This is a genomic window from Odoribacter sp. N15.MGS-14, from assembly GCF_000980245.1.
GTDB lineage: Bacteria > Bacteroidota > Bacteroidia > Bacteroidales > Marinifilaceae > Odoribacter > Odoribacter splanchnicus.
Genome location: NZ_LARE01000007.1, coordinates 1 through 57671 on the forward strand (window position 1 = coordinate 1; position 57671 = coordinate 57671).

41 protein-coding genes are annotated in these 57671 nt (G+C 43.6%); 14 read left to right on the forward strand and 27 right to left on the reverse strand.

The annotated features are described in order from the left end of the window. Window positions 1–187: 187 nt before the first annotated feature. The 6 genes from WS34_RS02460 to mfd all read right to left on the reverse strand — a co-directional run bounded on the left by WS34_RS02460 (window position 188) and on the right by mfd (window position 8586). Window positions 188–1135 carry a PorP/SprF family type IX secretion system membrane protein gene (locus WS34_RS02460; RefSeq protein WP_046402965.1) on the reverse strand — a complete coding sequence of 316 codons (948 nt, stop codon included), beginning with the start codon at window positions 1133–1135 and terminating at the stop codon, window positions 188–190. Window positions 1136–1227: 92 nt separating this feature from the next. Beyond that, on the reverse strand, window positions 1228–2481 hold the full coding sequence (locus tag WS34_RS02465; protein WP_022160631.1) for a hemolysin family protein: 1254 nt from the start codon (window positions 2479–2481) through the stop codon (window positions 1228–1230). Next, window positions 2478–3029, reverse strand: coding sequence for an LPS export ABC transporter periplasmic protein LptC (lptC, locus tag WS34_RS02470; protein WP_228026209.1), 552 nt, complete (start codon window positions 3027–3029; stop codon window positions 2478–2480). The genes WS34_RS02465 and lptC overlap by 4 nt, the downstream gene beginning before the upstream one ends. A gap of 41 nt (window positions 3030–3070) precedes the next feature. Beyond that, entirely contained in the window at window positions 3071–4396 is a 1326-nt protein-coding gene (locus WS34_RS02475) for a tetratricopeptide repeat protein (RefSeq protein WP_013613488.1), read from the reverse strand. 114 nt (window positions 4397–4510) lie between these two features. Next, window positions 4511–5245: a type III pantothenate kinase gene (locus WS34_RS02480; RefSeq protein ID WP_013613487.1), complete on the reverse strand. Its 735-nt coding sequence runs from the start codon at window positions 5243–5245 to the stop codon at window positions 4511–4513. A 26-nt stretch (window positions 5246–5271) separates the two neighbouring features. Continuing rightward, window positions 5272–8586, reverse strand: a complete 3315-nt coding sequence (gene mfd / locus WS34_RS02485) for a transcription-repair coupling factor (RefSeq protein WP_013613486.1) — start codon at window positions 8584–8586, stop codon at window positions 5272–5274. 408 nt (window positions 8587–8994) lie between these two features. Between mfd and WS34_RS15360 the strand changes: the two genes are divergently transcribed. The 3 genes from WS34_RS15360 (at window position 8995) to WS34_RS02495 (ending at window position 10917) form a co-directional block, all read left to right on the forward strand. Continuing rightward, window positions 8995–9237: a hypothetical protein gene (locus WS34_RS15360; RefSeq protein WP_286693605.1), complete on the forward strand. Its 243-nt coding sequence runs from the start codon at window positions 8995–8997 to the stop codon at window positions 9235–9237. Window positions 9238–9242: 5 nt separating this feature from the next. Continuing rightward, window positions 9243–10454 carry a DUF4934 domain-containing protein gene (locus WS34_RS15365; RefSeq protein ID WP_286693606.1) on the forward strand — a complete coding sequence of 404 codons (1212 nt, stop codon included), beginning with the start codon at window positions 9243–9245 and terminating at the stop codon, window positions 10452–10454. Between the two features lie 169 nt (window positions 10455–10623). Beyond that, on the forward strand, window positions 10624–10917 hold the full coding sequence (locus tag WS34_RS02495) for a hypothetical protein (protein WP_046402968.1): 294 nt from the start codon (window positions 10624–10626) through the stop codon (window positions 10915–10917). A 224-nt stretch (window positions 10918–11141) separates the two neighbouring features. On the opposite strand, the gene WS34_RS02500 is transcribed toward WS34_RS02495, so the two are convergent. From WS34_RS02500 to glpA, 10 genes are all read right to left on the reverse strand, one after another. Beyond that, complete coding sequence (locus WS34_RS02500; RefSeq protein WP_046403010.1) at window positions 11142–12500, reverse strand: porin; 1359 nt, start codon at window positions 12498–12500, stop codon at window positions 11142–11144. 37 nt (window positions 12501–12537) lie between these two features. Continuing rightward, window positions 12538–13992 (reverse strand): glycerophosphodiester phosphodiesterase family protein, encoded by a 1455-nt coding sequence (locus WS34_RS02505; protein WP_013613482.1) that lies wholly within the window; start codon window positions 13990–13992, stop codon window positions 12538–12540. Between the two features lie 24 nt (window positions 13993–14016). After that, window positions 14017–15360 carry a glycerol-3-phosphate transporter gene (glpT, locus tag WS34_RS02510; RefSeq protein WP_022160626.1) on the reverse strand — a complete coding sequence of 448 codons (1344 nt, stop codon included), beginning with the start codon at window positions 15358–15360 and terminating at the stop codon, window positions 14017–14019. Window positions 15361–15817: 457 nt separating this feature from the next. Further along, on the reverse strand, window positions 15818–16786 hold the full coding sequence (locus tag WS34_RS02515; protein ID WP_013613480.1) for a YncE family protein: 969 nt from the start codon (window positions 16784–16786) through the stop codon (window positions 15818–15820). Between the two features lie 40 nt (window positions 16787–16826). After that, window positions 16827–17978: a porin gene (locus WS34_RS02520; protein WP_046402970.1), complete on the reverse strand. Its 1152-nt coding sequence runs from the start codon at window positions 17976–17978 to the stop codon at window positions 16827–16829. A gap of 53 nt (window positions 17979–18031) precedes the next feature. Continuing rightward, window positions 18032–18973 carry an HAD family hydrolase gene (locus WS34_RS02525; RefSeq protein WP_022160624.1) on the reverse strand — a complete coding sequence of 314 codons (942 nt, stop codon included), beginning with the start codon at window positions 18971–18973 and terminating at the stop codon, window positions 18032–18034. An 8-nt stretch (window positions 18974–18981) separates the two neighbouring features. Then, window positions 18982–20322, reverse strand: coding sequence for a glycerol-3-phosphate transporter (gene glpT / locus WS34_RS02530; RefSeq protein ID WP_022160623.1), 1341 nt, complete (start codon window positions 20320–20322; stop codon window positions 18982–18984). Between the two features lie 354 nt (window positions 20323–20676). Beyond that, window positions 20677–21897 (reverse strand): anaerobic glycerol-3-phosphate dehydrogenase subunit GlpC, encoded by a 1221-nt coding sequence (glpC, locus tag WS34_RS02535; protein WP_013613475.1) that lies wholly within the window; start codon window positions 21895–21897, stop codon window positions 20677–20679. An 8-nt stretch (window positions 21898–21905) separates the two neighbouring features. Beyond that, window positions 21906–23162, reverse strand: a complete 1257-nt coding sequence (gene glpB / locus WS34_RS02540) for a glycerol-3-phosphate dehydrogenase subunit GlpB (protein WP_046402972.1) — start codon at window positions 23160–23162, stop codon at window positions 21906–21908. Between the two features lies 1 nt (window position 23163). Next, a complete protein-coding gene (gene glpA / locus WS34_RS02545) occupies window positions 23164–24795 on the reverse strand; it encodes an anaerobic glycerol-3-phosphate dehydrogenase subunit A (RefSeq protein WP_022160621.1) in 1632 nt (543 codons plus the stop codon). Window positions 24796–25026: 231 nt separating this feature from the next. Between glpA and WS34_RS02550 the strand changes: the two genes are divergently transcribed. Continuing rightward, window positions 25027–25794 (forward strand): YaaA family protein, encoded by a 768-nt coding sequence (locus tag WS34_RS02550; protein WP_013613472.1) that lies wholly within the window; start codon window positions 25027–25029, stop codon window positions 25792–25794. 35 nt (window positions 25795–25829) lie between these two features. Here WS34_RS02550 and WS34_RS02555 read toward each other — a convergent pair whose 3' ends face one another. The 4 genes from WS34_RS02555 to WS34_RS02570 form a co-directional block, all read right to left on the reverse strand. Next, complete coding sequence (locus WS34_RS02555; RefSeq protein ID WP_013613471.1) at window positions 25830–26603, reverse strand: DeoR/GlpR family DNA-binding transcription regulator; 774 nt, start codon at window positions 26601–26603, stop codon at window positions 25830–25832. A gap of 110 nt (window positions 26604–26713) precedes the next feature. Continuing rightward, a complete protein-coding gene (locus tag WS34_RS02560) occupies window positions 26714–27451 on the reverse strand; it encodes an MIP/aquaporin family protein (RefSeq protein ID WP_022160619.1) in 738 nt (245 codons plus the stop codon). A gap of 17 nt (window positions 27452–27468) precedes the next feature. Beyond that, window positions 27469–28956 carry a glycerol kinase GlpK gene (gene glpK / locus WS34_RS02565; RefSeq protein ID WP_046402975.1) on the reverse strand — a complete coding sequence of 496 codons (1488 nt, stop codon included), beginning with the start codon at window positions 28954–28956 and terminating at the stop codon, window positions 27469–27471. Between the two features lie 109 nt (window positions 28957–29065). After that, entirely contained in the window at window positions 29066–30631 is a 1566-nt protein-coding gene (locus WS34_RS02570; protein ID WP_046402977.1) for a glycerol-3-phosphate dehydrogenase/oxidase, read from the reverse strand. A gap of 209 nt (window positions 30632–30840) precedes the next feature. On the opposite strand from WS34_RS02570, the gene WS34_RS02575 reads away from it, so the two are divergent. Together WS34_RS02575 and WS34_RS02580 are read left to right on the forward strand one after the other, a co-directional pair. Further along, the gene (locus WS34_RS02575) at window positions 30841–31785 is read left to right on the forward strand and encodes a 2-hydroxyacid dehydrogenase (RefSeq protein ID WP_022160615.1); all 945 of its coding nucleotides are present in this window, start codon (window positions 30841–30843) and stop codon (window positions 31783–31785) included. A gap of 12 nt (window positions 31786–31797) precedes the next feature. Then, the gene (locus tag WS34_RS02580; protein WP_046402321.1) at window positions 31798–33189 is read left to right on the forward strand and encodes a TlpA family protein disulfide reductase; all 1392 of its coding nucleotides are present in this window, start codon (window positions 31798–31800) and stop codon (window positions 33187–33189) included. Window positions 33190–33398: 209 nt separating this feature from the next. Here WS34_RS02580 and WS34_RS02585 read toward each other — a convergent pair whose 3' ends face one another. Beyond that, window positions 33399–35876 carry a bifunctional UDP-N-acetylmuramoyl-tripeptide:D-alanyl-D-alanine ligase/alanine racemase gene (locus WS34_RS02585; protein WP_286693607.1) on the reverse strand — a complete coding sequence of 826 codons (2478 nt, stop codon included), beginning with the start codon at window positions 35874–35876 and terminating at the stop codon, window positions 33399–33401. A gap of 53 nt (window positions 35877–35929) precedes the next feature. Continuing rightward, window positions 35930–37384, reverse strand: a complete 1455-nt coding sequence (cls, locus tag WS34_RS02590) for a cardiolipin synthase (protein WP_013613451.1) — start codon at window positions 37382–37384, stop codon at window positions 35930–35932. Window positions 37385–37447: 63 nt separating this feature from the next. Here cls and prmC point away from each other — a divergent pair, with 63 nt between their 5' ends. Further along, a complete protein-coding gene (prmC, locus tag WS34_RS02595) occupies window positions 37448–38320 on the forward strand; it encodes a peptide chain release factor N(5)-glutamine methyltransferase (protein WP_022159842.1) in 873 nt (290 codons plus the stop codon). Window positions 38321–38332: 12 nt separating this feature from the next. Continuing rightward, window positions 38333–38821 (forward strand): regulatory protein RecX, encoded by a 489-nt coding sequence (locus tag WS34_RS02600; RefSeq protein ID WP_022159843.1) that lies wholly within the window; start codon window positions 38333–38335, stop codon window positions 38819–38821. 234 nt (window positions 38822–39055) lie between these two features. Here the strand turns inward: WS34_RS02600 and WS34_RS02605 are convergent, their stop codons facing one another. Further along, on the reverse strand, window positions 39056–40996 hold the full coding sequence (locus WS34_RS02605) for a sensor histidine kinase (protein ID WP_022159844.1): 1941 nt from the start codon (window positions 40994–40996) through the stop codon (window positions 39056–39058). A gap of 198 nt (window positions 40997–41194) precedes the next feature. Here WS34_RS02605 and WS34_RS02610 point away from each other — a divergent pair, with 198 nt between their 5' ends. The 4 genes from WS34_RS02610 to WS34_RS02625 are packed head-to-tail and all read left to right on the forward strand — an operon-like array spanning window position 41195 to window position 46182. Further along, window positions 41195–42568 carry a glycosyltransferase family 2 protein gene (locus WS34_RS02610; protein WP_046402979.1) on the forward strand — a complete coding sequence of 458 codons (1374 nt, stop codon included), beginning with the start codon at window positions 41195–41197 and terminating at the stop codon, window positions 42566–42568. A 21-nt stretch (window positions 42569–42589) separates the two neighbouring features. Then, window positions 42590–43528: a DUF4922 domain-containing protein gene (locus tag WS34_RS02615; RefSeq protein ID WP_022159846.1), complete on the forward strand. Its 939-nt coding sequence runs from the start codon at window positions 42590–42592 to the stop codon at window positions 43526–43528. Window positions 43529–43541: 13 nt separating this feature from the next. Beyond that, window positions 43542–44864, forward strand: coding sequence for a SpoIID/LytB domain-containing protein (locus tag WS34_RS02620; RefSeq protein WP_013613446.1), 1323 nt, complete (start codon window positions 43542–43544; stop codon window positions 44862–44864). Then, on the forward strand, window positions 44857–46182 hold the full coding sequence (locus tag WS34_RS02625; RefSeq protein WP_046402982.1) for an MFS transporter: 1326 nt from the start codon (window positions 44857–44859) through the stop codon (window positions 46180–46182). Before WS34_RS02620 ends, WS34_RS02625 begins: the two co-directional genes overlap by 8 nt. Here WS34_RS02625 and WS34_RS02630 read toward each other — a convergent pair. Further along, on the reverse strand, window positions 46147–47553 hold the full coding sequence (locus WS34_RS02630) for a NupC/NupG family nucleoside CNT transporter (protein ID WP_013613444.1): 1407 nt from the start codon (window positions 47551–47553) through the stop codon (window positions 46147–46149). The two genes, WS34_RS02625 and WS34_RS02630, sit on opposite strands and share 36 nt — an antisense overlap. 122 nt (window positions 47554–47675) lie before the next feature. Here WS34_RS02630 and WS34_RS02635 point away from each other — a divergent pair, with 122 nt between their 5' ends. Then, complete coding sequence (locus tag WS34_RS02635) at window positions 47676–49445, forward strand: bifunctional metallophosphatase/5'-nucleotidase (RefSeq protein ID WP_046403020.1); 1770 nt, start codon at window positions 47676–47678, stop codon at window positions 49443–49445. A gap of 84 nt (window positions 49446–49529) precedes the next feature. Here WS34_RS02635 and WS34_RS02640 read toward each other — a convergent pair whose 3' ends face one another. Both WS34_RS02640 and WS34_RS02645 read right to left on the reverse strand, forming a co-directional pair. Further along, window positions 49530–51470 carry a choice-of-anchor J domain-containing protein gene (locus WS34_RS02640; protein ID WP_046403022.1) on the reverse strand — a complete coding sequence of 647 codons (1941 nt, stop codon included), beginning with the start codon at window positions 51468–51470 and terminating at the stop codon, window positions 49530–49532. 32 nt (window positions 51471–51502) lie between these two features. After that, a complete protein-coding gene (locus WS34_RS02645; protein WP_046402984.1) occupies window positions 51503–54187 on the reverse strand; it encodes a TonB-dependent receptor in 2685 nt (894 codons plus the stop codon). A gap of 780 nt (window positions 54188–54967) precedes the next feature. Here WS34_RS02645 and WS34_RS02650 point away from each other — a divergent pair. Then, on the forward strand, window positions 54968–55576 hold the full coding sequence (locus WS34_RS02650) for a hypothetical protein (protein ID WP_286693608.1): 609 nt from the start codon (window positions 54968–54970) through the stop codon (window positions 55574–55576). 46 nt (window positions 55577–55622) lie between these two features. On the opposite strand, the gene metG is transcribed toward WS34_RS02650, so the two are convergent. After that, on the reverse strand, window positions 55623–57653 hold the full coding sequence (gene metG, locus WS34_RS02655; protein WP_046402988.1) for a methionine--tRNA ligase: 2031 nt from the start codon (window positions 57651–57653) through the stop codon (window positions 55623–55625). Window positions 57654–57671: the final 18 nt, after the last annotated feature.

A 57671-nucleotide genomic window follows, 5' to 3' on the forward strand; every position in this document is an offset into this window, starting at 1 on the left:
CATCGTTATTTCCGATATTCAGGCTACCGGTAGGAATCAGCACCATCCCATAAGGTTGAGGTTCAAACCATTTTTTTGTTTTACGTGTTCCTGTCAGCTCTCCCCCTCCGTTATACGGTGAACAAGCATATAATAATGAAACAATAAAGACAACTGCAAACCATCTGATGTACATAGTATATCTATTTTACAAAAATCTTACACTCTTATATATTTTCTGTCGTTTTCCCCATTGAAGACCGAAATGATAAGCCACCGTCACTTCATGTGAACCGCCTGTGTATTTACCGACATCCGACACATTCCAGTCGTAACTGTATCCAACCATAATTCCATTTTTCAACTCCATACCTCCCATAAAAATCAGGGCTTCCTGATACCGGTAAGATACTCCCCCCCAATACATTTTATGATAAACTACATTCACATTTACACTATACTGTAAACTTCTGAAATCAGTCTTCATAAATACCGAAGGCTGCAAATCCCACCGTAATCCGATCGGGACCGTATACCCTCCGGTACAATACAAGTGAGGTGTAAAAAAGAATCTTCCAGTCAACCCGACAGTCATTTCAGGCTTTGTCAAATGCGCGACAGCGACTCCGGCATAACCTTGCTTTCCTGTAAAAAAAATTCCTCCTCCCAGGTCGAACATCATCTTCGAAACGTTTACATCGGTTCCGTTCAAAGCCTCGTCATCCCCGGACGGCGTATGGTCTTCATCATCGGGGATATAATATTTTCCCTCGATCTTCGCATTGATTAAACCAAATTTTAAACCTACACTCAATACTCCCGGACGTAAAGCCCACTTATATGAATAATTCAGCATCAGATGCAAATTCGTCTGCATACCGAGCTTGTCACTCATCATGTTCAATCCGATCCCTCCATCGCTTCTTTTTATTCTGAAGGGACCGTCAACATTCAAAGCATATGTCTCCGGAGCACCATCCATAGCCAGCCATTGATTCCGGTAAATCCCGGAGATCACCCATCTGTTCTGTAATCCCGCAAAAGCCGGATTAATCGTCATATGGTTGAACATATTCTGACTAAACTGAGGATCCTGCTGCGCATTGACAATCAAACCAATCATCAAGAAAGCAACACATAACACACATACTCTCATCACACACTCGAGCCTATGCTTAGAATTTTGTGGTAAAAATAACCATTTTTTGCAAAAGGTTACCAAAATTTAAAACAAAAAAAGATAAAAAATCACATACACACTTTGATTTCCTCTATTCTTGCATTTTTAACACTCAATATTTTAAATGTTAAATCATTTACAACAATAGTTTCCCCTTCCTGAGGAATACTTTGATTGAAATACAACACCAAACCGGCAAGCGTCTCATACTCTTCACGCTCTTCCAGATCCAGGTGATATTTTTCATTCAAGTAATCCACCTCCAAACGTCCTGAAAAAATATATTCTTGTTCGGAAATCATCACTTCTTTCAGATTGAGGTGGTCATGTTCATCTTCAATCTCTCCGAAAATTTCCTCCATAATATCTTCGATAGTAACGATCCCGGCTGTAATACCGAATTCATCGACGACAACGGCAACACTTTTCTGGTCCCGGATAAACAAATTCAACAGCCGTTGTGCAGACATCGTCTCAGGTACGATCAATACCCGGCTCAACGCTTTGGCAATCGTCGGAGGATCTTTGAAAAGAGTCGATATATGAACATAACCGATAATATCGTCGATACTTTCTTTATAAATCAAAATCCGGGACAATCCGGTATCGATAAAGAGTTGGGTCAACTCTTCGATCGAACTGTCGATAGACAAGGCTACGACATCAGGGCGGGGAACGATACACTCCCTCAGCTTCACTTCGGAAAAATCGAGTGCATTCCGAAAAAGTTTGATCTCGTGCATTTCCTCCTCCTGCCGAGCATTGACTTCTCCTTCCTCGATCAGGTTGTTCAAATCTACTTTTCCAAAAGCCCGGTTGGGTTCTTTATGCCCTAATTTCCGTCCGGTAAAAATCCGCAGCAACCATCCTCCTAACCACACCGAAAAATAAGACAACGGAAAAAACAACAGATAAAACAAAAAAACAGGAACAGAAAATAACTTCAAAAACAGATTAGACCGTAAGCGGAATACGGTCTTCGGCAAAAATTCAGCAAAAACCAAAATGATCAGAGTCGAAACGAGGGTCTCGACAAACAGTTCGACCCCGATCGATAAATGTAAAAATTCGAACTGTTTGACCAGCAGATCGGACATAAAAATACCGTAGATCACCATGACGACATTATTACCTACCAATAAAGTCGTAATATACATCCCGGAATGCGAAATGAACAGATCGATGAGAGCCTGAGTGACTCCTTTTTTAGACTTATCGATCTCGATCCGTAATTTATTAGAAGTCAGGAAAGCGATCTCCATTCCCGAAAAGAATGCAGATAACAGAAGACAAATCAATATCACCGAAAGGGTTGCTGTCATTGCTTACGTTGTTGCTTTTCAACTTCGATACTACCTGAAATATTCTCAAACACCGGATGATTCAGATTCTGATCGGAATGGAAGCCGTTATTACCTTCGATAATTTGTCCGTCGGCACTCAACTTGACATAACGGTCGGAATAGATCAATTCTTTTTTCATATCCCAATAGAGTAATTCGGTTTCGAGCTTTTTCCCCTCTGCATTGATTATCACCACTTCATTACGCGCCTCCCAAAGCATTTCATCTTCCAGCTTTTTGGCATATTTCGCTTTAATCGAACCGATCATCTTTCCTGCAGGATCATAAGAAAGTACATGGATCCCTTTCGGAAACTCTTCATATTTTTCTTTTTCCCTATTTACTTTTATGTATTCCGGGGCCAATACCCTGTATTTGATCCGGGCAGAATCGGAATAGACCAATTCCAGGTTTTCACCGGTCATATCGGGACGTTTCTCCCGCTCAGCCAATGCATTGACTTCTTTGATATCATTTTTACATGCTAAAAGCATTATTGCTCCCAGAAGAACAATAATGCTTTTCATATAAAGTATACGTGAAGAAACACTCATTAATATACGACTTACTATTTTCTGAAACGTGCTTTGGTCGATTCGTTGATCCAACTACCGATTTTAACAGTTGCTCCATCGGTAACACTACGGAAGAAAGCCTCGTCTTTACTCGGGAAATGTTGGGAATAAATTCCGATCAATTTATCCGCTTCTTCTGTCATAGCAGGATCCACTTGTTTTGCTTTTTGGAATTTATCGACAGCAGCCCAGAATACGGATGCGTGGTCAAAATCGTCTTCTCCGTAATTGGAGGCCGAATTGGCATAGGCTTTTCCGATCAGCATCAATGCGGTTCCGTTGTTCGGATTAAGTTTCAGCACTTCCAGCGCATTAGTCTTAGTCGCCTGATATTGCTTTTTAGCCAATTGCAACTGAGCCATTTTCAGGTAATATTCAGCTTTAGCCTCGTTATCTTCGGATTTCGCGATCGCTTCTTTCAGATAACCTTCGGTTTTATCGAATTCCTGACGTTTCAGGAACATGATAGCCAAGCTATAAGCCGCATCAGCAGTCGGATCCAATTGGTACAATTGCTCAGCTACAGTTGCATATAAAGGCAAATCGACACATTCGCTCCGCCGTAACAGAGAAGCCACCTCTTTCAAGTTAGCGACATCTTCCTTATTGGCTTCGTATTTTGCAGAAAGCAAGTTATTCAAGGTTTCACAATCTGCTACACCGGCATTGAAAAACATAGCATCCACATTCCCCTTCATCGTTTTGAACGCTTCAACCGTTTTGGGTTGTTTGGCATTTTTGATTCCATCATCGATAAAACCGGAAACTTTCATATAAAGAGCGATGTATTCATCTTTCGACAGTTCTCCTTTTTTCAGCAGATCCCCGGCTCCGAAAAACATGGTTTGCACCGTGATCGGGTGAGTTTTATTACCTTCGAGCTCGAATGATTTAGCCAAATAAGAAAAAGCTGTTTTTTTAGTATCATCCCCTCCGAAACGATATAAAGTAGCCCCTTTCTTTCCCAAAATATAACCTTCTCCATACCTTTGATGATCCCCAAAATATTTCGCCCATTGATCATACAACATCATCAAGGTATCCACATAAGTCTTATCTTTTGTCTGCTGATAGATATTGATCAACAGATCTTCCCCTTTGGTATAAGTAAGCATCTGAAACTTGGGAGCGTTATTAAAAACATACCGCCAGGCAGGCAAAGCTTCCTTATAATTTTTTTGTTTAAGAAATTCTGAATAAATAGAAGCATTCTCCAACGTTTTCACACTATCCAGTCCATATTTGGAGTCGAGTGTCTGCGCACTGACTGCCCCTCCCATAAGACAAATACCGAATGCTAAAGCCACAATCTTTTTCATGATCTTATCTTTTTTAACCGATGTATTTAATGTTTTGTTAGTTACTTATCTAAGCTTACTCTGCAAAAATATCACTATTTTTCTTTTAATATACAGGGAACACCTGTATTTTAGCTAATAGTTCGACTTTTTAACATATTTCAAGATCTCATTCAATCCTACAAAACTAAGATATTTACAAAATAAAATATCCGGAGTCAGATGTCTTTCCAAAAAATGTGCATTTCCCCCCGTAATCAACACATGTCCTTCCGGGTATTGTCCGAGAAAGCATTCTATATACTGTTGTACCTCAAAAAGCATACCAGACATCACGCCATTCCGGATAGCTTCTTCTGTCGACTGTCCTATTCCTCCATAGGTTTCTGTCGGTGTCACCAAAGGCAGGCGGGCTGTAAACCGGTGCAGTCCGTTGAAACGCATTTCCAATCCGGGAGAAATATTTCCTCCCAGAAACACGCCCTCGGCCGAGACATAATTATAAGTGATACAGGTACCCGAATCGATCACCAAGAGGGAAGCCCCCGGGTAATAACTCTTTGCTCCGACACAAATAGCGATCCGGTCGAATCCCAAGGTCTCGGGAGTAGCATATCCGATTTTCAACGGCACCTCCAAAGCAGGCGAAGCTTCCAGCCAGTAATCGGCTTGCTCTTTTATAGCCAGCTGCATTTCGGAATCGATATGACCACTTCCGGTAAGAAATATCCAAACCTTTTCCCCTTTTTCTTTCCATACCCGAATGTCTTCAAGAATCGAATCCAACCGATAGTTTACCCCGATCAGCCGGTCTTCCTGAAAAAAAGCATATTTACTACGGGTATTCCCGATATCAATTACCAAATTCATTGCCTAAAATTCAAATCTCTGATCTATCATCTGTTACCTGCCTCTGTTTTCTCCCACATCTCCCGCACATAACGCGACATTTTCATAATATTCGTAATTTCTGTAAACACGAGCGATAATTTATTATTTTTTTCACTGAACCGGCAAGGCAAAATTTGCAGCTGCACAAACCTCAGTATAGCGGCAAACAAGGCCGACTGATAAAAAGGAGAAGTCTGTTCGCCGACAAAATACATGATCATTTTCCCATTCTTCACCAATAATCTCTCGATCCCTAAATCCATACACCGGCGTCTCATCCTCACAATTTCCATCAATCCGGTCACCTGTGCCGGAATTTCGCCAAAACGGTCTTTCAGCTCTTGCCCGAATTTCTCCAGGCCAGCCTCATCCGGAATATTGTCCAACTCCCGATACAGCCGAATTCTCTCGCTGATATTCTCCACATAGGTATCCGGAATCAATACTTCGAAATCGGATTCGATCACACAATCGGCAACGTAAGCCTGCTTTTGTTCGGTCGGAGGCGTTTCCATTCCAGGGAACTCTTCTTCGCGTAATTCCAGCAGAGCTTCATTCAATATACGCTGATAGGTTTCGTAACCGATTTCAGCAATAAATCCCGACTGTTCCGCTCCCAGGATATTCCCGGCCCCGCGGATATCGAGGTCCTGCATCGCTATATTAAAACCACTTCCTAAACCGCTGAAATCTTCGATCGCTTTCAGCCGGCGCCTGGCATCCGAATTAACCGTATCCAAAGGAGGGGTCAATAAATAACAAAAAGCCTTTTTATTCGAACGTCCCACCCGGCCTCTCAGCTGGTGCAGATCACTAAGCCCATAATTCTGGGCCTGGTTGATGATCATCGTATTGGCATTCGGAATATCCAGCCCCGACTCGATAATAGTCGTAGCGATCAAAACATCGTAATCGCCCCGGACAAAATCATGCATCACTTTTTCAAGTTCTTCGCCTTCCATTTGTCCATGTGCAACACAGGTTTTCACCTGCGGGACAATCCGTTGCAGCATGCCCTGAATATCCCGGATGGTTTCGACCCGGTTGTGGATAAAAAACACCTGACCGTTACGGGCCATTTCATAAAGAATCACCTCTTTGATCAGCTGCTCATCGAAACGGTGCAATTCCGTTACAATGGGATAACGGTTGGGCGGCGGAGTACGGATAATCGACATATCGCGGGCTCCCATCAATGAAAATTGTAAAGTACGCGGGATCGGAGTCGCCGTCATAGTCAGGGTATCTACATTCAATTTCAGGGTCTTCAGTTTTTCCTTTACCCCGACTCCGAATTTTTGTTCCTCATCGACGATCAACAATCCCAGATCTTTAAATACGACATCTTTGCTGGTCAGCCGATGGGTACCGATTATGATATCTACTTTGCCTTCCTTCAGATCGTTCAGGATTTTCTTAATTTCTCCGGGTTTCTTCATCCGGCTGATATATTCCACCCGACAGGGCATGCCTTCCAGCCGCCTGGAAAAAGTATGGTAATGCTGATAAGCCAAAACAGTCGTCGGCACCAGGACAGCCACCTGTTTGCTATCGGCTACCGCCTTAAAAGCGGCCCGGATTGCAACTTCAGTCTTCCCAAATCCCACATCTCCACAGATCAGGCGGTCCATTACCTGAGGTTTTTCCATATCGGCTTTTACCGCTTCGATCGCTTTTATCTGATCGGGAGTCTCGTCATACATAAACGACACTTCCATTTCTTCCTGCAAATAACTATCTTTAGAAAAAGCAAAAGCAGCTTCTTTCTTGCGGCGGGCATAGAGGGCGATCAACTCCCTTGCAATATCTTTTACCCGGGACTTAGTCTTCTGTTTAAGTTTATTCCAGGCATCTCCTCCTAATTTGTTCACGACAGGAGGAACACCGTCTTTCCCCTTATATTTGGATATTTTATGCAGGGAATGCAATCCGACATACAATTCCGAATTATTCTTATATACCAGCCGGATCGCTTCCTGTTCGTTGCCATCGTTGTTGATTTTGACCAGTCCGCCGAATCGTCCGATCCCATGGTCGATATGCACGACATAATCCCCCGGATGCAAATTTTGCAATTCTCCCAGGGTGATCGATTCCCTCCCCTGCCGGATGCGGGTAGTCTGCAGGCGGTATTTATGATAACGATCGAAAATCTGATGTTCCGTATAAACACAAATCTTTTCATTCGAATCCGAAAATCCTTCATGTATTACGCCTTCCAGCCAGGTAAAACCGATTTCGTATCCTTTATCTTTAAAAATATCCCGGATACGCTGGATTTGCATTTCATTGTTCGAACAGATATACAACCGGTAATCGTTGGCTTGGCGGGATTGCAAAGTCTCTGCCAGCAAATCGAAATGCTTGTTGGTCGGAGGCTGAGGTTCACAGGCTACGTCTATCGTTTCTCCCCGGAAATACATATCCGGTCCCCATTCCACCACATGGCAATCTTCGAGATAATTCATCAGTCCTTCGGCAGAAGTGACGAGCTCTTCCCCGGCTTCGGCATATAAAGCTTTCACTTTATCGTGAAGGAACATCCCATTTTTGATCCACCAGACCGGTTTAACAGAGAAATAGGAACTCAAGTCCGTATGTTTAAATCCTCCGGCCTCTGTTTTGCCACTGAGATCAGGAACGATCGATACTTTCCCGGTCTTTTTATCGGACAACTGGGTCTCGATATCAAAGAAACGAATCGATTCGACCTCATCTCCGAAAAAATCTATCCGGACCGGCTGTTCTTCTGCAAAAGAATACACATCCACAATACTCCCCCGGATCGAAAACTGTCCCGGTTCATAGACAAAATCATTCCGTTCGAACCCGTATTCTACCAAAAGATTTTCGACGAAAGAAATCGATAAGGCATCTCCCTGATTCACCACCATCGACATGCGGGAAAGCACTTCCCGGTCGACGACCTTTTCAGCCAATGCTTCCGGATAAGTAATCAAAGTATCGACTTCGCCATTCCGGATATTATTCAGCACTTCGGTACGCACCAGGACCGAATCGTTATCTTTCTCTTCCTCTTTAATCATCCTGCGATAAGAAGAAGGCAAAAAGGCGATTTGTTTTTCATCGGCCAAAGCCAATATATCATTATAAAAATAGGCAGCTTCTTCCCGGTCGTTCAGCACAACGACCCGCAACCCCGGCCGGGTGATACGCATGGCTCCGACAATCAGGGAAGTCACCGAACCGGCATTGTTGACAAGTCTGTATTTCCGGTCACTACGGGTAGTTAACAGCTCCGTTAACTTTTTCACCGCCCGGGCAGAGAGATATTTTTGCAGTAAATCCTTTGTATTCAATTTTCTTCTAAATTGATTTCGACAAAGGTAAAAATAATGTGGCAAAACTTACACAGCAAAAAAATAAAAAGTCAGATTCCCTTAGAAAACAGGATACATCCATACTGTATACAACAAACCTATTGCGGAACAGAATGCGTGATACAGTTACTTCCCATATTACAAATAGGGACAAAAAATACTTGATTTCAATATTTGAAATAATTGAGAATATTTTTTGTTTTTCTTAAAATCAATATATTTTTGTTATGACAAACAATGTTAAACCCAAAAGAAAAAAAAATAGCTGGTTGAAAGACTTTACCCAACGATTCGTCTTGCTACTTTCTAATATTAATAACAGCTACATTATTAAGCCAAATCATAAGTTTTATTAGTTTTGATCGCTCTAATAATTTTTTACAACAAATGCTTGGCTACAATGTAGAAGCACTGGCACAAGATGAAGGATACAACAAAGGAGATAAACTAAAATCAGTAAGCTGTACATGTCCTAATAACAAATCAGGATTTTCCTTGAAATGCCGTGCCGATGGTAATTTAGAGCAATGTACTCCAACACAACAAGGTTCAAATGGTTGTTATAAAGTCAAATTTAGCACCAAGCCATTGGATTTGATTTGTGAAGGATCAGGAATTAAATACGAATAAAACGCATGGATTCTTTTCAAAAGATTCAGGGAAAGACTACCAAATGTGATTTTGGTAGTCTCTTTGTTACAATTTTACAAAAACCTATGAGTTTTTTCCTCATAGTATTTTTCTTCTTTTGCTTTAGTTGCAATAATTATATACCTCCCTCTATTCCTCCGACAATTGTAATAAACAAAGAAGATTGCAAGCAAACCTACAAATTATCGGATATTGTTCAAGAGTATCAATTGATACCTTTAGAGACAAGCGATTCCTGCCTTATTGGGAGTGTTGGAAAAATCATATTCGATACGACATCATTCTATCTAAAAGATGAGACTTCAAAATTAATCTATCATTTTGACATGACAGGCAAATTGCATAACACTATAGGTCGAAGAGGAAGAGGTCCATTTGAATACCTACATCTTGATGATTATTGTATCACTAAAAATAAAAACATTCTTATATTAGATGGAAGTAGTAAAAAAATGATCACTTACACCTCTTGCGGGAGGCCAATTGCTCTGCAAGAATTACCTTTCTTTGCCGACTCTTTTGAAATACTAAACGATTCGATACTTATTTTTAATGGAGCAGCATTTGAAGACCAAATCATACTTTGGGATTATCGCAATAAAAAACGGATTAACTCACACTTAAAATATGACCCTCATTACAACTGCCGGCCTCTAAAACCATTTACCAAATGCAATAATGAAATATTATGGCAGCGAGAATTTGAACAAATGCTATACAGAGTTACAGAGCAAGAATTAATCCCAGCCCGATACATTGATTTTCAAGAGTTCGCGTATAATGGCAAATTAGAAAAAACACCTCAAGGTATATACTTTCTACAACCGGATATAGCACACATGAACCGTTATTACGAAAATGACAAGTATATCCATTTTATTTTTGAATGTGAAGCTTTAGATGATATGCCGTTTTTGGTCTATTATTTTAAAAAGTCAGGGAAAAAAATCATTTTAAACAATAATCATTATAAAGATGACCTAACCTTTTATCACATAACCCCACCGGCCATCAATGCATTTACAACCGCCGGAGATCCTGTTTCTGTTTTATATACATCATTTTGGCTGAAAAATTTAGAAAATACTTCAAGAAAATCTACAATCGAAGCATTTGAAAAATTAAAAGAGAGAACAGCAAATATATCTGAAACAGATAATCCCGTGTTAGTTATCTATAAATTAAAAGATATCTGATTATGAAAAAAGAAATTTATATAATTATCATATTGTAGACAAATAATTGTATAATGATATAATATTAAAAGACAGGAAAAATAATACAACTACATTACAAGATATACTATCTACTCATAAACTTATACTTGTTGTCCCTCTTTTAGTTTGTAATTCATGTTTTGAAGACATGTTAGAACAACTTCCTGAGATTCGTAAAAAATTTCATGATGAAATAATAATACTGTGTTCCAAGGATAATATATTACAAATCAACGCCTATGCGCAGGTAAAAGGGGAGGAAAATAATATAGTCTATTTTGCAAGCACCTCTCACTTATTTCCAGCAATAGAAATATTACCTGATAACATTCCTTTTTTCATAAAAACCACAAATAATGAAATCAGATCACTATTCATTATCCCTAAAAATGATATTGGTTATTTGAATGATTATCTGAAAATAGAAAGTGAAAACTATTAAAGTATCAGAAAGTAGTAATAAAAAAATACCACAACAGAGTCCATAATGGTCGTCAATGCATTTACAGTCACCGGAGATCCTGTTTCTGTTTTATATACATCATTTTAATATAAGGAGGCTAATAAGGCAAAAATCCAGACAGGCATTCCTTAAAAAGTATATTTTGGCGAGATACTGTTTCCTGACAGTATCTCGCTGATTTTTATCATTGCTGTCCGGTAAAACTAAAACGAAACCATCAACCGCATCTGTAATTCATGGAAATTCTTATCCATCGGATAATACACATTACTCAAACGGCTGTATTTGTATTCCCCCATCACCTTGATATACTGATTCAGTGTATAGTTCAAACCGACGGTAGCCGCCTGCATTTTACCCCCTCCGATACTCGTCGAGACAGGAGGATAATCCGAAACGACTCCGCCCGGGTAGAAAACATGCTTTCCGATCAGGAAAAAATCTCCTTTATTGATATCGTTGAGATTGACAATGCTATAACGGGCGACGATTTCCAGCGAATTCTTTTCATTCATACCGTCCAGTAAACCGTATTCGTCGTTGTAGGTATAACGGTTGCCCATGATCAGATAGCCGGCTTCTACATAACCACCGTCGAATTTGGTACTGCGGATCGGGTTACCGGCTTTCCAGGCATCCAGCGTCGTCCAACTCCATACTCCTCCCAGTTGATTGGTGAATAATTCAAAATCGGGCCGGTCTTTGTACAAACGTTTATACAGATATTCCCCGCGGACGAACAAACGGTCGGTCTTAAACAAGAGTTCCGGATTCAGATCGAGAATATTCTTAGCCCAGGCGACATCGGCATTCAGAAATTTTGTAGTCGCATCCACATAAGTTTCCATGGCCGACTCTATAGTTACTTCAGTTTTAAAAGCATCGTCATCGACTACCCGTCCGGTATTTATCCGGGAGTAACGCAATCCCAATCCGACATGCAGCGTCATATAATCGTCGTTGATCACCTTATACAACCAACGACCGCTCAGACTAAACCCCTGAAATCCGCTGATCTGATCATTGTATTTATTTTCGGCAAAAATACCCTGATCGGCCAACACCTTCTGATTGAAAAACTTATAAGTAATCCCCAGACTTCGGCCAGGCGCCAAAGCATTGACGACTGCCGGACGGGAAATAAAATGATAGTTATAAAGACTCGTATTGTAAGCCATCGTAGAAGGCTCGCAAAAATAACCGGCTTTCACACTCTGTACCCCCCGGTAATTCTCTTTAAAGTTGTATTGTCCGAAAATATTCTTCTGTTTGAAAGAACCTTTAGAAAAATCGAAATCGGCATAAAAATAGAATTGTTTGTATTTCAATGAAGTACGGATACGTGCATCGGTAATAGCAGCCCCCGATTTCATCGGCGTATATTCGGAATGATAATAAGCTACATCGGTAAACAAACGGCCTCCGGCAGTAAATCTGAGTCCATTGTTCCGATTGACATATTTCAACAGCGGATTGGCCACATCTTCAACCTGAGCCTGAATATTCCCGGACCATAAAAAGATCGCAACCAAAAAGGCGGGGAAAAATATTTGTTTTTTCATCTGATTCATTTTTACAAAGTTTTGAAATTCACCCTAATTAATTATTATCTAAGTATCCCAATTTTCTCAATACTTCCCTTGCATCGACCAGGGTCTGGGAAGCAGGACTCTTCCGCCATCCGTGCGTAATCATATAGTTGATACTCATATCGGAATGGTTTGTAAATAAAGCATCCAGATAAGGAGGATTGAACATTCCGTCGGCTACGCCGAAATTATATTGTCCGAAATACTTCGCCATCTGATCATAGGTATCGAAAGTATAAGGATGGTTTTTCATCTTCGCCCGATGGATCAGGTAATCCTGCCAGGGTTGATCCAATTCAGGATAATCATTAGGGGCCCCCGCGATACACGGTCCGATAAAATGTGCTTTATATTTTACGCCCAGGTTGATAAAAGAAGCATATCCCAGCGGATCGTCATAAGTGAGATCGGTAGCACCGGTCCCTTTCCACAACAGGAAACACATGGGAACTTTGCCCTGGAATACCTCGGCCACCCGGACTAAACTTTCCAAAGAGAAGGTTTGCAGGATCACTTTACCGTTGGTATTTCCTACATTAATCGTCCCGTTGTTGATATAAAAAGGCGTGTCCTCGGGTTCCGGTTTTTCGATAATATTCATATCCTGCGTATTGGCCAGTACATCATACACGATCTGTTCGAATCCTTTGGGATTCAGCCAGGGTTCTTTAAATTCGATATAGATTCCCGGGATATTCTTATTTCCGGCTTCCCATACCGGATCGATTTCATACCCGAAATCATATTTCACAATATCGGCAGTACCGCTCAGACTGGTAATCGTTTCCCCTGTTTTCCCGACAATGGAATATTGCCGGGGCATTCCCGGTTGATTGCGGTCCCGGATCAACCGATACCCTTTCGAATACATAATCAGGTCTTCCAGTGTGGAAATATATTGCTTTTCTTTAGCCAATCCGGGCAGGGCTTCTTCGAGATTCTCGTTATTGAACCAACTACCGGCATCGAGCATCAGCAGTTCTTCGTAAGTATAATAAGCCGGTAAGTTAGGAACAAAATTCGCTTCATCCGCTTTTACCTTTTCTTCGGCTTCTGTCTCCGAGTATCCGATTTTCATATAATAATTCTTCCGGATTTCCCGGGGTAGTGTTTCTCCGAAAACCGTTTCGATGTTAGTGGTCCGTTTCAGGTTATCGTCATGTAGTGCCAGTACCACTCCGTCTTTCGATACCTGCATATCGCATTCCAGGTAATCCGCACCGATTTCTCTCGCCCACCGATAGGCGGATTCCGTTTCTTCGGGTGTCCAGAAAGTAGAGCCCCGATGTGCAATAACCGCATATTCGGGAACATAGTCGCGCACTTTGATCATTTCAGGTGAAAGCTCATCGACATGTACCCGGTCGACATCCACCTTCACATCATTAAATTTCTGATTTTCACATGACATCGCAGACATACCTAATCCGAATGCCAATGCTACATAAACCCATCTTTTAATCATAGTTGTGATTTTTAAATAAAGTGATTATTGTTTTGCTTGTTTCACTAGATATTGTTCTTCCTTTGCCGTGAATCCAATAAAGATGAACGCCAGGGCACAGGCCACCAATAACACGATAAAATTCCAGTTCCAGCCCAAATTCTGAACAACATATCCCAAACCGATATTAGCAAAGAGGGCGGTCCCGAAGAAATAACCGAAAAATCCGGTAAATCCGGCAGCCGTACCGGCCGCTTTTTTAGGGGCTAAATCCAAAGCATGAACCCCGATCAGCATTACCGGGCCGTAGATCAGAAAACCGATGGCGATCAGACAGATACTGTCCATCAGCGGAGTTTTACTAAATTCCCAATAGACAAAAACAAAAATGGCGACGGCGACCATATAAATCATGGTCGTAATAGCACGTCTCCCCTTGAAGACTTTATCACTCAACCAACCACAGAAAATCGTCCCGGGGATAGCGGCAAATTCATAAGAAAAGTAAGCCCAACCGATCTCTTTGATATCGTAGCCTTTCACCTCTTTCAGATAAGTAGGTGCCCAATCGAGCACTCCATAGCGGACGAGATAGATAAAAGCGTTAGCGATAGCGATATACCACAATATTTTATTACTCAATACATATTTAAAGAAAATTTCTTTGGCCGTCAGTTCCACTTCCGACTGGGCACTATAGTTGGGTGGATAGTCGTTTCGGTATTGTTCGATAGGTGGCAGACCACAAGACTGAGGGGTATCGCGGATCAGCAGATAAGCGATCACCACAATAACCAAAGCGACAATAGCAGGAAACCAGAAGGTACCGGCCTGCCAGGAGCCGAACCAGGCCATCCCCACGGCAGCCATCGGTCCGATCAAAGCCCCACCGACATTATGGGCCACATTCCAGATCGACATTTTCGTCCCCCGTTCATGCTGCGAAAACCAGTGTGTCATCACCCGTCCGCTAGGAGGCCAACCCATACCCTGAAACCAACCGATTAAAAACTGCAGGATAAACATCGACACGACAGACGACAATCCGGCCCGGGTACCCAGAATTAAAGTCGTCAAAGCAGACAAAGTCAATCCCAAGGGTAAAAACTTACGGGCACTACTACGGTCAGAGACTCCACCCATTAAAAATTTAGAAAGTCCGTAAGCAATGGCATTCGCTGATATAGCAACTCCTAAAAGTCCCTTATCGAACCCCATTTCCACCAAGTAAGGCATCGCCAGCGCAAAGTTCTTACGAACTAAATAATAACCAGCGTATCCGATAAAAATACCGATAAAAACCTGTACCCGTAAACGTTTGTATGTCGGGTCGATCTGTTCTTTCGGCAATAAGGGCCTATGAGGCTCCGGTCTTAAAAAACTCCACATATTTGTTTATTTTAATATAAAAAATTACCCATCTCCGTCTTTATGGATAAATTTTACGTTATTTAAACTTTTAATGTTTCGTTTTTTACGTAATAAAGAGAAGGAGGTTAAAGCGAAGAAGATTCAGATCGGTCACTGTTTCAATGACAAATGAACGAATGTTTCTGTCATACACCACCGGTCGGGTATTCGGAGAGCCTATGCAGCCCCTCGTTCCTGTTCCAAGGATCTTCCGGTACAAAACCCGATATCCACTGTTTGCACTACTTGGCAAAAAAAGAATCAATTACAGCACATCTTTGTTATTTTAGATGCCAATATGTCAATTATGAATTTTTTAGGAGACTCAGATTAAAACAGCTGCTCCTGCATAAATTAAAGAACGAGGTCTCTACAGACCTCGTTCATCTCATTTGAAAGTAATTGTTTTCAGATCATTCAGGATCTATCCCTACAATTATTTAATTTTCTCGTAGATATAAAGTTCATGAATTTCACCGGTATACCCTTCTTCAGCGAACGGACCCTGTGACATACCGAGAACGATCAGTGTACCACGGTTGTTCAATACAACGAGGTCGTCGTTTACCGGGTCAATAGAGAGTCCTTCGATTTCACCTGCACGGCGGAAATCACTCATTTCGCGGAATAATTCAACTCTTCCGGCTTTTGCACCACCTGCAATTTTACCTTTACGCATAACAGGTTTTCCCTTTTTATCGAGTTTTACGCTGAACGGAGTTTCTTTCACCACTTCAGTTCCGTCTTGTAAACCGGTAAAGTGTACTTCAGAGATGTCAGCCACATAGATATTATCAGGAATATTGTACAAAGATTCGCCATCATCAGAGGTGAACAGCATTTTTCCATCAGCGATGAAAATACCTTGACACCAGTACGGAGTAGGACGGCATTGCATTTTGGTATAGTACTGTCCGGTTTCCAGGCTATAGCAATATACGTAACGGCTATCTACCCAGTCAGACATCCAAACCATATTTTTCTCCCGATCAACAGCAAGACCTGAAACCTCTACTTGTCCTGATTCAGGAGACCAAGGCAGATCGCGTTTCCATTTCAAAGTCTCTGCATCGTAAATCGATACGGCGATATTATAACCACGTCCGTATTCGAATTTTTCAATACCGCAGTAAATTTCTCCATTGTAGATATCGATATCACCGAAGTGGTTGGCAATTTCGGGATTTTGGAACGGCTGATCGTTCTTCATCACCAGATTTCCCTGTTTGTCGTATTTGTACAGTACTTTGGTGTCGGAAACATAGTAGTAATTGCTATCGATAGCAATTCCCTGACGTCCGGCAACCGGAATCACTTTTTTCAACCGGTATTCTGAACCGAGATGTTGTGCATTTACTGACATGCCTACAAAAAGCAGTGCCATTGCAAAAAATAACTTATTCATAATAAAGGAATTTAGGATATTAATAAAGGTAAATCAAATCTTAGAATTTAGCCAAAAGCATGATTTGCAAACTATTTCCGTTTCCTGTCCGCGTACCTGCATCTTTCACTTTATCGGTATAGATAGAGTGGATATAGTTAACCTGGAATTTCAGGTTCTTGATCAATTCGTAAGTACAACCCACCAGGTAAGCATCTCTGTTGTTGGCAGAGGTCTTGTTGGTTTTATCGCGGTACATATCGTAACGTACTACCGGCAGGAATTTTCCGAAGCGATAAGCGGCCAAAGCATAAAAACCGTCTTCTTCTACATTAGCTTCGCTACTTTTGATATGGCCGTATTCAGCACGCAGATCGAGACCGTTCGGGTCGAAATACCAGGCACCGGCAATCACCCGATTCATCGGAAGATATTTTTTAACATCGTCTCCGACTTTACCCTGGTATTCACCGTAGTTGTACGATCCCATAATACTCAACTGTTTTACAGGACGGAAAGTCAGACGACCGACGAAATCTTTACATCTGTTGTCATCGTTCAAAGTAGGCAAATAACCGTTGGTCAAAGATAAATTATAGCTCAAATAGCTGAATCCTTTTTCCTGATTCTGCAACAGATCACCGTAAGCCATCACACCGAGATCACGTCCATAGTCGATCAGATCGGCAGAAGAAATCGCATTCCGGCATACCATACGATAACAGATATTAGAGAAATCTACAGTCTCCAAAGTAGCCGGAGAAATATCGTAATTCTCGAAACCCAGCGGCAGATAATATTGTCCTGCCCGGAAGTTGATAGCTTGGTTAATGTGAGCACTGACAAAAGCGTCCATCACAGTAATGACTTTCTTTTTGTAAGCCCCGCCATCGGTAGAACCGGAAAAACATTCGAACTGAGCCCGGAAGTCAAACGTATTGGAGATCTTTTTGTCAAGAAGTACCCGCATACGCTTCAATTGGAAAGAAGATCTGTTATCCCCGTTCTTATCTCCATAATTATAACCGGTCTGAATATAACCGGATACTTTCGGTAACTTAGAAAGAATTTTGTTCAATAATTCTTCTTCATTGGCTGACACCGGTTCGCTTTTAGCAGCAGCTTCCCCGTCTTCAGTTTTTGCCCATGCTGATGTACCTACAAATAAAGCACAGCACAACATTACCACGTTTAATAGAAAATTTTTTTTCATAGTAACATCAAATAAATTATACGTAAAATCAATTATATAATTCTATTCCTGAATTATTCTTTCGGATTAGATACATTTTCGCGGATTCCCCATTCTTCTGTATGGAAACGCAGACCGGGTTCCCTGACATCATGACATTTCACGATCAAAGCCCCTTCTTTTTCCCAATAGCCTTTTACCGTATAACCGTTCATCGGCCCGTCTTCTTTCCCACGCACTGTTTTATCGTCCGGATTCACCACAATCTTCAATCCACAAGACTGATTGAGCATATCCATATCTCCCCGGCTATTCCCTCCGACAACCAAAGGACGGGTTTTAATAAAGGTCGGGATCACATTTGCTTTACCGTCATCCTGCGGAATCGGTAAGATGATATCATCTGTCAATTTACCGTCGACAACCACCGATTTTACCCCCAGGATATTTACCTCCGGGATACCGAGTTCTTCGGCCAGAAATTTCTGATATAAAAATTCCGGAGAAGCGGTCAAAATCCAAACCTCGAATCCATATTCCTTGAGATTGGCAATCAGTTGTTTCATTTCCGGATAGAACTTGTTCCGGTAAGAAGTCTGGTAACATGCATATCCCATTTCGAGAATTTCTTCGGGCGTCAGTCCTGCCAAAAAATGCACCCGATCCTCGACATAAGGTTTCCCCACATTATTTCCATCTTTTACCATCCGGTTCAGGATCGCCATTTTCTCTTTCGAAAACTTATCCGTTTTTCCTTTAAAATGTTCGTCGGCATATTGATATAAAGCTTCATCCGCCAAATAATGAGGTACCTGTCCCATAACCGTACCGTCACCATCGAAAACCGCCACTTTCCGAATCTTCATCGTAATGGTCGAATTCAGGAAATCTTCCAGCCGATCATTGACTTCTTTTGACCATCCTTTGATCTGCCGATAGGTTTGTGCAGAGACACAGGGGGTGATCAGTAGCATCATCACCAGGATGATACTACTCGTTAAATTCTTCTTAATCATGGATTTAATTAGTTTTTGTTTTTAACCAGATATTGTTCTTCTTTATAAGTAAATGCAATAAACAGGAAGGCTAAAGCACAAGCACCCAACAAAACGATAAAGTTCCAATTCCATCCCAAATGCTGCACGATATAACCTAAACCGATATTAGCGAACAGGGCCGTTCCAAAGAAATAGCCGAAGAACCCGGTAAATCCGGCAGCCGTACCGGCAGCCTTTTTAGGAGCCAGATCCAAAGCGTGTACCCCGATCAACATCACCGGTCCGTAAATCAAGAAACCGATAGCAATCAGACAAATACTATCCATCAGCGGAGTAGCACTGAACTGCCAGTAAACAAAGATCGAAACAGCGATCAAAACCATATAGATCATGGTCGTTAAAGCACGGCGTCCCTTGAACAATTTGTCACTCAACCATCCACATACGATCGTACCGGGAATAGCAGCAAATTCATAAGCAAAATAAGCCCAACCGATTTCTGTAATATCATATCCCTTCACCTCTTTCAGATAGGTGGGGGCCCAATCCAATACACCGTAACGGATCAGATAAATAAAAGCATTGGCCAGCGCGATAAACCACAAAGTCTTATTATTCAAAACATATTTGAAAAAGATCTCTTTAGCCGTCAGTTCAACCTCCGATTTAGCACTGTAATTTTTAGGGTAATCATTCCGATACTCTTCGATAGGAGGTAAACCACAAGATTGCGGAGTATCCCGGATCAACGAATAAGCGATAACCACAATAATCAAAGCCACCACCGCCGGGAACCAGAATGTACCGGCTTGCCAGGAACCGAACCATACCAAACCACCGGCAGCCATCGGACCGATCAAAGCACCACCTACATTGTGAGCACAATTCCAGATAGACATTTTCGTTCCTCTTTCGTTTTGTGAAAACCAATGCGTCATAACACGGCCACACGGAGGCCATCCCATCCCCTGAAACCAACCGATCAGAAATTGCAAAATAAACATAGAGACGATGGAAGAAACTCCCACTTTCGTACCTAATAAAAGAGTAGCTAAAGCCGACAATGTCAACCCCAAGGGCAAGAATTTACGGGCACTACTACGGTCTGAAACCCCACCCATAATAAACTTAGACAATCCATAGGCAATAGCATTAGCTGAAATAGCAACCCCGAGAAGCCCTTTATCGAATCCCATATCCACCAGATAAGGCATAGCAAGAGAAAAATTCTTCCGAACTAAATAGTAGCCTGCATATCCAATAAAGATACCGATGAATACTTGCCAACGCAGACGCTTATACGTCGGATCAATCTTTTCTTTTGACAACAAGGGCCGATGAGGCTCTGGTTTTAAAAAACTCCACATAGCTATTAGTTTAAGATTCAAATTGTTTCTAAGAAAAACCTATCACTTTCGTTATTACAACGTTTTCGGCGCACATTATTTTGAAATGAAATAAAACATCTTCATTTCGAAACAAAAGTAGATAAAAACTCCATATATCCAAAAAAAATTATGAAAATTTTTGGTGAATTTATTTAAAAATATCCGGTGCGAATATTTCGCTTCGAAAAACACCCTTTCGAACTCAAAGTTCATCACGCACAAGATGTTTTATAACAAACAAATCCCCGATTTTTGAACACACTCCATGGTTTTCAAACCTAACCGACCGGGAAACAAGCCTCCGGCCGGTCAACTCCCAGAAAACTATTTCTTTCAATCCTGTAACATTTCCGCCAAGACCGAGATTGGATGTTTACAACATTTAGAAGTAGACATTTCGATCTGCCATTTACAAGTTTCACAATCAGTTACGACATAATCCACACCGGATTCCTCGATCTGTTTAAACAAGGAATTACCGATATCCTGCGAAGTCTTGTAATTTTCCTTTTTGAAACCGTAAGTCCCGGCAATTCCGCAACATTGCGAATCGAGCAATACCAGTTCCACATTCGGAATCGACTTCAATAATTCGATCGAATAATAAGCCCACCCCAGCTTTTCCATATGACAAGGAGTATGATAAGCCACCCGTAGTTTCTTATCTTTTCTGAACTCCAATTGTCCGGTTTCCTGACTCAGCAAGCGGTAAATATAGCGGGTAGCCAGCTCTACCTGCTCTCTCACATCTTCATTCTTCACGCCCAACAAATGCGGATATTCATCCCGAATCGTAAAAGTACAGGTAGAAGAGGTGGCAATAACAGGAATATTTTTATCCACGACCGATTTCCGAATCGAACCGATATTGATATCAGCCTGTTTCCGAGCTTGTTTGATAAAACCATTCGAAATCAGCGCCACCCCGCAACATTTTTCTTTTTCCAACAACCTCACCCCGATCCCGAGGGCATTCATAACCTTAACGAGATCTTTCCCCAACTGCGGGTAATTGTAATTCACATAACATCCATGGAAATAACTCACCTGTTTCGGAAAAGCAAGTTGTTCTTTCACTTGTTTCTTATACCAGCTTTCGAAAGTTCCGAAAGCATATTTCGGGAAAGTACGGCGATGATCGATTTTCAACACTCCATCCAAAATCGCCTTTACCGGTTTCAATCCCAGCGTTGCATTCACAACCGGCGCCACAGGAGTGGAGAGAGTCCCGACCAAATCGGTATTCGCCAGAATAAAATCCCGTACTCCCGGTTTCTTTTTACTGAATTTAATCCTTGCCGCCTGGATGATATCTCCGATCTTCACATTAGAAGGACAGGCCACTTCACACCGCTTGCAATTGATACAATATTTCAAGGTCTCGTCATAAAAACCGAACTTCTTCAGACGCAGGCGTTCTCCGTCAGGACCTGCCTGTTTAGGACCGGGATAATCCGGATTGACAGCCGCTACCGGACAATAAACCGTACAAACCGTACATTTGATGCACTGTTCGAAATTATTGTCACTAATATTATGTTGTTGAAGATTCATAACCTCTTTTATTTACTTAAAATTTGTTCAGCTACATACAAAGCACTCAAAACAGAAACCCCACCACCACATCCTTCTTTAATCGGATTAAATCCCTCCAGAACAGCTCCCGCCACATACAAATTTTCCAATACCTGCCCGTGCACCATCCCCCGGAAATCAGTTCCCGTCTTCACACCGAAACCTTCATACGGTTGCCGGTCGAATGCATTCCGGCCATACCACTGATTCCGATCTTCCGGATAAGTGACATCCAAATCAAAAACAGGTTCATACACCCGTTCGGAAGTAGCGATCAATCCCTGACTGAAATAACTGCCACTAGCCAGGATGATATGCTTTCCGACAAAAGGAATCTCTCCGTGATTATAAGAAAAGAGCCGGCTAATCCGATTCCCTTCCTGTTCTGCCCGCAAAACGGTATCCCCTAGCATATATACACCTCCGGCTTGCTGGAAACATTTGCGTAATTGCTGCTGTGTACGGATCCCCGGGACAGAAGGAGGCAGAGTAGGCAAGAGACAAATTTCTTTTCCAACCCTCTTTTGTAAATAATCCAAGGCTGTATCCTGATTCAAACCGAATACCGCCGGCAACACGATCGCCTCAACCTCACCGGCTTCCCTTTTCAACAAAGTGGCCAGTTCGTCCAGATTTTCCTGTTTCTCAAACATCCGGGCAATATTGACAGACCTCATCTCAGTAGGATTTTTACGCAAATATTCCAAAGCAGGGAAATTAAACGAATGAATCCTACTTTCAGTACCCATTTTCCGGAACTCATCCGCGATAAACTGAGTATAGAAATCCAAAAATCCCAGGACATTGAATATTGCTATTTTCTTCCAGGGTAAACGATCGGCAGCACCACAATCCGGATGATCTTTCAAGGTAAGCCAGGTAGGCTTCAGCGTCCCCATCGGAGTCACCCGATAATGATTCTTCAAGGCGCTTCCACTCATATGGATTCCGACTTCCTCAAAAAATCGCTCAGCCTCACCGGTCAGTCTTGAAAATACCTCCATCCCCATTTTTACATAGGGATGGGCAGGCGCCTGTTCCTGCAACTGTCCGATAGCTTTCAAAGGATGAGCCACCTCTGTCCCGTCGGGCAACACATTCAGCAAATCCAAAGAACCGGAAGAAAAATGCAGGGCACTTTGTCCTGAAGATATAATGACACAACGTTGTCCGTGTTTCGACAAACAAATACCGGCAACCAATCCTGCCAGTCCACCCCCGATTATAATCGTATCGAATTTCATATTACTCTTCTTGTTTTTGAGACATTTTCAAACCGCACACACTTTCATAAATCCAGGCTGTATACTCACTTTCCCGCAAAGTATCCCCCCAGGCGATAGGCGCCATCCCCTTCCATCTCTCATTCAAGAAAGAAGCCAGATCTTCTTTCGCCCGTTTAGTACAATATTTATGCATACTGCTCATCAATCCGGCAGCCCGGCATGCACAAAGTTCTCCCTGACAGGTACCCATTCCGACACGCGTCCTTCTTCTCAAATCCACCAGATTGTGCACTTCTAATTCATTCAAAGCATACTTTACCTCTCCGACAGAAACTTCCTCACACTCACATACTAAACTATTTTCCAGCACATCATTCCCGGAAAATCTTTCCGCCAGATCTCCATGCCGGTAAATAGAAGAATTTCGCTGAGCCAAGGGTACCGAGATAATCTTTTTCTCCACTTCTTCACGATCCTCCCTCGAACCGGGCAATTTTTCACTGGCGGTCGTACACGGGACGTTCACATTCAACTTTTTACAAATTAAATCGGTAGCCCACTCAGCCATCAGCCGGTAGGTCATCAGCTTCCCGCCGGTAATCGTAATAAATCCCTCAAGTCCATCCCGGACAGCATGATCCAGCAGCACAATTCCCCGACTCACATTCCGGCCACTCGGATCGTCGTCTGCCGCAACCAAAGGCCGTACACCCGCATAAGCCCGCAAAATACGGGTTTGTGCCAGGACCGGAGCCAATTTTTCCCCTTCGCGTAACAATAAATCCACCTCACCGGGAGTCACATACATCCGGTCGACTTCATCAAACGACACCTTGCTCGAAGTGGTTCCGATCAATGAAATCGTGTCACCCGGAACCAGAATATCGGCATCCGCAGGCTTGCGGCACCGGTTCAAAACAATATTATTCACCCGATGCCCGAAAATCAGCAGGGCACCTTTAGCAGGCAGCATATTCACCGTTATTCCCGCCATCTTAGCGATGTTGTGTCCCCAGATTCCTCCGGCATTTACGACAACGTTAGCATAATAATTTTTAGTCTCTTTCGTCCTATGATCCAGGGCTTTCACTCCGACGATACGATCCTGTTCACGGATTAATTCCGTCGCCTCGTGGTAAGTGAGAATTTCAGCCCCATGATTACGGGCATCGATGATATTCGAAGTAGTCAAACGGAAAGGATCGACAGCCCCATCGGGAACCCTTACCGCCCCGATAATAGCCGGATTGGCAGATGGCTCCAGCAACAGCGCTTCTTTCGGATCGATAATATCGGCCCGGATTCCGGCACGTCGACAAGCATCGACAAATTTTGCCTGATATTGAATGTCATCCTCCGGCAAACTCAGGAACAGACCGTCGGTCTCTTCCACACAATGACTGGCAATCCGCCGAAGAATCCTGTTTTCTTTAATACATTCCTCTGCCGATTCCTGATCAGTCACTGCATAGCGGGCACCACTATGCAACAAACCGTGATTTCGTCCCGTCGCTCCCGTCGATATATCGAATCGCTCGATCAAAAGCACACGAATCCCTCTACGGGCACAGTCTCTGGCAATTCCAGCACCGGTTGCGCCACCGCCGATTACAATCACATCAAATGGCTTGGTCATATCATTTTGTTTCATTTGTGCAGAAAATTATATTTTCACCTACAAAGAAACAAACAATTCAAAACATTTCAAAAGAAAAACGAAAGTATTTTCAATCAAAACGAAAACAAATGAAACACCATATCCCAATTACTCCCCGAAACGAAAAGCCATCTACCGAATGGCCTCACGTTGAAATACCCGGAAAAACAGCCTATTGTTTCCTGATTATTTTATTACTTTTGTATAAGTTCTAAAAACAAGACCATGCAGATATTACTCGCTTGTGCCAAAAACATGACGACAAGGCCTGAGCTTTCACCGTCAATCCTGACAAAGCCGAAGTTTCTGGAAGAAGCCGAACGCCATGCACTCCAATTAGCGGCCTTCACGGAAGCGGAATTGGGGAAAGCCCTGAAATGTAATCCACGCCTGGCTATCCTGAATAAACTACGTTATCTGTCTTTTTTCGATTCCGACGACAGCGGGCCTGCCGTGTTGTCATACAACGGCATAGTCTATCGCCACCTCCGCGCCTGGGAATTTACAGAAGCCGATTATGCCTACGCCAACAACCATCTGTGGATTTGCTCCTTTTTATATGGCCTGCTCCGGCCTATGGACCGGATCAAAAACTACCGTTTAGAGGGTAACGTAAAGTTACCGAACAACGACAACCGGAACATGTTCGATTTTTGGAAACCACGTTTGACCGATGTGCTGATCGATTCAGTAAAGCAGGACGATGGCTGCTTGGTGCATCTTGCCACAGAGGAAATGACCCGTCTGTTCGACTGGAAACGGGTCAGACGGGAAGTGAAAGTCCTGGAACCTCAATTTTTCATTCGTGAAGAAGACAAATTGAAAACCATTGTCGTATATGCCAAAATGTGTCGTGGTGCCATGACCCGCTATATCCTTCAAAATCGCCTGACGACTAAAGAAGAACTAACTGCTTTTTCCTACGAAGAATTCAATTACCGGCCCGAAATCGTCCACGCGAAAGCAGAGGCATTGCCGTTTGTATTGGAATAAATCACTTGTATCTTCGACATAAAAAATAAAGCTCCTTAGACGATCGACACCTTAATCCCCAACTCCTCTAATTCCCGGACCACTTTGGGAGATACGCCGGAATCGGTGATAATCTGGTCGACAGCATCCAGTTCGCAGATCTTTCCAAACCCCCGCCGGCCGAATTTAGAAGAGTCGGTCAGGACAATAATCTTTTGCGCCGCATCGATCATCGCACGATTTACACTGGCTTCCATAAAATTCGTGGTAGTCAGTCCATATTTTAAATCGATTCCATCTACCCCCAGAAAAAGCTTCGTCCCGGAAAAATTCTCCAACATCCGCAAAGCATATTCTCCGGTAACCGACGAAGAGGTATGCCGGACAATACCGCCCAACTGAATCACTTCCACCTGCTGACAATTCAGGAGAGCCATGGCAACGTTCATCGCAGAAGTCAGTACGGTCAGCTGAGCCTCCGGAGGTATACAGCGGGCAAAAGCCAATACCGTAGTACCGGAAGCAATAATGATAGCGTCATTGGGAGTCAGCATTTCGGCAGCCTTCATACCAATCCTTTTCTTTTCTTCCGGAAACTGTTTTTCTTTTTCCTGCACATGCCGGTTGGCTATATAGGGATCGATCTGAATAGCTCCTCCGTGTGAACGATATAGTAATTTCTTTTCTTCCAGTAATCCCAAGTCTTTCCGGATCGTCACCGAAGAAACATTCAATTGCCGGCTAAGACTATTTACTGAAACGATTCCGTTTACTTTTAATAATTCTAAAATCTTTTGATGTCTTTCAGACAATGACATGATCTTTTCCATTCCAGTTTTTAAATTCGTATAAAAGGGCTGAACATTCAGACACTTCACCTTATATTACACCAAATGAGCTAACAAAGGTAAAAATAATTACTCAGAATAGGATTTGGAAGTCAAGGAAAAATTATTTTATAACACCCGGCAGCCAGACAGGCCCCCAGGATAGGACCCAAAACCGGGACCCAACTATATCCCCATCCACTACTCCCTTTACCCCGGATCGGTAAAACAAAATGAGCGAAACGGGGAGGCAAATCCCGGGCCGGATTGATAGCATAACCGGTAGCTCCTCCTAAAGACATACCGATAGCGACAATCAGGAAAGTCACCGGAAACAATCCCACAGATCCCAATCCGACCTCAGGCGTATTCCCATCGATAGCCAGACACAAAATGACAAAAACCAACACAAAAGTACCGATGACCTCACAGATCAGATTACGGGGGATATTCCTGATTGCAGGCATCGTACAGAAAGTACCTAATTTCACATCGGGATCTTCTGTTGCATCGTAATGATCTTTATAGAAAACATAGACCAGAACAGCTCCCAAAAATCCACCGGCCAATTGCGCTATAATATAGGCAGGTACATAAGCCCAGGGAAAAGTATGAGCCAACGCCAAACCGATAGACAAAGCCGGATTCAGGTGAGCTCCCGAGTAGGGAGCGGCCACAAATGCCCCGCACATGACGGCAAATCCCCAGGCAAAAGTAATCACCACCCAGCCTCCGCCGAAACCTTTGGAATGCTTCAGTAATGAACTGGCCACCACTCCGTCTCCCAGCAGGATCAGCAAAGCAGTACCGATAAATTCGAACAGACATTTTGTGAATAAAGAAATCGTCATAGCAAGCCAATATACAATTATCGTTCAAGCACCCGATCGACAGCATCTCTCCATCCCTCTTTCAGTTCTTCCATTTTCTGTTGTTCTCCGGAAGGAATAAATTCCTTTTCTTTATGCCAATGTTGACGGATTTCATGAATATCGCTCCAATAACCTACCGCCAAACCGGCCAGATAAGCAGCCCCCAGGGCTGTGGTCTCGATGATCTTGGGTCGTATGACCGTGGTATTCAAAATATCGGCCTGAAACTGCATCAACACATTATTCGCAGCAGCTCCTCCATCCACCCGCAATTCTTTCAATTCGATACCGGCATCCCGGATCATGGCATTGACCACATCCATGGTTTGAAAAGCGATTCCCTCCAAGGCAGCCCTGGCAATATGGGCGGCTGTCGTTCCACGGCTAATACCCGAAATAGCTCCCCGGACATCCTGATTCCAATAGGGAGCGGCCAAGCCTGTCAATGCCGGTACAAAATAAACCCCACCGGCATCCGGCACACTATGTGCCAAAGTCTCCACCTCGCCCGAAGAGCGGATAATCCCTAAACCATCCCTCAACCACTGAACGATCGCCCCGCCGACAAAAATGCTTCCTTCGAGGGCATAAGTCACTTCTTCTCCGATTTTCCAGGCAATGGTCGCCAGCAGATTATTCTTCGAGACAACCGGTTTATCACCACTATTCATCAAGAGGAAACACCCCGTTCCATAAGTATTCTTTACCATTCCGGGTTCGGTACACATCTGACCGAACAAGGCTGCCTGCTGATCCCCGGCAATGCCTGCAATCGGTATTTTATGGGCAAAGAGGGTCGTTTTCGTGTGTCCATATATTTCGCTGGAAGTCTTGACTTCAGGTAACATCGCGGCAGGAATACCGAACAGTTCCAATAATTCCGGATCCCAGGCCAGCCGATGGATATTATAAAGCATCGTACGGGAAGCATTGGTGACGTCCGTAATATGCACTTCCCCACGGGTCAATTTCCAGACCAGCCAGGAATCCACCGTTCCAAAAATAAGCTTTCCGGCTTCGGCTTTTTCCCTTGCCCCCTCGACATGATCCAGAATCCATTTGACTTTAGTGGCACTGAAATAAGCGTCTATGATCAATCCGGTCTTCTCCCGGATAAATTCGGTTTTCCCCTCAGCCTTCAAAGCATCACAGTATGAAGCCGTACGGCGGTCTTGCCAGACGATAGCATTATAAACCGGTTGTCCGGTCTCCCGATCCCATACAATCGTCGTCTCCCGCTGATTTGTAATCCCGATGGCAGCGATGTCCAATCCGTTAATACCGGCCGAAGCAATAGCCCCGGCAATCACAGAAGCCTGGGAGGTCCAGATTTCCTGCGGATGATGTTCCACCCATCCCGACTGAGGAAATATCTGCCGGAATTCTTGCTGAGCCACAGCTTTGATTTCACCATCGTGGTCGAAAACAATTGCCCGGGAACTACTGGTTCCCTGATCGAGCGATAAAATATACTGTTCTGACATTCCTGAATAATTAAAATATACTTTTTTCAGTTACAAGGGTTACAGCGGTTAACTTAACTCCTGAACCCCTTGCCGCCTTTAAAACCGCTGTAACTTTTAAATATACGTTTTACTCTAAAATATAGTGTCCGGACAAATCGGTAAACTCTTTTACCTGCCCATCGATCCAGGCCTGATCGTATCCCAATTCTTTGGCAACGATCCTGGCCACTTTAGGGGCAACTTCGGCAGCCACCCGGGCATCCAGGAACAATAACCTGACACGCCTGGCCAGTATATCCTCAACATTCAATGCCATCTCTTCCCGAACCGCCCATACCACCTCGGCCACAGTGTAATCATATTTGGGATGCAGTTTTTCGGCCATAGCCGGATCGGACTGCATCAAGGTTTTGATCGCCTGAATATCCGAGCCATAAATATACAAATGATTATTGAGATCCGGATTTAATTGATAACCATGAATCCGGAATTTTTTTGTCACACATTCTTTTTTTTCCAGCAGATTCAATTCAATCGCCTTATCCACCGTATCTTCAGCCATTCTCCGATAGGTGGTCCATTTCCCTCCGGTGATGGTAATCAGCTTATTTTCAGAAACAAAAATCTTATGACTCCGGGAAATTTCTTTCGTACTTTTACCTTCCTTTTTGGGAGCCGCTAATGGACGTAATCCGGCAAATACCGAAAGGACATCGCTCCGTTGAGGTTTACGAGTCAGGTAACGTCCGGCCGTATTCAGGATAAATTCGATTTCCGACTCCAGAGCTTGTGGCTCCAATTCCGGATGTTCCCGTAAAGTATCGGTCGTTCCGACAACCACTTTGTCATGCCAGGGCACGGCAAACAATACCCGGCCATCGTCGGTCTTGGGGATCATGATAGCGTAATCACTTTGCAAAAACGACTTATCCAGGACCAAATGTACCCCTTGGCTCGGTTTCACCATATGCTCGTGAGTCGGCACATCCATTTCCATAATGCTATCCACAAAGATGCCGGTCGCATTAATCACCGCTTTGGCTTTCACTTCATATTCCTGCCCGTTCATCAAATCCTGAACCTTCACCCCTCTTGCCCGGCCATCGGATCCGTGTAATATCGCCGTTACTTTCATACGGTTGATCGGACATCCGCCATTTTCGACACAGGACTGAGCCAGATTGACTGCCAGGCGGGAATCGTCGAATTGACCGTCATGATAGACTACCCCTCCCTTCAAACCATCCACCCGGACCGTCGGTAAATAAGACGTAGTCTTCTTTTTGGATACATATTTAGAACGCCCCAGACTAAGACGGCCGGCGAGGATATCGTATATCGTCAGTCCGACTGTATAAAGAAAGTTATCCCAATAACGATAATTCGGAATCAGAAAAGATTGATTTTTTACCAGATGCGGAGCATTCTGTTGGAGTAATCCTCTTTCGTACAAAGCCTCCAATACCAATGAAACATCTCCCTGAGCCAAATACCGGACTCCTCCATGCACCAACTTGGTACTACGACTGGAAGTTGCTTTTGCAAAATCTTCCCATTCGAATAAAGCGACACTATACCCTCTTGTAACTGCATCTACGGCAACTCCCAAACCGGTTGCACCTCCTCCGATAACGACAACATCCCAGACTTTGGACGGATCAGAGATTTTGGATAATAAATCTTCTCGTTTCATAGTTATTTTATCTGATTTATAACCTTGTACGAAAAATAAATTAAAAAGTATCTCTTTCTGTCAGAAAAATACAGGGTCTTCCTGGTTTTCAAAATAAAACGATCCGTGTACTTTATCAAAATATTCACTATTTTAGAGGCTCCAAAACACCTGGGATAAACACGTTGTAGTTTTACCCGGAAAGAACACAGCATTAAAAGTATGTAAGTATGAATATCGTATTTGTCGAATCGTTAGGAATGTGCGAATGCACGATAAACAAAAGTCTGGCTACTCTGAAAAACCAGGGACATACAGTCACTTTTTATCACGACCGGAATGAGAATGAAGAGGTATTGATCGAAAGGGCCCAAAATGCCGAAGTTGTCGTAGTCAGCAATATTCCGTTGCGGAAACATTTCTTTGAAAATTGTCCGAAGCTCCGGATGCTCTCTGTAGCCTTTACCGGAGTGGACCATATCGATCTGGAAGAATGTAAAAAACGGGGTATCACGGTTTGTAATGCCGCCGGTTACTCTACAGAAGCAGTAGCCGAATTAACGATCGGAATGATGATCGCCGTGTACCGAAAAATGGTAGGCGGAGATGCCATTCTCCGTATCGGCGGAGACCGGCAGGGAGTCCTGGGAAGCGAACTTCACGGAAAAACAGTAGGTATCGTCGGGCTCGGAGCCATTGGCCAACGGGTAGCTCTGTTAGCCAACGCTTTCGGATGCAAGGTTTTAGGCTATAACCGCAGCCCCAAGGCCCTTCCTCATATCACCCAGGTGGACAAAGATACCCTTCTGCGTCAATCGGATATCATCACGGTACATCTTCCCTTGAACCCGGAAACCAAAGCATTTATCGGGACAAACGAATTTGCACTCATGCAACCACATGCTGTCCTGATCAACACCGCCCGGGGACCCATCGTCAGCCAGGAAGCGCTTTACAATGCCCTGAAAAAAGGACAAATAGCCGGAGCAGCCGTCGATGTCTACGATCAGGAACCTCCGCTTCCTCTGAACCTGGAATTATTTAATGCACCTAATCTACTGATGTTGCCGCATATGGGCTACGCCACCCGGGAAGCTTTTGAAACCCGGCTGAATATCGTAATCAGGAATATCGAAATGTGGCTGAACAATACCCCACAAAATCAGGTTCTTTAAATCGATAAGTGTATGTTAAAATTATTCATCGTCTTTTTTTGTCTTTTGCCATTTACCGGATGGAGCAAAGATTATCGGGTCAGATTAGAGGTGAAAAATCTACCGGCCGATTCTCAACCCATTCTATTACGGTTTTATAACGGAGCATTATTTGCCTTAGATACCTTACCTGTACGCTCACAAGATACCTTGTCTTTCAAGATACCGGAGGCTACTTCTCCCGGAACACTGAGAACTATTCTGGGTTTTCCTCCTTATGCTCAATTTTCAGGGAAAGGTCCCATCTTTTTGGATTTTCTCTTTAACCGGGAAGATATCGAAATATCCCTCGATTATCAAAATCCTCAGGCAACAGCCCAGGTGATACACTCTACAGAAAATCAAATTTATTTCGACTTCTTAAAATCGGAGACTATTTACAATCACAAATTAGGTTTGGTTGGACAAGTAGTGATAAACTATCCGGACAAAGATAAGTTCTACCAAAAAGCACTCGAATATTATAAAAAATTCCAGCTCGAACGAGATAAATTAATCGATAAGAACTACCGGGAGCACCCGAATACGCTGGCAGGAAAACTGATAAAAAATCAAAAGTTACCCATTATTCCGGGAAACCTTTCACAGCAGGAGCGGGATTCACTTTTTAAGTATCGGTATTTATCGTTAATCGATTTCTCGGATACACTTTTACTATATACTCCTTTTTATACAGACAAAATCTTCCAATACATTCAATTACATAAAAAACCCTATGCCAGCCCCCGGGAAAATGAGACGAACTGTATCCAGGCCCTGGATTATCTGATCCCTTTGCTCAATGTGAATCCGATCGTACAACAAAATCTGCTTCAATTTTTAATCTCCGGTTTCGAAAGCCAACAAATGGAAGAAGTATTGGCACATATTTCAAACCATTATATACAACAATGTGGCAGCAACAGCGATATTGTCAAAAGGCGGCTGGAAGGTTACAGCAAAATGGCTATAGGCCAACAGGTTCCCGACTTCACACTAATGGACATCCATAACCATCCAGTCAATCTCTATAGTGAAATCTCTCCCTACACCTTGCTTCTTTTCTGGCATACACAATGCAGCCATTGCCAATCATTAATGGAAGCTCTACCTCAACTATGTCAAAAAGAGATTTTCACCCATCAACAAATAAAGCTCATCGGCATATCCATCGATGAAAACAGGGAAGACTGGGAAAAATTTTCTATTCAATATCCGCTGGAATGGGTAAATATCCATGCAGCAGGCAGTTTTGACAGTGAAATAGCAAACGACTATAATCTTTTCGCTACTCCTTCGATGTTTTTGATCGACGAAAATCACAAGATTATCGCCAAACCGACTACGATCGGGGAATTGGAGAAAAACATCGGGGAACTGGAATAAAATGAGGACTGGATCCACCAAAGCCTGTGCAGACCGATCGGCAGTTTGGCAAGCCTGATTAGCGAACTCTTTCAGTACTCTGATTATCGAACCTTCGGTTCCGATAAATAAATGGGATCCATGGTTTGAATGTCCCCGTCGACATTATGCAAATCAGAAACAATAAAAGCAGAACCGCCGCCAAAATTAAATTGGCGACGGTTTTTGCTTTAATCTTTAAAATAAATTCGTTTCACGCGGTGAGACACGCTGGTCAATATTTCATAGGGGATCGTACCTAATTTATCGGAAAGCTCGGTCACCAAAATATGTTTTCCGAATATTTCCACCTCATCCCCGACCTGTGCGTCCGTATCGGTGATATCCACCATACAGGCATCCATGCAGATATTCCCGACAATGGGAACTCTTTGTCCTCCGATCCATACTTCACCGACTCCGCAGCTCAGGTGGCGGTCGAGCCCATCCGCATAGCCGACAGGAATAACGGCAATACGGGTATCCCGGCCCAATACACCCTTCCGTCCGTATCCTACCGTCTGATCTCCCTTCACCTGACGAACTGCCGCAATATAGGTCTTAAAGCTACTGACAGGCCATAACGGTGCCCCCACGGCACTGATCCCATGTAATCCGATACCCAAACGGACCATATCGAAAGCATACTGTCCGAACCGTTCTATTCCGGCGGAGTTGAGAATATGCCGGATAATCGGATAATCGAAACGGGCCTGGACTTCTTTCGTCATTTCAATAAAACGGTTGATCTGGAACAACGTATACTCATCGTGTCGGGCTTCGTCACTCCCGGCCAAATGTGAAAACATGGAACGGATTATGACTTTCCGTTTCGTTTCGAAAAACTTCAGCAAAGCGGGCAGATCTTCCGGATCCAAGCCGGAACGATTCATCCCGGTATTCAATTTCAAATGTACAGGATATTTTTCTATGCCATGTTTGGTCAGGGCCCGGTCGAAAGCCTCCAGTAATTCGAGAGAATAAATCTCCGGTTCCAGATTAAATTCGATCATATGATCGAAAGCCTCCGGTTCAGGATTCATGACACCGATAGGTATGGTTATTCCGGCAGCTCTTAACTCTACTCCTTCATCTGCAAAAGCCACCATCAGGTAATTTACCCCCTGATATTGTAACAAACTCGCTACTTCCCCGGCTCCGCTCCCATAAGAAAAAGCTTTGACCATAACAGCGATCATCGTCTTCCGGGGCAACAAAGAACGGAAATAATTCAGGTTATGCACCATTGCATCGAAATCAACTTCGAGCACGGTAGCGTGGGACTGTTTCTGTAAAAAACCGGCGATGTATTCGAAACGGAACTTACGGGCACCTTTAATCAGAATCACCTGATCTTTAAACTGCTCCCTGTTCTCTTGGCGCAGGAAACTATCCGTATCCTTGTAGAAACGACAGCGGGGGACCAAAAAATAAGGTTTATACCGGCTTAACTTTTCCCCGATACCTATAAATAAAGAAACCTTCGCCTTTCGCAACAACAACGCTACCTCCCGGTACAACTCTCTCTCACCGGTTCCCGTATCCACGAAATCAGACAAAATCACGACTTTCTCACGCCCGGCATCCTGCATAGCCAGGGTATTCAATGCCAACTGAAACGAAGCGGCATCCGAATTATAGTAGTCATTGATCAATACACAACGATTTATACCATCTTTTATTTCCATCCGCATCGCCAAAGGCTGCAAACGGGCTACCCGTTCGGCGATGAAAGCCGGAGAAATCCCTTCCAGCAATAAAACACATACGGCATTCATACAATTTTCAAAAGAAGCTTCATCCGGGAACGGTATAGACAAAGTAAACGCAACATGCTCATATCCGACGGCTACCAGGCGTTCATGGGCAGTGCTCCCTTTCTCTTCAACCCGGACAGTTGCATTTTTCCCACTTCCCCAGATCATTTTTTTTACATCCGGTCGAAACCGGCTAGCTATATAGTCCAAAGCCTCCCCTTCTCTTCCGATAATACAACGGCAATCCCGAAACAATATGGCTTTCTCCGCTAATTTCTGTTGTCTGGATTCAAAATTCTCTCCATGCGCATCTCCCAAATGCGTAAAAATCCCGATCTCAGGCCGGATCATTGCCTGCAACTTACCCATCTCTCCCGGCAGAGAGATTCCGGCTTCAATGATGGCCAAACGGGTAGAAACATCCATACCCAACAAAGACAAAGGGACTCCGACCTGTGAATTATAACTACGGGGACTGCGATAAATACCCGGTTCATCCGATAATAACTGATATAACCATTCTTTGACGATCGTTTTTCCATTACTCCCGGTGATACCGACCACTTCAGCCTTCATTTGACCGCGATACCAGGCTGCCAATTGCTGAAGTGCCGGTAAAACCTCATCGACGACAAAAAAATTAGCCCCGGACAAAGGAAGAAAATCCGCTCTCAGCTCGGTTACCACAAAATTCCTTACCCCCTGTTCATACAATTTTTCTACATAATCATGTCCATCATGATTAATTCCTTTTAAAGCAAAAAATAAAGTCGACTCGGGTTTATTCACCGACCGGCTATCCACGCTTACTTCTGTAATCTCAAAGTCCTTTACCTCACAGGCTTTGCAATCCAAGATCCTTAAAATTTCTTTACTACTGAACATACACTTCGTTTCATTCACTCTGAACATATAATATCTCCTCTTTTCCCCCCTCCCACTTATACTTATAGCCTTTTACTTTTTTAAAGTACCGGTGCAAACAAACGCGCCACCGATTCACACACTTTTTCCCGTTTCGTCCTGAATTTCCATCTTTGTATCGCTCCCTCGGTACTGACTTTCAAATCTTTCATAAAATCTACCGCTAATTTTTTCACCACTTCGCGGTCGTAAATGATCAGGCTTACTTCGAAATTCTGCTCAAAACTTCTCAAATCCATATTAGCCGTCCCGACGCTGGCTACACTGCCGTCAACAATAATTACCTTACTATGATTGATCCCTTTCTGGTACCAATAAATCTTTACACCGGCTTCCAACAATTCTTCGACATACGAACGGGTACACCAATGTGTCAGCCAGGAATCGGACTTATGAGGCAACAGCAATCTGACATCCACCCCGCTCATCGCAGCCGTCTTCAAGGAATTCAATGTCGTCTCTCCGGGCATAAAATAAGGTGTCGAAATAAAAACATATCGTTTCGCCATATTGATCAGCGTAAAATAAGACTGCTGAATGGAAGCCCAGTCACTATCCGGTCCCGAAGTAACCGTCTGCACGATAACATTATTATCGGCCTGATGGTAGGGCAAGTATTCATTCTTATCCAACAACAATTCCTGCCGGACAAAATACCAGTCGATCAGGAAAATCACCTGCAACGAAGTCACGACTTCCCCGGTCACTTTCAGGTGGGTATCTCTCCAAATGCCTATTCCGGGTACTCCGTCCATATAACGATCGGCGATATTCAGCCCCCCGACAAATCCCACTTCTCCATCCACGACGGCAATTTTCCGATGGTTCCGGTAATTGGCTTTATTCGCCAAATGGTGGAAACGTACCGGCAAAAAGGGATAAATCTGTATATCGGATTTCCTCAATTCCCGGATAAACTCCTTGGACAAGCTCCATGATCCCACATCATCGTAGATGATCCGGATTTCGACTCCTTCGGCAGCTTTTTGAAGTAAAATCTCCTTCAGTTCAGTAGCCAATCTCCCTTCTCCGATAATATAGTACTCCAAATGGATAAACTTTTTGGCATTTTTCAAAGCCCCGAATAAAGCCGGAAATGTCTCTTCGCCATTATTCAAAATTTCGACCTGATTATAACGGGTCAATAAAGCTTTACTATTATTCAACAATAAAGTCATCAGCTTCCGCACTTCTACCGTCTCCCGCTTTTTCAAAAACTCCGATTTCCGGATCAGCTGTTTCTGATCTTCGCTCATATACTGGAGCCATTTCATATCGCCCAGGCCTTTCATCGAAAACATCTTATTTTTCCGGTAATTCACACCGAAATAGAGATAGAAAAGGAAACCGACCAACGGAACGGTCACCAGGACGATAATCCATGCCAAGGTTCGCACCGGATTCCGGTTTTCAAGAATCACATTAAAAACCACACTGGCCACAGTAAGGATATACAGGGCGATTAAAACATATATGATAATTTGCAACCAGGACATAAAAAATATAAAAAATGGAAAAGTTTTCAGTTTTCAATTTTCAAATAATTTTATCTTTGTATTATGAATACAATCCATCATTTATCCCAATACGCTTTGCAGGAACTAAAAGATTCATATTCCGAACATGAAATCGAATGTATCTGCAAGATCATTTACATGGATGTTTTGCATTATACAAATATAGACATCCATCTTAGAAAAAACGAAATTTTAGACGAAAGCTTTATAAATAAATTTATCGGAATCGTTCGCTTATTGAAATCCGGTTCTCCGATACAGTATATCCTCGGAGAAACCGAGTTTGCCGGTTTAAGATTCAAACTGTCCCCCTCGACTTTAATCCCACGTCCGGAAACCGAAGAATTGGTCAGATGGGTGGGAGAATGGCTCAAGCCGGGTAACCGCCTGCTCGACGTCGGGAGTGGAAGCGGTTGTATCGGAATTTCCCTGGCCCGGTTGTGTCAAGGAGCTCACGTTACAGGGGTCGATATTTCTCCGGAAGCGATTGAGCTGGCCCGGGAAAATGCAATACTGAACGGCGTTAAAGCGGAATTCCTTCTCCGCGACATCCTACACCCCCAAACCGCCTCCTGGGACACTTACGATCTGATCGTCAGTAATCCCCCCTATATCCGGGAAAGCGAAAAAGGAACGATGGAAGCCAAAGTACTCGATCATGAACCTCATCAGGCTTTATTTGTCCCCGACGAAGATCCACTCCTGTTTTACCGGGCCATAGCAGAATTCGGACTGACCCACTTACACCCTCAAGGACTTTTATTTTTCGAAATCAACGAAGCCTTCGGCCAGGAAACGATAGCCCTGCTGACCCGATATGGCTACCGGAATATCGAATTACGAAAAGATTTTTATGGAAAAGAACGAATGGTGAAAAGTGAAAAGCCGGCACAAACAGGAAATCGGCATAACTAATATCGGATAGAGATGAATAAAGAGAAAGCCTTAAGCTTAGCGGCCGCTATCTGCAGTAAAAAAGAACATTGCAGTTGGGAAATCCAGGAAAAACTGGTCAAATGGGAAATACCTGAAAAAGAAATCGACCGGATTATGACTTTTCTGCATCAGCATCGATTCATCGACGATGCCCGTTATGCCCAAGCCTATGCCGAAGATAAGTTCCGGTTCAACCATTGGGGAAAACAGAAAATAGCCCTTATGCTCCATCGTAAAAAAATCGATCCGGACCTCATTTCCCAAGTATTAGAAGCGTTGGATACCGATACCTATCAGGAAGCCTGTCTCACTCTGTTAAAACAAAAAATGAAATCCCTGGCCGGCGAAGAGCCTTATAAACGAAAAGCCAAACTGATCCGCTTCGGATTAAGCCGCGGATTCGACTATGAGGTGATCGACCGATGCCTCCAACACTTACTCACCGACCTGGACGATAAACTAACGACAGAAAATTCGTAGGTTTATTCTGTTACCTATTCGTCTTCGGTGTTCGTGTTGTTCTAGCGTCCTCCTGTTTGGTAGTCCTTGGGACTTGACCAATAGTCATACATGATTGATTAACAGGATTTTGTCCTGGCATTTTCAGAACCACAAGTTCGCCGATCAGGCCATTGGAACTACCGATCAGCAAAGCGAAAATCAGAGGACGAAACAAAAACCGATCGTTCTCTGGCCAAACCGGAAAAAACAGGTTTATCGTTTTTGTCTCACCGGATGGGTAAACACAAAGCGTGTACCGGCTTTATATTCTTTGTCTACACCTATTTTTCCGCCCAATTTCTCGACGGTAATCCGGCAAATAGCCAACCCCAGACCGGTACCCTGTGCGTATTCATTCAATTTTTCAAAGCGTTCAAATACCTTTTCCTGCTTTTCCAAAGGGATACCGCAACCCGTATCCGTCACACTGAATTCGACAAATTGTTTTTTCTCATCGATTCGGAACTCCAGGGTGATTTGTCCTTCGGTAGTAAACTTATTGGCATTCGACAACAGATTGATCAATATCTGCTGTAATCGCTGCACATCGGTTTCGATGACAAACGAATCTACTATCGGATGAAAGACATACTCCACATTTTCTTTCTTGGCATAAGAAGTCGTAGTCAATACTTTCTGACACAAACCGACAATTTCACATTCTTCAAAAGAAAATCTCAGCTTATCGGTTTCCAGCCTGGAAATATCCAATATATCCCCGATCAGACGTAATAACAAATCGGAGTTAGTCTGTATCACCTCCACAAAAGTCTTCTGTTCCTCCCCGGAGTATTCACCGCTGGTCAATACATTTGAAAATCCAACGATCGCATTCAAAGGAGTTCGGATCTCATGACTCATATTAGCCAGGAAGGCAGATTTCAGACGGTCCGATTCCTCCGCTCTCTCCTTAGCAGCAACCAATTCACCTTCCGACTTTAATAATTTATCTTTCAGGCGTTTGGTGCGCCAATAATAATACCAGGTAATAATCAAAGCCCCGATCAGGATGAAAAAGACCACCCCGATAGCCAAAATCTGATAATAATATTTTTCTACAAACGGCACCTCTTTGTTTATCAGTTCTGCGCCTGCCGGCAAGGCACTGACTTTAATATTGAATTCTTCTAATTTGTTAAAATCGAAGATATATTGATCAGGAATCAAATCCAGTCCCCGATAATGTAATTCATCTTTTTGTATAGCCACCGCTTTTCGGGCAAGATCTTTTCCAACACTCCGGTATTGCGGGCTGTATCCTCCGATCACCCAGTGTCCCAGCCCGACGGAAGCCAAAGAAAAGGCCGGCATATGCGGATTGGCACTCATCATCGAATAGGTCGCATTCCGCATAAAATAGCTCTCATTTTTATCGACTCTCCAGGTACCGACCAACACCACCGTATTTACAGGGAGCACAGCCATCTGGTCTACAATCGTATAAATCGTATGCTGTCGTCCGTCGAGTACGATCAGATCGAATTCAGGAAATTGCTGCATCTCTCTCCGCACATGGGCCTGCATGGTCACCCCTCCGTAACTATTATCGGAAATAAAAGCGATATGCTGAGTCTGAGGATACAGGTCTTTTATCAATTGAATATTTTTTGCAACATCATAGTGGTAAGCAAAACCGGCTATCTTAGCGTCTTTTCCCAAGGCTTCTTCAAAATTCGTACTTTCGGGTTCCCAATTTTTTAAATCTGTCGTATCTTCAGGTAATAAAATAGCGTTTTTACTCACCATGCCGCATAAAACAGGTATTTCCCTCGAACGAATATCGTCCTGGGATAAATAGGAAGCCCAAGCCTCTTGCCCCAATAACAATATGATATCCGGCGTCTTGTCTCCCGTATATTTTCCCAGGATATCCGCCATATGTTGTTTCCATAACACCGATTCGGAAAAACTCTTGCAGTTCATATTTTCAATGAATACAGGAGAATCTCCACCCAATAATTTATATTCGTCCAAAAATTCAGAGATATTGTTGGAAGTCTGAAAGGTTTCCGGATTATACGAACTTATAATCAGAATCGGACTATTTTCTCTTTTATCCTCAGCAAGTGCTCTGTCGGACATCAAAAAAATTTCCCACACCAGACAAAGCCCCGTAAGAATTGTGTATTTTTTCTTTAATAATAATATACACATATCATCATCGCCTAATTAAACACCTTAAGCATCTGCTATACCCAGGGCTATCATCCACTTACTATTCCATCCGCCTCAATCTCTCACCATTAAATCAGCAACTTGCCATATTAAATTCATGAATTTAACGGACAAATATACCTAAAATTAGTTTTGATTTTTATTTTTTTATAGTTTTGAACGAAAAATTCCGGAAATATGTATTCAATTCATACCTTCTTACTGCAAAAAGAACTTTTTCGAAGTCCCGAACCAGTAAAAACGACTGTCGTATCTTCTTTTACCGACACCCCTGCTTTACAACAAATAGCCAGGCAGGCAGATTCGGATTATATCCTTTTCTATACCGGTACTTCTCCCATCGAGCTGCATCCTTATGCAATCGGGCGCATGTACCAGATAGCCGAAAGTAATGACGGAGCACTGTTTTACAGTGATTACCAGGAAATCCGGCAAGGCAAAAAAATACACCATCCCACCTTGGAATATCAAACCGGAAGTATACGGAACGATTTTGATTTCGGGCAACTATTATTATTCCGTAACGACAGTTTTCAGCAAGTAGTCGCTCAAATGAATACCGATTACCGTTTTGCAGCTCTCTACGAATTAAGGTTAAGTATTTCGCGTTTAGGAAAAATCGTACATATACCGGAAACCCTTTATACCGTACAGCCCACCGATCTGCGGTTATCCGGTGAAAAACAGTTCGATTATGTCGATCCGGCCAACCGGGAAGTGCAGTTGGAGATGGAAGCCGTTTGTACAGCCCACCTCCAGGCGATCGGAGCCTGGTTAGCTCCCGAATTTCAGCGTATAGACTTCGGACAGGAGAATTTCGCCCGGGAAGCCTCTGTGATTATTCCCGTCAGAAACCGCAAACGTACCATTGCGGAAGCTGTAGAATCGGCCTTGCAGCAACAAACTGATTTTTCTTTTAATGTCATTGTAGTAGATAATCACTCTACGGACGGCACCGGTCAGATTCTGACAGAATTGTCCCGGCGGTACCCCAATCTGATTCATCACATCCCCGCTTCCACCGAATTAGGCATCGGAGGATGCTGGACGGAAGCGATCCTATTACCGGAATGCGGTAAATTCGCCATACAACTCGACAGCGACGATCTGTATAAGGACTGTCATGTATTACAACGTATCGTCGACACCTTCTATCAGGAGAATTGTGCCATGGTGATCGGTAGCTATCAGATGGTCGATTTCAAGTTGGAAGAAATTCCGCCAGGGCTTATCGCCCACCGGGAATGGACTCCAGACAACGGGCGTAATAATGCCCTGCGCATAAACGGGCTCGGCGCACCACGGGCATTCTACACTCCCGTGTTAAGGCAAATCAAATTTCCGAATGTGAGCTACGGCGAAGACTATGCAACCGCCCTGGCCATTTCACGAAAATACCTCATCGCCCGTATTTACGATCCCCTGTATTTATGCCGGCGTTGGGAAGAAAATTCAGATCACGATCTGGACATACAGCAACTGAACAACTATAATTTTTATAAAGACAAAATCAGGACCCTGGAAATCCAGGCCCGAATTTCCGGGAAATAACCGGAATAAATTTTTAATTTCATGAATAGTAAAGATTTACTTCAACTCTATAACGGCCAACTTCAGGAATTCGAACTGGCTAAAAAAAATTATACCGATCTGCAACAAGCCGTCTACCGGGATATTCCATTCGATCTTTTTCGTCTCCGGATCCAGTATAATCCAGCCAGAATGATTTCTACCAATGCCAGAATAGATGTCCGGACATTACAGAACCGGAAATGTTTTCTATGCCGGGAGCATATGCCGGAAGCGCAAAAAGGAATCCGTTACAACGATCGTTATTCTATTTTTATAAATCCCTATCCCATTTTCGAACGTCATTTTACGGTACCTTCCCGCCACCATGAACCTCAATGCATCGGGGGACGATTTGAAGACCTGCTGGATCTCACTTTCGATTTTCAGGGGTATACCTTATTTTATAACGGTCCCACTTGCGGCGCTTCTGCCCCGGACCATTTTCACTTTCAAATGTGCCCGCGGCATCTTATGCCTTTGGAAGAAGATGCCGCCAATGAAGAGCTCCGCCGTTATCTGGTAAAAAAAGACTACTATTCGGTTTCTATATTAAAGGACTATCTCCGCGAAGTGATCCTTTTACAAGCTTCCGACTCCCATCTCCTTTCGGTTCTCTTTCGGCAGACCATGGAAATCATCGGCCGATCCATTCCGTTCGAAGAAGAACCGATGATCAACCTGCTCGGCTGGTTCGACAACTGTCAATGGACCGTTTGTCTTTTTCCCCGCCGCACACGCCGTCCCCGGCAATTTTATGCAGAGGGAACGGAGAAAATATTGTTCAGTCCGGGATGTGTCGATATGGCCGGCCTGATCATTTCTCCCCGGGAAGAAGATTTCCGGAAATATTCAGCCGGTTTATTGACCGATATGTTCAGTCAGGTAACCGCCGGCCCGGATAGCTGGGAAGCGATACAAAAAGAATTAATCCGATTATAAGTTAACCTTGCCTATGCAGAAATATTCACACCTCCCACAACTGGAAGTCGGTATCCTGTTTTCACCGGAAATCTGTTTCCGGCTGAACGGAATTTTCACCTGCCGGACTACAGGAAAAAAATATACCGGAGCATATAACATCCGGCAAACAGAGGACGGTTACCTGTTAAGTCAGGCAGATCATCGGGAACCGGTTTCTTTACCTCTGACGTTCGAACCGGAAGATGACACGACTTCCGACTTCGATTTAACCGATGTCGTCATCGGTATTCAATTTCATTGGGAACGTAAGGAAAATCAAAAGTTTAAGGGGAAGCTAAAAATCATCGACGAACAAAAACACCTGACAGCGATAAATATCCTTTCTCTGGAAGACTATCTACTCAGTGTGATATCTTCTGAAATGCGTGCCACCTCGTCAGCAGAATTTCTGAAAGCCCACGCCGTTATTTCCCGGAGTTGGCTGCTCGCTCAGATCGATAAAGCCAAAACAGTACGGGGCACATACAGCTCTTGCCGGGTGGATCAGGAAGAATACATTCGCTGGTACGACCGGGAAGACCATGCCCATTTCGATGTCTGCGCCGACGATCATTGTCAACGTTATCAAGGGATCAGTAAAGCCTATACCCCTGCTGTCCGGGAAGCGCTGGAAGCTACCCGGGGAGAAGTACTTACCTACGAAGGAACCATTTGTGACGCCCGCTTTTCAAAATGCTGCGGAGGAGCCACCGAACGCTTCGACAATACCTGGGAACCGGTAGTACATCCTTATCTGGATAAGATCACAGACGCACCCGAAGATTTGGAAACCGGAGACTTACGGGATGAACAGACAGCCCGGAAGTGGATCCTTTCTTTCCCGCCTGCTTTCTGCCATACAACCGACCGGCAAATATTGTCACAGGTATTGAACGACTATGACCAGGAAACCCAGCATTTTTTCCGTTGGCAAGTCAGCTATCCGGCCGAACAATTATCGGAATTGGTCTATCGGAAAATCGGTATCGATTTCGGTACGATCCGGGATATTCAGCCCATCGAGCGAGGTGTATCGGGCAGATTGATCCGTGTAAAAATCACCGGAGACAAAAAGACGCTGGTCATAGGTAAAGAATTGATCATCCGGAAAGCTTTCTCAGAATCCCATCTATATAGTTCGGCATTTATCGTCGAAAAGCAGGATGGAATATTCACTTTCCACGGTGCAGGCTGGGGGCATGGAGTCGGGCTTTGTCAGATAGGAGCCGCAGTGATGGGAGCCCGGGGCTATAATTATAAGGCCATTTTACAACATTATTTCAAAGGGTGTGAGTTAATAAAAATGTATGAATAAGAAAACAGAAAACAAAGCGGTTTCTCCCTGGCAATGGGTGCCTTCTCTATACTTTGCCCAAGGTCTTCCCTACGTCGTCGTCATGAGCGTTGCAGTCATTCTATTCAAACGCATGGGCATGTCGAATACCGATATCGCCCTTTATACCAGTGGTTTGAATCTTCCCTGGGTGATAAAGCCATTGTGGAGCCCTTTGGTCGATCTGCTGAAAACCAAACGCTGGTGGATCGTGGTCATGCAAATCCTGGTCGGTGCAGGATTGGCAGGAATCGCCTTGACGATCCAAGGCCCCCTGGCTTTCCGGTATTGCCTGGCCTTCATGTGGTTGCTGGCATTCAGTTCGGCCACCCACGATATTGCTGCCGACGGATTTTATATGTTAGGGTTAAATGAAAAAAAACAAGCTTATTTCGTCGGTATCCGCAATACTTTTTATCGTTTTGCGGTTATTTTCGGCCAGGGTATACTGGTAATGTTCGCCGGCTGGCTCGAACAACGCTACGCCAGGGAGATGCCGGAAACCGCAGCCATCCCCCAAGCCTGGTCGCTGACTTTTTACCTGCTGACAATCCTGTTTGCCCTTCTGTTCGTTTATCACTATTTGTTTTTACCCCACCCCCGGCGGGATACTTGTACCCTTCCACCTCAACAAGCCTCTGCCGGAAGAGTGTTCAAAGAATTTCTAGGTACTTTCACCTCTTTCTTCCAAAAGAAACACATCGTCAGTGCCCTGATCTTCATCCTGCTCTATCGGTTCGCCGAAGCGCAGTTGGTGAAAATCACTTCTCCCTTCCTGCTGGATACTCCGGCTACCGGAGGGCTTGCCCTATCTACGGCAGAAGTCGGCTTTATCTATGGTACGATCGGCGTCATCGCCCTGACGATCGGAGGAATTGTCGGAGGAATCGCTATGGCACGGCGGGGATTGAAGTCCTGCCTATGGACCATGACCATTGCCATGAACCTGCCCAATATCGTGTATCTGTATCTCTCCTTCGCCCGACCGGAAAGTATAGGAATCATATCGGGCTGCGTCGCCATCGAACAATTCGGTTATGGTTTCGGATTCACTTCCCTCACCTATTTTATGATGCTATTCAGCAACGGCAAACACCAAACCGCCCATTATGCGATCTGTACCGGTTTCATGGCTTTAGGCCTGATGCTCCCCGGTATGATATCGGGTTGGATCGAAGAATCGATCGGTTACCGGGCTTTTTTCGTCTGGATCATGCTGTGTACGATACCCAGTTTCTGGGCTACCCATCTGGTCAGAAAAAACTTAACCGATAATCATTCCGACAACAGTAGCCGATAATAAAGAAGCGAGTGTGCCTGCTAACAATGCCCGCATTCCGAACTGAGCCAGCAGAGGTTTATTTTTGGGAGTTAAACCACCGATTCCGCCGATTTGGATACCGATCGAAGCAAAGTTTGCGAATCCACAAAGGAAGTAGGTACACATAATGACCGACTTTGTCTGAGCAAAAGCTCCGGCAGCTTTGAGGTTGGCCAAATCGACATATCCGATAAATTCGGTCATAATGATCTTCTGCCCCAACAGGCTACCGGCATGGATCATATCCTGAGGAGCGATACCGATCAGCCACATCAACGGAGAAATCGCATATCCCAGAATAAATTGTAAGTTCAGTTCTTTGCTTCGTCCGTCAGTAACCTGAGCAATCCACTCGTTTACTCCTGTCAGGCTACCGAATTTTGTAAACAGATAATTGGCAAAAGCGATAAAAGCCACAAATACCAACAACATGCCGGCAACATTGACAGCCAATTTCACCCCTTCGGCCGCCCCATTGGATATGGCATCCAAAATATTCTTACCGACCTTATTTTTAGAAATCTGAATATTATTATTCACCTGCCGGGTCTGGGGTACCAACATTTTAGCGAAAACCACAGCCCCCGGAGCAGCCATCACTGAAGCAGCAAGTAAATGTTTGGCAAAAATCAACCGTTGTACCGGATCTTCCCCACCTAAAAAACTGATATAGGCAGCCAATACTCCTCCGGCTATCGTCGCCATTCCTCCGGTCATCACCAGAAAAATCTCGGAAGGGCTCATATCGTCGAGATATTCTTTAATCATCAGCGGAGCTTCGGTCTGTCCCAAAAAGATATTTCCGGCCACAGACAACGATTCCATCCCTGAGATATTCATGAGCTTAGTCATCACCCAAGCCATGGCATAAACCACTTTCTGAATAATGCCCAGATAAAACAATAAGGAGGTCAGAGCCGAAAAGAATATAATCGTAGGCAACACCTGAAAAGCAAAGATATATCCCGCTTTGGTGGTATCCATCAGATCCCCCAACAAGAAAATACTTCCATCCCGCGTAAAGTCGAGAATACGGATAAAGATCTTACCGAAAAATTCAAAGATAGCCTGTACAGCCGGGACATAAAGAATTCCGACAGCCAATACCAACTGCATCGCCAAACCGATCCCCACCACTTTCCAGGAAATAGCTTTCCGGTCTTTACTGAACAACCAGGCGATCGCTAACAAAGAAACAATCCCCAGTAATCCCCGGAATACCGACATGAAAGAGATATGACTTTCAATATTAGCAGCCGATTGTATACCACCACCTTGCTGAGCCAACACAGGGCTCACCACAAACAATACAGGCAAAAGCCAGCAAGCTTTCTTTAACACACCACTCATAACTCAGATTTTAGAGCTGCAATTTAGCCCTAAAAAATGAATAAAAAAGGGGGGAGTATAACTTTTTTTTATACATTGCCATGTTTTTTATCCATATCATTAATATCAAATCCGATTTATACATGAAACGTTTATTTCTCATTCTGTGGTGTATCTGTTCGGTCGTCTGTTTTTTTATTTCTTGTACCCGGAAGCCGGACAAAGCGACACTCACCATTTACTGTACTACCGACGTACACGGTAGTCTTTTTGACTTCGATTTAAAGCAAAACCGCCCTACTTTATACAGTCTGGCCGGGGTAGCCGGTTATCTCTCGGAAGAGCGTAAAGCGGGTGACAGGGAGTATATTCTATTAGACGGGGGTGATATCCTTCAAGGACAACCTTCCAACTATTATTTCAATTATATCGATACCCTTCAGACCAATATTACCGCCCAGGTCCTGAACGATCTGGGTTACGATGCCGCTGCCGTAGGCAATCACGATATCGAGGCAGGCCATCCGGTCTATGATAAAGTGGCCGGAGAATTTCACTTTCCCTGGCTAGCAGCGAATGCAATAGATACCCGAACCGGAGCACCTTACTTCAAACCTTACACCATACTCCACCGCAAGGGACTCAAAATAGCCGTTTTAGGAATGATCACCCCGGGTATTCCCAAATGGCTTCCCCAGCATTTGTGGGACGGTATCGAATTCGAAGATATGATCGGGACGGCCCGGAAATGGGTACCTCTGATTCAGGAAAAAGAACACCCCGACCTGCTGATCGGCCTGTTTCATGCCGGTTACAATTACAACTATGCCGGTGAAAACAAAGACACTCCCCGCAATGAAAATGCCACGATGTTAGTGGCCCGGCAAGTAGAGGGTTTCGATATCATCGTCTCGGGCCATGATCATCAGGAAAAGGTAGAAGAAATCACAAACGACGCGGGACATAAAGTGTTGATCGTGGATGCCCGTTCGCATGCCCGGGCTTTAGGCAAGATCACCGTCAGCCTGACCCGGCATGCCGGACATTACGACAAGACCTATACCGCCGAATTGATCGATCCGGCGAAAGCCCCACGGGATACGGCTTATCTCCGGAAATTCACACCGGCCCTGAATCAGGTGAAAGCCTATATCGACACTCCCATCGGCGAATTTACCGAAACATTATCGGGGCGGGAAGGCCTGTTCGGGCCTTCGGCTTTTACCGACTTCATACATAATGCCCAACTCCGGGAAACCCGGGCAGACGTTTCGTTCAGTACTGTCCTGCAAATGGACGCTAAAATCGCCCAAGGTGAGATTACCATCCGGGACATGTTCAATCTCTATAAATATGAAAACGGACTTTACCTGATGAAATTCACCGGACAGGAAATCGACCGTTACCTGGAATATGCTTATCAACTGCAATATAACACCATGACTTCTGCCCAAGATCATTTGTTGAATTTCAAAAAGGATGAACAGGGAAATATCGTTCGCAACCCCAAAGGTCACTATGTATTAGCCGCCGACTATTTCAACTATTCATGCGCAGCCGGAATCAAATACACAGTAGACGTCAGCCGGCAACCCGGCAACCGGGTAGAAATCCATTCCCTGAGCGACGGCCGCCCTTTCCATGCCGACAGCACTTACACCGTTGCAATCAATTCCTACCGGGGAAACGGAGGAGGCGGGCATCTTACCCAAGGAGTAGGATGGACAAAAACGGATATCAATCAACGGATACTAAAAATCTGGGACAAAGATGTGCGTTACTATATCACGGAATACATTAAAGAAAAGAAAGTATTGACTCCGCGTTGCCGCAACGATTGGAAAGTCATTCCGGAGGCCTGGTTTCAGGCAGGCAAAAAACAGGATTATAAAATCATATACGAAAGCCATTGAGTTACTTCATCACTCCGCAGAATGAATCACAAAAAACGGGGCTCATCGCTGAGTCCCGTCTTTTATGATTGAAAGTGCCATGCTCTACCCGATTGCTTTCAAAGAATCTTCGACATATTCGAATTCAGCTTTACCGGTCACCACATATTTGACGGTATACACCGTCGTATCTTTCGTACCATTGATCCCATAGATCGAGAAGTTGACGGTATAGGTCACTTCGACGCCCGTCACCACATCGGCATCACTGTAAATAGCTTCCAAACCGATCCGAACCGCTTCCGGCAGACGTTCGAACATCAGTGCAGTCAGCTCTTCATCCGAAAGATGCTGATACGCGGCAGCTCCGGCCTTATTGCTTTCCCTCCAAGAATAAGGATAAAAACTAAAGTTATTCTGATAAGAAGAAGCTCCGTAATAAAATTCGGCATTCGTATAGCCCGTCTGATAGTAATCGGAACCGAAAGTCTTTCCGACATAATCTACGATAGCCTGATAGAAAGCAGCCGACTCTGCATTTCCTTTGACAGCTTCCAGCGTGATTGTCATACTCGGATCAAACTTCCAGACACCACCGGCAAAGACATACTGTTGTGTGAGGTCGACAATCCGGGTATTCAGCGTCCATCTGCCAGTCGCAGCGAAATAGGTATATTCATCGCTATAATTCTTCACCTCTTTGCCATTGTTGTAGCGATAAACCACCACACGGTTTTCCTGATCTACCGGATAAGCGATTACCTTTGCCAAATAATTCGGCAAATAATCCGCAGCAGGAACTTTTTCGGAGAAACAATACTGGTTTTGTCCCATTTCTTTATAGTCCTGTACCGACAAAACAAGTACATTCTTATCCGCATTATTCCATTTCTTTCCGTCGAACACCTTCAAATCGAAGGCCACGTCTGCTTTCAATCCCTCTCCTTCCGGAATTTTCGAACCGATCATCACGTTGTCGATCTGATAAGTTGTAGTCTTTTTGTTCACTCCGTCGCCTAAATATTTAAAAGCAACGAACACCTTTTTACCACCGTATTGTGCCAGGGGAAAAGTACCGGCAGAAGCGAAACTACCGTATCCTTTTGCGGGTGCACTCGGAATAGTAAAATGAGAAGTAATATCAGTCCAGGTTGCCTTTTTTACGTCCTTGCCGTCAAAATCTTCCGAAATCCATACCGTAAGACAATCGGCATTCCAGTTTCCGACACAAACATCAAAACTCAGTTTATCGTCAGCACCGACCGTCATTTCCGGCGTAACCATCCAAGCCTCGCACTCTCCTTCCGTCTTATAAGCAGAATACTGTATGTATTGATTGTTGTTATAAGCAGTCACCTTCCACTGTGTGCCTCCTGTAGAGCTGACGAACCAATCTTTTTCAGATCCCCAATCTTTCAGCCGGGTCAAATTACCCGTCCCGAGATCTTCAAAATTCTCCCAAAGTTGTGGGGTCTCCAAAGTATTGTTACTTTGTGCATTATATCTATATTCGACTAAAACAACATCTCCCTCTTCGGGCTCTTCATACCCGTTGATCAATAGATCGGCCACTTTATTTTTTGTATTCTCATTGAGGTAAGGCACGAACTTTGCATTTCCGTATGCTGCCCGATAATCCTTATTCCCAGCCTTATAGGATTTTATCGAAGAATAGGCTGAAAGTAATTCGGACTTATTTTCCCGGTAACTATAAGTTACTTTCACACTCGAACCTTCATCGGCAGTAAAATACTTAGCCGCCAAAAATGCCGGCAGATAAGTCGGGCCGGGAACCGTTTCATTAAGGTACAAATCGGTTTTCACTGCAGCTAACGCCTTATCGGTACCTTCTTTTTTAGCGATACTCTTATTCGTGCTATTGTCACTGATAGCCGCATAATCCGCTTCAACCAAGGTATATTTCTCTTTTACCACATTCGCAGGCTTCACGATATCATCCAGGCCATCGAAATTCTTATCATTATAATCGCATGCCCCCACGATGAAAGCCATCCATATTGTACTGAGGATATATATTTTCTTCATCATTTTTCCAATTATAAACTTCATTACTATCTTTAAAAAGTTATTTTGAAACGTACGGAATAAGTACGGCCAAATCCATAATATACCTGTGCTGTCGTCCAATCGTGTGTCGTACCGTCCTCTGCGTCGGAAATATATTCCTGATCCAATACGTTATTTACATTAGCCGAAATGATTCCCCAAACTTTTCCGAGCGGGAAACGGTAACTCATATTCACATCCATACTTCCGGCAGACGGAATTTTCCAAGGAGTATCATATTTCATCGTTTTACCCAATTCCTTGGATAAATCACTTCCCTGCAGCTTGAATTTGGCATAATTACGAGCCCAATGGGTATAATCGGCTCCCAATCTCAAACCTTTCAACACCTGATAATTGGCTCCGAAAGCAAAAGTCGTCTGTGCCGAGTTGCCGACTTTCACATCTTTCAAATCGACATCCACTTTCGCATGTTCTTTACTCTTTTCTGTCGTCACTACCCCATCTTTGGTCAAAGGTATTCCCTGGTCATTATATAGATAACCGGTAGCCCTGCTATTCCAGCGCCAATCGGCTAATGACAGCATACCTGTCAGCTCCAGATTACGCACAGGTTTCACCATTACCTCGAGCTCTACTCCCTGATGTAAAGCGTCTACCCCCGTCATATTGATCCGTCCCCGTTCGTCAGAATCCTGGAAAGTGACACTGGCTCCCATACTCTTATCCATCCAGGCCGTACGATAGAGGTTCAGGTTAGCGGTGAATACCGGAGAACGGAAACCATATCCCAATTCTACAGAGAAGATCTTTTCATTCACAGCATCCTTATTCAGCTCGTTGCTATTTTCCTTATTCAGGAACACGGCATATTCGAAGAAAGGAGCTTTTGAAATAAAACCGATATTGGCAAATACATTGTTGTGTTCATCCAGATTATAATTGGCACCTCCTTTGACCGTTCCACTCCAGAAATCGGCTTTGCCTGATTTTGCATGTGCTTTGTCGTAATAGAAACGGTCATAACGCCAATACATCGTATTGGATACCGAACCGGCAATAAATGTAGCCAGAGCATTTCGGTTGAATTCTACTTGTCCGAATACTCCTTCCTGCGTAACAAAACCATCGTAGTTCCGGTATACGACATCACCGACTTTCAACTTCTCGTTCTTCCAGTTCGCATCTTGTGCCAACGCATTATTTTCAGCTTTTACATTTTTACGGCTTTCCGAATCGACATAATAATCGCCTCCATAAAGATCCACCAGGACAGCTTTGTGGGTTCCTTTATAATACCGCAGGTCGAGACCGCCGTATACATTAAAATACTGACCGAGCTGAGTGGTGTAAGTCGATAACAAACCGTACCATTCATGGTTGTTGATATTATTGGACATCGCCATCTGCGAACCGTTCTCGCTCTTCATATTCAAATCATAAATGGCTGCATAATCGAATGTCCCGTCAGCAGCCCGGAATTGCGTATTCAACGTTCCGTCCAAAGCCGTAGCATACCAGCTGTTTTTATAAGTGCTGTTTCCTTGCCCGCGATAACCGCCTCCCCGACCGATAGACACATATAAGGCTGTCGACAAACTGGATTTTTCATTGATTGTCCAGTAATGGTTCAAAGAAATCTGAGGTTTATGGAATTTATTATATCCGGCCACTTTCCGCTGTCCGTTCAGTCCGAATCCATAAACAGCATTGAATTTATATTTATTAGCATGTTTCTGCCATTCTGAAATCAACAGATTGTCATTTCGCTGATTATGCCATTGAGGAGCCCCCAATACGGTCAGCGAGATCATGTGTTTGTCATTGATCTGCTTGGATACATTTCCGAAATAGCTGTACGCTTCGAACTCGGTCCCTTGTACATAACCGTTTCCCCAGCTCTTAGCACCTAATATCGAAATCGCCCACCCGTTACGCAAACCGGTAGAAACATTGAATGCGATCTTATTAAATCCGTCGTTTCCCACAGCGTAAGAGATACCTCCTCCGGCTTTGACGTCGGTCGTATTGGTCACGATATTGATAGAACCTCCTACCGAAGGGGCAGCCACCTTAGCCGCACCGAGTCCGCGTTGTACCTGCATCGAACGGGTAACATCCGAAAGTCCGGCCCAATTCGACCAGTAGATTTTACCGCTTTCCATTTCGTTCATCGGCACTCCATTGACCATAACGGCCACATTTTCACTTTCGAAGCCACGTACATTTACCCGGGAATCACCGAATCCTCCGCCTTGTTTCGTAGCATATATACTAGGTGTAGATTTTAAAATTTCAGGAAACTCCTGAGTGGAAAGTTTATTTTCTATGGCTACCGGATCGATCACAGCCACAGCTACAGGAGTCTTCCGGCTAACAGCTACCGAAGCAGTAACCGTCACATCACCCAAACCGATGGATTCGGTTTCCAAAGCAATGGTTCCTAAATTCAGTTCTTTTCCCAAGGTCACCTCTTTTTTCAATTCTTTGTAACCGACACAACGGAAAGTTAAGGTTTGCTTGCCTGTCTGACCGGTCTTCAACGTAAAACTACCATCCAGATCGGCAGCTACGCCTTCCGAAGTACCCTCCAGCATCACTGTCGCCCCAACCAAAGGTTCTTTCGTTTGAGAATCAACAATTTTTCCTTTAATCGTCCCTTGAGCCACCGTCATAAACGACATGAGGCACAAAGAGAGCATAAATAATAAAGCCTTAGTAAATAAACTTTTCATACAATAACATCTCTTAATATTAATAAATGATTTAACCCTATTTTTCACACTACCAACGCTCTTTAAAAACAAACGTATAATTTTATATATAAAAATGGAATTACATTAAATATTTAACACAAACATATAAAAGTCAAAACTTTTTATAATAATAACCATTTTGACGCCGTAAAAATATAGAATTAATATTACAAAATAGCTATATCGATTCTTTTAAGACAAAAAAAGAGAAAAACCAAACTATCCGGTTTATTTTTTCGTTGGCAACCGGCATATAAAACATTAACAAACAAATGATTATAAAAATAATCACATTTCATTCAAAAAAAATCCGGCATTTTGTAACTCTTTCTCATTTTTCGGCGTATAACTCCATGATTTAGCACACACCACGGGGAGAGGAAGTTTATAAAACAAGCTGATTTCCAAAGCAGTTCTTTAAAATGACGAAAAGGTATACCACGGGATATTTACACCACGCACACACCACACAGACGCACATATAATAATTTCTTTTCAAAAATCCCTGCCTGTTTCAATTTTAAAGTCTCAAGGAAATGTCTCCCTAAAAAACACAGAAGACGCAATTAGTTGCGCCTTCTTGTTTTTTACAAACCGTATTGTAAACAAAATAGAGTGTCTTTCGACGATTTACTACCTGAAAATTGAAAAGTCTGCCGAATTTGAATAAATTTGTACGAGTGCCCGTAAAACCATAAAAAACAGGCGTCTTCCTTTGTATTGAATAAAAGATGAATCACCATTAATTGGCTATAATTTATGAAAAAGACCATTATGACCTCTCTGTTCCTTTTATTTTCTTTTGGCATTTTTGCACAAAATCAGGTCAGAATCAGTTATGTATCCCCCGATTCTATTCCGTCGGCCACTCTGGATTTGATGGATTTTTTAGATATAAAATACATGAAAATGAAAATTCATGGAGACATCAAAGGGAAAAAATGGCAACTATGGGTGAACGAATCCCATGAAGGTAAAATTACGTCTAAATCCTTATTTCCTTATGCATTTGAATTTTCCGACACTCTGGCCACTTTCGTTTTCATCGCACAAGATCAAAACGACACACTGACTCTTGTTTGTAAAACCCCCCGATACAGTATGCCTAAGACAAAATATGCCATTGACACGAAGAACGGTACTGCTCCGCCGACACCTTATATTTTAATGGAAACCCTTCCGCCGACACCTTACACGACTAGCGACGAAATAAATCTGGTAGCCTATACAACCGGTATCAAACGCATTCATCAAGGTATGGATGCTTATGATTTTTGCGGTCTCCGGTATGCAAAAACAGATCCGAAGCAATGGCAGGAAAAGTTCAAACTGCCCCGTTTTATCTATTTCTCCCTTCGACTGGAATAGATATATCATCCGGGAACAATAGAGTACTTTGTCCCCGGATGATTCTTTAACGGATTTCGGAACCGTTCTTCACCTCTTTGTCAGGACGGACAAAAGCCAGGGAACCATCGGCATTTTCAGCCATCAGAATCATACCCTGCGACTCGATGCCTTTGAGCGCTTTAGGCTCCAGATTCACCAGGATACTCACTTGCTGCCCGATCACTTCTTCAGGTGTATAATACTCAGCGATTCCGGATACGACCGTGCGGGTATCTATACCGGTATCGATCGTCAGCTTCATTAATTTCTTCGTCTTCGCCACCTTTTCGGCAGCAATGATTTTTCCGGCACGTATATCCAGTTTAGCAAAATCATCGAACGAAATATTTTCTTTCACCGGTTTTACTTGTGCATTAGCCATCTCATTGGCCTTTTTAGTAGCCAGCAATTTATCGATTTGTCGCTGAATCTGCTCATCTTCGATCTTCTCGAACAACAATCCCGGTTCATTCAGCCGATGCCCTGCCGGCACCACCTCATCTCCCATCCGGTTCCAGGCGATCGGAGCTATATTCAGGAAATCCCTCAATTTCGACGCACTGAACGGAATAAACGGTTCGGTCAAAGTAGACAGGTCCCCTGCAATCTGTAAACAGATATTCAAAATAGTCTTCACCCGGGCTTCATCGGTCTTGATTAATTTCCAGGGTTCCGTGTCGGCCAGGTATTTATTTCCCAAACGGGCCAGATTCATACATTCTTTGAGTCCTTCCCGGAAGTGAAAATTATCCAGATTTTTCTCTACCCGGCTGATAATCTCAGGAATTTCAGCCAATACTTCTTTATCATAATCCGCCAGTTCTCCGCGCTCAGGCACTATACCGCCGAAATATTTCTGCGTCAGCACCAATGCGCGGTTGATGAAGTTGCCGTAAATAGCCACCAGCTCACTGTTATTCCGGGCTTGAAAATCCTTCCAGGTAAAATCGTTGTCTTTGGTTTCGGGAGCATTGGCTGTCAACACATACCGCAACACATCCTGTTTACCTTCGAAGTCACGCAAATATTCATGCAACCATACGGCCCAATTCCGGGAAGTCGAAATCTTGTCTCCTTCCAGATTCAAAAACTCATTGGCCGGCACATTATCGGGCAATATATAACTACCTTCTGCTTTCAACATCGCAGGGAAAATAATACAATGGAATACAATATTATCTTTCCCGATAAAATGGATCATCCGGGTTTCGGGATCCTTCCAATATTTTTCCCATTCCGGAGTCAGATCTTTCGTTGCAGAAATGTATCCGATAGGAGCATCGAACCAGACATAGAGCACCTTTCCTTTCGCTTCATCGAGCGGTACGGGCACCCCCCAATCCAAATCGCGGGTCACGGCACGGGGCTGTAAACCATTATCCAACCACGATTTACATTGTCCGTAAACATTACTTTTCCACTCTTTATGGCCTTCCAAAATCCATTCTTTCAACCAATCCTCATAGCGATCCAAAGGTAAATACCAGTGTTTCGTCTCTTTAAGTTCCGGTTTGTTACCGGTAACCGCCGATACAGGATCGATCAGATCGGTAGCATTCAGGCTGGTACCACAAGCCTCACACTGATCGCCATAAGCCCGTTCATTCCCACAATGAGGACATTTCCCTACAATATAGCGGTCGGCCAAAAACTGTCCGGCTTTCTCATCATAGAACTGCATAGAAGTTTTCTCGATGAATTTTCCTTCGTCATATAACTTCTTAAAGAAAGCCGAAGACAATTCATGATGTGTTTTCGAACTTGTGCGGGAATAGATATCGAAAGAGATACCGAACTCTTCGAAAGAATCTTTGATGATTTGATGATAACGGTCAACAATATCCTGAGGAGTCACTCCCTCTTTTTGAGCCTTGATGGTAATGGGCACTCCATGCTCATCCGAACCACCGATAAATACTACTTCTTCTCCTTTTTGCCGCAGATAGCGCACATAAATATCGGCCGGAACATAAACACCGGCCAGATGACCGATATGCACAGGCCCGTTAGCATAAGGTAATGCCGTCGTGATCAGATTCCTTTTGAACTTAGCCATATCTCTTCTTGTTATTTC

Coding starts and splice junctions, on each gene's coding strand:
- WS34_RS02465 (WP_022160631.1), bottom strand. CDS start 2,481: ATGACAGCAACCCTTTCGGTGATATTGATTTGTCTTCTGTTATCTGCA.
- WS34_RS02475 (WP_013613488.1), bottom strand. CDS start 4,396: ATGAAAAAGATTGTGGCTTTAGCATTCGGTATTTGTCTTATGGGAGGG.
- glpB (WP_046402972.1), bottom strand. CDS start 23,162: ATGAAATTCGATACGATTATAATCGGGGGTGGACTGGCAGGATTGGTT.
- WS34_RS02640 (WP_046403022.1), bottom strand. CDS start 51,470: ATGAAGAAAATATATATCCTCAGTACAATATGGATGGCTTTCATCGTG.
- WS34_RS02600 (WP_022159843.1), top strand. CDS start 38,333: ATGAATAAAGAGAAAGCCTTAAGCTTAGCGGCCGCTATCTGCAGTAAA.
- lptC (WP_228026209.1), bottom strand. CDS start 3,029: ATGAAAAGCATTATTGTTCTTCTGGGAGCAATAATGCTTTTAGCATGT.
- WS34_RS02575 (WP_022160615.1), top strand. CDS start 30,841: ATGAATATCGTATTTGTCGAATCGTTAGGAATGTGCGAATGCACGATA.
- WS34_RS02500 (WP_046403010.1), bottom strand. CDS start 12,500: ATGAAAAAACAAATATTTTTCCCCGCCTTTTTGGTTGCGATCTTTTTA.
- glpC (WP_013613475.1), bottom strand. CDS start 21,897: ATGAATCTTCAACAACATAATATTAGTGACAATAATTTCGAACAGTGC.
- WS34_RS02505 (WP_013613482.1), bottom strand. CDS start 13,992: ATGATTAAAAGATGGGTTTATGTAGCATTGGCATTCGGATTAGGTATG.
- WS34_RS02585 (WP_286693607.1), bottom strand. CDS start 35,876: ATGTTCAGAGTGAATGAAACGAAGTGTATGTTCAGTAGTAAAGAAATT.
- WS34_RS02555 (WP_013613471.1), bottom strand. CDS start 26,603: ATGGAAAAGATCATGTCATTGTCTGAAAGACATCAAAAGATTTTAGAA.
- glpT (WP_022160623.1), bottom strand. CDS start 20,322: ATGTGGAGTTTTTTAAAACCAGAGCCTCATCGGCCCTTGTTGTCAAAA.
- glpK (WP_046402975.1), bottom strand. CDS start 28,956: ATGTCAGAACAGTATATTTTATCGCTCGATCAGGGAACCAGTAGTTCC.
- WS34_RS02630 (WP_013613444.1), bottom strand. CDS start 47,553: ATGAGTGGTGTGTTAAAGAAAGCTTGCTGGCTTTTGCCTGTATTGTTT.
- WS34_RS02570 (WP_046402977.1), bottom strand. CDS start 30,631: ATGAAACGAGAAGATTTATTATCCAAAATCTCTGATCCGTCCAAAGTC.
- WS34_RS02460 (WP_046402965.1), bottom strand. CDS start 1,135: ATGAGAGTATGTGTGTTATGTGTTGCTTTCTTGATGATTGGTTTGATT.
- WS34_RS02520 (WP_046402970.1), bottom strand. CDS start 17,978: ATGAAAAAAAATTTTCTATTAAACGTGGTAATGTTGTGCTGTGCTTTA.
- WS34_RS02645 (WP_046402984.1), bottom strand. CDS start 54,187: ATGAAAAGTTTATTTACTAAGGCTTTATTATTTATGCTCTCTTTGTGC.
- WS34_RS02515 (WP_013613480.1), bottom strand. CDS start 16,786: ATGAATAAGTTATTTTTTGCAATGGCACTGCTTTTTGTAGGCATGTCA.
- WS34_RS02550 (WP_013613472.1), top strand. CDS start 25,027: ATGCAGATATTACTCGCTTGTGCCAAAAACATGACGACAAGGCCTGAG.
- WS34_RS15360 (WP_286693605.1), top strand. CDS start 8,995: ATGCTTGGCTACAATGTAGAAGCACTGGCACAAGATGAAGGATACAAC.
- prmC (WP_022159842.1), top strand. CDS start 37,448: ATGAATACAATCCATCATTTATCCCAATACGCTTTGCAGGAACTAAAA.
- glpT (WP_022160626.1), bottom strand. CDS start 15,360: ATGTGGAGTTTTTTAAGACCGGAGCCTCATAGGCCCTTATTGCCGAAA.
- WS34_RS02650 (WP_286693608.1), top strand. CDS start 54,968: ATGAAAAAGACCATTATGACCTCTCTGTTCCTTTTATTTTCTTTTGGC.
- cls (WP_013613451.1), bottom strand. CDS start 37,384: ATGTCCTGGTTGCAAATTATCATATATGTTTTAATCGCCCTGTATATC.
- WS34_RS15365 (WP_286693606.1), top strand. CDS start 9,243: ATGGATTCTTTTCAAAAGATTCAGGGAAAGACTACCAAATGTGATTTT.
- WS34_RS02625 (WP_046402982.1), top strand. CDS start 44,857: ATGAATAAGAAAACAGAAAACAAAGCGGTTTCTCCCTGGCAATGGGTG.
- WS34_RS02620 (WP_013613446.1), top strand. CDS start 43,542: ATGCAGAAATATTCACACCTCCCACAACTGGAAGTCGGTATCCTGTTT.
- WS34_RS02615 (WP_022159846.1), top strand. CDS start 42,590: ATGAATAGTAAAGATTTACTTCAACTCTATAACGGCCAACTTCAGGAA.
- WS34_RS02525 (WP_022160624.1), bottom strand. CDS start 18,973: ATGATTAAGAAGAATTTAACGAGTAGTATCATCCTGGTGATGATGCTA.
- WS34_RS02480 (WP_013613487.1), bottom strand. CDS start 5,245: ATGAATTTGGTAATTGATATCGGGAATACCCGTAGTAAATATGCTTTT.
- WS34_RS02605 (WP_022159844.1), bottom strand. CDS start 40,996: ATGTGTATATTATTATTAAAGAAAAAATACACAATTCTTACGGGGCTT.
- WS34_RS02635 (WP_046403020.1), top strand. CDS start 47,676: ATGAAACGTTTATTTCTCATTCTGTGGTGTATCTGTTCGGTCGTCTGT.
- WS34_RS02580 (WP_046402321.1), top strand. CDS start 31,798: ATGTTAAAATTATTCATCGTCTTTTTTTGTCTTTTGCCATTTACCGGA.
- WS34_RS02560 (WP_022160619.1), bottom strand. CDS start 27,451: ATGACGATTTCTTTATTCACAAAATGTCTGTTCGAATTTATCGGTACT.
- WS34_RS02495 (WP_046402968.1), top strand. CDS start 10,624: ATGTTAGAACAACTTCCTGAGATTCGTAAAAAATTTCATGATGAAATA.
- glpA (WP_022160621.1), bottom strand. CDS start 24,795: ATGAAACAAAATGATATGACCAAGCCATTTGATGTGATTGTAATCGGC.
- WS34_RS02610 (WP_046402979.1), top strand. CDS start 41,195: ATGTATTCAATTCATACCTTCTTACTGCAAAAAGAACTTTTTCGAAGT.
- metG (WP_046402988.1), bottom strand. CDS start 57,653: ATGGCTAAGTTCAAAAGGAATCTGATCACGACGGCATTACCTTATGCT.